Annotated in this window: 50 protein-coding genes, 1 tRNA gene and 1 pseudogene (1 of these 52 running past the window's edge); 14 read left to right on the top strand and 38 right to left on the bottom strand. The window is 48.3% G+C overall.

Translation table 11 applies throughout. The annotated features are described in order from the left end of the window. Window positions 1–537, bottom strand: the 5' portion of a protein-coding gene (locus H141_RS0106255) for an NAD(P)/FAD-dependent oxidoreductase (protein WP_019675393.1). The gene continues 495 nt to the left of window position 1, outside the view; only the first 537 of its 1,032 coding nucleotides appear in the window; it begins with the start codon at window positions 535–537; the stop codon falls past the left edge of the window. A 157-nt stretch (window positions 538–694) separates the two neighbouring features. On the opposite strand from H141_RS0106255, the gene msrA reads away from it, so the two are divergent. Then, window positions 695–1,228: a peptide-methionine (S)-S-oxide reductase MsrA gene (gene msrA / locus H141_RS0106250; RefSeq protein WP_019675392.1), complete on the top strand. Its 534-nt coding sequence runs from the start codon at window positions 695–697 to the stop codon at window positions 1,226–1,228. A 65-nt stretch (window positions 1,229–1,293) separates the two neighbouring features. Here msrA and H141_RS0106245 read toward each other — a convergent pair whose 3' ends face one another. Together H141_RS0106245 and H141_RS0106240 are read right to left on the bottom strand one after the other, a co-directional pair. Next, window positions 1,294–2,490, bottom strand: coding sequence for an amino acid aminotransferase (locus tag H141_RS0106245; RefSeq protein ID WP_019675391.1), 1,197 nt, complete (start codon window positions 2,488–2,490; stop codon window positions 1,294–1,296). A gap of 75 nt (window positions 2,491–2,565) precedes the next feature. Then, window positions 2,566–3,261 (bottom strand): GAF domain-containing protein, encoded by a 696-nt coding sequence (locus H141_RS0106240; RefSeq protein ID WP_019675390.1) that lies wholly within the window; start codon window positions 3,259–3,261, stop codon window positions 2,566–2,568. A gap of 191 nt (window positions 3,262–3,452) precedes the next feature. On the opposite strand from H141_RS0106240, the gene H141_RS0106235 reads away from it, so the two are divergent. Both H141_RS0106235 and H141_RS0106230 read left to right on the top strand, forming a co-directional pair. After that, complete coding sequence (locus tag H141_RS0106235; RefSeq protein ID WP_019675389.1) at window positions 3,453–3,848, top strand: translation initiation factor; 396 nt, start codon at window positions 3,453–3,455, stop codon at window positions 3,846–3,848. Window positions 3,849–3,889: 41 nt separating this feature from the next. Beyond that, the gene (locus H141_RS0106230; RefSeq protein WP_019675388.1) at window positions 3,890–4,687 is read left to right on the top strand and encodes a response regulator; all 798 of its coding nucleotides are present in this window, start codon (window positions 3,890–3,892) and stop codon (window positions 4,685–4,687) included. 42 nt (window positions 4,688–4,729) lie between these two features. Here H141_RS0106230 and H141_RS0106225 read toward each other — a convergent pair whose 3' ends face one another. From H141_RS0106225 to H141_RS21860, 5 genes are all read right to left on the bottom strand, one after another. After that, window positions 4,730–6,391 carry a M28 family metallopeptidase gene (locus H141_RS0106225; protein WP_019675387.1) on the bottom strand — a complete coding sequence of 554 codons (1,662 nt, stop codon included), beginning with the start codon at window positions 6,389–6,391 and terminating at the stop codon, window positions 4,730–4,732. 207 nt (window positions 6,392–6,598) lie between these two features. Further along, window positions 6,599–7,897, bottom strand: coding sequence for an amidohydrolase family protein (locus H141_RS0106220; RefSeq protein WP_019675386.1), 1,299 nt, complete (start codon window positions 7,895–7,897; stop codon window positions 6,599–6,601). Window positions 7,898–7,912: 15 nt separating this feature from the next. Next, complete coding sequence (locus H141_RS0106215; RefSeq protein WP_026349273.1) at window positions 7,913–11,041, bottom strand: amidohydrolase family protein; 3,129 nt, start codon at window positions 11,039–11,041, stop codon at window positions 7,913–7,915. Window positions 11,042–11,082: 41 nt separating this feature from the next. Beyond that, a complete protein-coding gene (locus tag H141_RS20750; protein WP_240473099.1) occupies window positions 11,083–13,044 on the bottom strand; it encodes a bifunctional diguanylate cyclase/phosphodiesterase in 1,962 nt (653 codons plus the stop codon). A gap of 105 nt (window positions 13,045–13,149) precedes the next feature. After that, window positions 13,150–14,043, bottom strand: a complete 894-nt coding sequence (locus H141_RS21860; RefSeq protein WP_240473098.1) for a cache domain-containing protein — start codon at window positions 14,041–14,043, stop codon at window positions 13,150–13,152. Window positions 14,044–14,160: 117 nt separating this feature from the next. On the opposite strand from H141_RS21860, the gene H141_RS0106205 reads away from it, so the two are divergent. Next, entirely contained in the window at window positions 14,161–14,613 is a 453-nt protein-coding gene (locus H141_RS0106205) for a c-type cytochrome (RefSeq protein WP_019675382.1), read from the top strand. 23 nt (window positions 14,614–14,636) lie between these two features. Here H141_RS0106205 and H141_RS0106200 read toward each other — a convergent pair whose 3' ends face one another. Further along, a complete protein-coding gene (locus H141_RS0106200) occupies window positions 14,637–15,287 on the bottom strand; it encodes a cytochrome b/b6 domain-containing protein (protein WP_019675381.1) in 651 nt (216 codons plus the stop codon). Between the two features lie 51 nt (window positions 15,288–15,338). On the opposite strand from H141_RS0106200, the gene H141_RS0106195 reads away from it, so the two are divergent. Together H141_RS0106195 and H141_RS0106190 are read left to right on the top strand one after the other, a co-directional pair. Further along, complete coding sequence (locus H141_RS0106195) at window positions 15,339–17,687, top strand: penicillin acylase family protein (RefSeq protein WP_019675380.1); 2,349 nt, start codon at window positions 15,339–15,341, stop codon at window positions 17,685–17,687. A gap of 207 nt (window positions 17,688–17,894) precedes the next feature. Next, complete coding sequence (locus H141_RS0106190) at window positions 17,895–19,049, top strand: chorismate mutase (protein ID WP_019675379.1); 1,155 nt, start codon at window positions 17,895–17,897, stop codon at window positions 19,047–19,049. A 77-nt stretch (window positions 19,050–19,126) separates the two neighbouring features. On the opposite strand, the gene H141_RS0106185 is transcribed toward H141_RS0106190, so the two are convergent. The 5 genes from H141_RS0106185 to H141_RS0106165 all read right to left on the bottom strand — a co-directional run bounded on the left by H141_RS0106185 (window position 19,127) and on the right by H141_RS0106165 (window position 23,978). Beyond that, the gene (locus tag H141_RS0106185; protein ID WP_019675378.1) at window positions 19,127–19,459 is read right to left on the bottom strand and encodes a hypothetical protein; all 333 of its coding nucleotides are present in this window, start codon (window positions 19,457–19,459) and stop codon (window positions 19,127–19,129) included. A 13-nt stretch (window positions 19,460–19,472) separates the two neighbouring features. Then, on the bottom strand, window positions 19,473–19,868 hold the full coding sequence (gene gloA2 / locus H141_RS0106180) for an SMU1112c/YaeR family gloxylase I-like metalloprotein (RefSeq protein ID WP_026349271.1): 396 nt from the start codon (window positions 19,866–19,868) through the stop codon (window positions 19,473–19,475). A gap of 33 nt (window positions 19,869–19,901) precedes the next feature. Next, window positions 19,902–20,873, bottom strand: coding sequence for a tetratricopeptide repeat protein (locus H141_RS0106175; protein ID WP_019675376.1), 972 nt, complete (start codon window positions 20,871–20,873; stop codon window positions 19,902–19,904). A gap of 74 nt (window positions 20,874–20,947) precedes the next feature. After that, window positions 20,948–22,348, bottom strand: coding sequence for an MBL fold metallo-hydrolase RNA specificity domain-containing protein (locus tag H141_RS0106170; protein ID WP_019675375.1), 1,401 nt, complete (start codon window positions 22,346–22,348; stop codon window positions 20,948–20,950). Continuing rightward, the gene (locus H141_RS0106165) at window positions 22,338–23,978 is read right to left on the bottom strand and encodes a Na/Pi cotransporter family protein (protein WP_019675374.1); all 1,641 of its coding nucleotides are present in this window, start codon (window positions 23,976–23,978) and stop codon (window positions 22,338–22,340) included. The genes H141_RS0106170 and H141_RS0106165 overlap by 11 nt, the downstream gene beginning before the upstream one ends. 112 nt (window positions 23,979–24,090) lie before the next feature. On the opposite strand from H141_RS0106165, the gene H141_RS0106160 reads away from it, so the two are divergent. After that, window positions 24,091–24,984 (top strand): LOG family protein, encoded by an 894-nt coding sequence (locus H141_RS0106160; protein ID WP_019675373.1) that lies wholly within the window; start codon window positions 24,091–24,093, stop codon window positions 24,982–24,984. 23 nt (window positions 24,985–25,007) lie between these two features. Here the strand turns inward: H141_RS0106160 and tyrA are convergent, their stop codons facing one another. From tyrA to ffh, 8 genes are all read right to left on the bottom strand, one after another. Continuing rightward, window positions 25,008–26,144, bottom strand: a complete 1,137-nt coding sequence (gene tyrA / locus H141_RS0106155; RefSeq protein WP_019675372.1) for a bifunctional chorismate mutase/prephenate dehydrogenase — start codon at window positions 26,142–26,144, stop codon at window positions 25,008–25,010. 17 nt (window positions 26,145–26,161) lie between these two features. Further along, window positions 26,162–27,220 (bottom strand): 3-deoxy-7-phosphoheptulonate synthase, encoded by a 1,059-nt coding sequence (locus H141_RS0106150; protein ID WP_019675371.1) that lies wholly within the window; start codon window positions 27,218–27,220, stop codon window positions 26,162–26,164. A gap of 240 nt (window positions 27,221–27,460) precedes the next feature. Continuing rightward, window positions 27,461–27,994 (bottom strand): DNA-J related domain-containing protein, encoded by a 534-nt coding sequence (locus H141_RS0106145; protein ID WP_019675370.1) that lies wholly within the window; start codon window positions 27,992–27,994, stop codon window positions 27,461–27,463. A gap of 143 nt (window positions 27,995–28,137) precedes the next feature. After that, complete coding sequence (gene rplS / locus H141_RS0106135) at window positions 28,138–28,497, bottom strand: 50S ribosomal protein L19 (protein ID WP_019675368.1); 360 nt, start codon at window positions 28,495–28,497, stop codon at window positions 28,138–28,140. Between the two features lie 22 nt (window positions 28,498–28,519). Beyond that, window positions 28,520–29,296, bottom strand: coding sequence for a tRNA (guanosine(37)-N1)-methyltransferase TrmD (gene trmD, locus H141_RS0106130; protein WP_019675367.1), 777 nt, complete (start codon window positions 29,294–29,296; stop codon window positions 28,520–28,522). Beyond that, the gene (gene rimM, locus H141_RS0106125) at window positions 29,296–29,832 is read right to left on the bottom strand and encodes a ribosome maturation factor RimM (protein WP_019675366.1); all 537 of its coding nucleotides are present in this window, start codon (window positions 29,830–29,832) and stop codon (window positions 29,296–29,298) included. Before rimM ends, trmD begins: the two co-directional genes overlap by 1 nt. Window positions 29,833–29,859: 27 nt before the next feature. Continuing rightward, window positions 29,860–30,111 carry a 30S ribosomal protein S16 gene (gene rpsP, locus H141_RS0106120; protein WP_026349270.1) on the bottom strand — a complete coding sequence of 84 codons (252 nt, stop codon included), beginning with the start codon at window positions 30,109–30,111 and terminating at the stop codon, window positions 29,860–29,862. 136 nt (window positions 30,112–30,247) lie between these two features. Then, entirely contained in the window at window positions 30,248–31,615 is a 1,368-nt protein-coding gene (gene ffh, locus H141_RS0106115) for a signal recognition particle protein (RefSeq protein WP_019675364.1), read from the bottom strand. Between the two features lie 167 nt (window positions 31,616–31,782). Between ffh and H141_RS0106110 the strand changes: the two genes are divergently transcribed. Together H141_RS0106110 and H141_RS0106105 are read left to right on the top strand one after the other, a co-directional pair. Continuing rightward, window positions 31,783–32,592 carry a cytochrome C assembly family protein gene (locus H141_RS0106110; RefSeq protein ID WP_019675363.1) on the top strand — a complete coding sequence of 270 codons (810 nt, stop codon included), beginning with the start codon at window positions 31,783–31,785 and terminating at the stop codon, window positions 32,590–32,592. Between the two features lie 81 nt (window positions 32,593–32,673). After that, entirely contained in the window at window positions 32,674–33,957 is a 1,284-nt protein-coding gene (locus H141_RS0106105; RefSeq protein WP_019675362.1) for an HlyC/CorC family transporter, read from the top strand. Window positions 33,958–33,998: 41 nt separating this feature from the next. Here the strand turns inward: H141_RS0106105 and H141_RS0106100 are convergent, their stop codons facing one another. Both H141_RS0106100 and gshA read right to left on the bottom strand, forming a co-directional pair. Next, window positions 33,999–34,637 carry a transglycosylase SLT domain-containing protein gene (locus H141_RS0106100; protein WP_019675361.1) on the bottom strand — a complete coding sequence of 213 codons (639 nt, stop codon included), beginning with the start codon at window positions 34,635–34,637 and terminating at the stop codon, window positions 33,999–34,001. Between the two features lie 138 nt (window positions 34,638–34,775). Then, window positions 34,776–36,362: a glutamate--cysteine ligase gene (gene gshA / locus H141_RS0106095; RefSeq protein ID WP_019675360.1), complete on the bottom strand. Its 1,587-nt coding sequence runs from the start codon at window positions 36,360–36,362 to the stop codon at window positions 34,776–34,778. 216 nt (window positions 36,363–36,578) lie between these two features. On the opposite strand from gshA, the gene H141_RS0106085 reads away from it, so the two are divergent. After that, window positions 36,579–38,123: a methyl-accepting chemotaxis protein gene (locus H141_RS0106085; protein ID WP_019675358.1), complete on the top strand. Its 1,545-nt coding sequence runs from the start codon at window positions 36,579–36,581 to the stop codon at window positions 38,121–38,123. Between the two features lie 68 nt (window positions 38,124–38,191). On the opposite strand, the gene pssA is transcribed toward H141_RS0106085, so the two are convergent. The 4 genes from pssA to rluD form a co-directional block, all read right to left on the bottom strand. Beyond that, complete coding sequence (gene pssA / locus H141_RS0106080; RefSeq protein ID WP_019675357.1) at window positions 38,192–39,028, bottom strand: CDP-diacylglycerol--serine O-phosphatidyltransferase; 837 nt, start codon at window positions 39,026–39,028, stop codon at window positions 38,192–38,194. A gap of 200 nt (window positions 39,029–39,228) precedes the next feature. Continuing rightward, window positions 39,229–41,802: an ATP-dependent chaperone ClpB gene (gene clpB / locus H141_RS0106075; RefSeq protein ID WP_019675356.1), complete on the bottom strand. Its 2,574-nt coding sequence runs from the start codon at window positions 41,800–41,802 to the stop codon at window positions 39,229–39,231. 127 nt (window positions 41,803–41,929) lie between these two features. After that, the gene (gene pgeF, locus H141_RS0106070; RefSeq protein ID WP_157610788.1) at window positions 41,930–42,682 is read right to left on the bottom strand and encodes a peptidoglycan editing factor PgeF; all 753 of its coding nucleotides are present in this window, start codon (window positions 42,680–42,682) and stop codon (window positions 41,930–41,932) included. 59 nt (window positions 42,683–42,741) lie between these two features. Beyond that, entirely contained in the window at window positions 42,742–43,716 is a 975-nt protein-coding gene (gene rluD, locus H141_RS0106065) for a 23S rRNA pseudouridine(1911/1915/1917) synthase RluD (protein WP_019675354.1), read from the bottom strand. A 122-nt stretch (window positions 43,717–43,838) separates the two neighbouring features. On the opposite strand from rluD, the gene H141_RS0106060 reads away from it, so the two are divergent. Beyond that, window positions 43,839–44,585 (top strand): outer membrane protein assembly factor BamD, encoded by a 747-nt coding sequence (locus tag H141_RS0106060; protein WP_019675353.1) that lies wholly within the window; start codon window positions 43,839–43,841, stop codon window positions 44,583–44,585. A 70-nt stretch (window positions 44,586–44,655) separates the two neighbouring features. Here the strand turns inward: H141_RS0106060 and radA are convergent, their stop codons facing one another. Beyond that, complete coding sequence (gene radA / locus H141_RS0106055; RefSeq protein WP_026349269.1) at window positions 44,656–46,014, bottom strand: DNA repair protein RadA; 1,359 nt, start codon at window positions 46,012–46,014, stop codon at window positions 44,656–44,658. 118 nt (window positions 46,015–46,132) lie between these two features. Here radA and H141_RS0106050 point away from each other — a divergent pair, with 118 nt between their 5' ends. After that, window positions 46,133–48,643, top strand: a complete 2,511-nt coding sequence (locus tag H141_RS0106050; protein ID WP_019675351.1) for a PilZ domain-containing protein — start codon at window positions 46,133–46,135, stop codon at window positions 48,641–48,643. A 12-nt stretch (window positions 48,644–48,655) separates the two neighbouring features. Here H141_RS0106050 and H141_RS0106045 read toward each other — a convergent pair whose 3' ends face one another. Then, window positions 48,656–49,561 (bottom strand): alpha/beta fold hydrolase, encoded by a 906-nt coding sequence (locus tag H141_RS0106045; RefSeq protein ID WP_019675350.1) that lies wholly within the window; start codon window positions 49,559–49,561, stop codon window positions 48,656–48,658. Continuing rightward, window positions 49,558–50,646, bottom strand: coding sequence for a phosphoserine phosphatase SerB (gene serB, locus H141_RS0106040; protein ID WP_019675349.1), 1,089 nt, complete (start codon window positions 50,644–50,646; stop codon window positions 49,558–49,560). The genes H141_RS0106045 and serB overlap by 4 nt, the downstream gene beginning before the upstream one ends. A gap of 53 nt (window positions 50,647–50,699) precedes the next feature. On the opposite strand from serB, the gene H141_RS0106035 reads away from it, so the two are divergent. Continuing rightward, entirely contained in the window at window positions 50,700–51,287 is a 588-nt protein-coding gene (locus H141_RS0106035) for an AhpA/YtjB family protein (protein WP_019675348.1), read from the top strand. On the opposite strand, the gene H141_RS0106030 is transcribed toward H141_RS0106035, so the two are convergent. The 7 genes from H141_RS0106030 to H141_RS0106000 form a co-directional block, all read right to left on the bottom strand. Next, window positions 51,273–52,076: a TatD family hydrolase gene (locus H141_RS0106030; protein ID WP_019675347.1), complete on the bottom strand. Its 804-nt coding sequence runs from the start codon at window positions 52,074–52,076 to the stop codon at window positions 51,273–51,275. The two genes, H141_RS0106035 and H141_RS0106030, sit on opposite strands and share 15 nt — an antisense overlap. Beyond that, complete coding sequence (gene pdxH, locus H141_RS0106025) at window positions 52,067–52,705, bottom strand: pyridoxamine 5'-phosphate oxidase (RefSeq protein WP_019675346.1); 639 nt, start codon at window positions 52,703–52,705, stop codon at window positions 52,067–52,069. Before pdxH ends, H141_RS0106030 begins: the two co-directional genes overlap by 10 nt. Then, the gene (gene argS / locus H141_RS0106020; RefSeq protein WP_019675345.1) at window positions 52,705–54,444 is read right to left on the bottom strand and encodes an arginine--tRNA ligase; all 1,740 of its coding nucleotides are present in this window, start codon (window positions 54,442–54,444) and stop codon (window positions 52,705–52,707) included. Before argS ends, pdxH begins: the two co-directional genes overlap by 1 nt. Before the next feature lie 12 nt (window positions 54,445–54,456). Then, entirely contained in the window at window positions 54,457–56,043 is a 1,587-nt protein-coding gene (gene prfC, locus H141_RS0106015) for a peptide chain release factor 3 (RefSeq protein WP_019675344.1), read from the bottom strand. A gap of 102 nt (window positions 56,044–56,145) precedes the next feature. Continuing rightward, complete coding sequence (gene rimI / locus H141_RS0106010; protein ID WP_019675343.1) at window positions 56,146–56,595, bottom strand: ribosomal protein S18-alanine N-acetyltransferase; 450 nt, start codon at window positions 56,593–56,595, stop codon at window positions 56,146–56,148. After that, window positions 56,585–56,932: a hypothetical protein gene (locus H141_RS0106005; RefSeq protein WP_026349268.1), complete on the bottom strand. Its 348-nt coding sequence runs from the start codon at window positions 56,930–56,932 to the stop codon at window positions 56,585–56,587. The genes rimI and H141_RS0106005 overlap by 11 nt, the downstream gene beginning before the upstream one ends. Before the next feature lie 12 nt (window positions 56,933–56,944). Continuing rightward, window positions 56,945–57,021 (bottom strand) — tRNA-Trp (locus H141_RS0106000). Window positions 57,022–57,490: 469 nt separating this feature from the next. Here H141_RS0106000 and H141_RS19900 point away from each other — a divergent pair. After that, a pseudogene (locus tag H141_RS19900) lies at window positions 57,491–57,671 on the top strand (IS110 family transposase); the annotation flags it as partial.

Genomic DNA, 57,671 nt, shown 5'->3' with positions numbered 1-57,671 from the left:
ATCAGGCTGACAGGCAGTTACCAGCAAGGTTTGTAACTGGACTGGCGGCATCGCTAATATCAGTGCCTGATAGGGGCCAAAGCGGTTGTTGTGCTGGTCGAACAGGTACCAGCCATTTTTCTGGCCGTTGCTACTGTTTGTAACAAAGCGTAAGCGGCTAACCCGGCAATCAAAGTGATTTGTCAGCGTTGCCAGCAATGCCTTTACCGGCGTTTGCATGGATGGAGCACCGATAAAGCGGGCGGTTTTATCAACCGACGCGGTCATTTGTCCATGTTCAAAGCGATAACAGACTGCCGGCCAGTAGCAGACAGCGCCCGACTCCAGCCATTGACTTACCTGCTGGCTAAAAGACTCATTGCGTGCCGTAAAGTATTGGGCACCCAAATCAAGATAGCCGTCGGCAATGCGCTTAGAGCTCATTCTGCCGCCCGCAGCCCGGCCTTTATCAAACACTTCCACTTGTAAACCGGCCTTGCTGAGGGTATTAGCCGCTGCAGCACCTGCCATGCCGGCACCGATTACTGCCACTGTCATAAATACTTCCTTGATTAGTAAACCTCGTTGGCATTTGATACGTTATGCTATAAGTTACCGATCTGTAAATTGACCATCAAAATTGCTATCAGGCTCTTTATATAAATCGTTATCAAACTCTTTACAAAACTCTTTACAAAACAATAGCGGAGTAAAAATGAGCAGCGAAATTGCCACTTTTGGCGCAGGATGCTTCTGGTGTCTGGAATCGGCGCTGAACCAGCTTCAAGGTGTGGAACGGGCAGTAAGCGGCTATATGGGCGGGCATACTGACAATCCCGATTACCGCAGTATCTGCACCGGCACCACTGGCCATGCCGAAGTAGTTCAGGTGCATTTCAATCCTGATCAAATTAGTTTTGAGCAGCTGTGCCAGGTGTTTTTTGCCCTGCACGACCCTACCCAGCTTAACCGCCAGGGTAACGATGTTGGTACTCAGTATCGCTCTGTGTTGTTTTTCCATAGTGAACAACAGGCAGCAACTGCCCGTGACATCATCAAACAGCTAACCACAGAGCAACTGTTTGACCAGCCGATTGTGACAGAACTTAGCCCAGTGACAACCTTTTATCAGGCAGAGGACTATCATCAGGGCTACTTTTTGCAAAATCCACAGCAGGGTTACTGCCAGTTTATTATCGCGCCGAAGATGGCTAAGTTCCGGCAACTTTTTAGCAGCCTGATGAAATAAAAAAAACCGCCAGCTTGCGGCTTAAAGCTGGCGATTTTATTCAGGTTTTTAATTAGAAAGTATAATCAGCCTTTCAATACGGTGGCAACTGACTTGGCAAAGTAGTCAATATTGCTGTGGTTTAAGCCGGCAATACTCACCCGGCTGGAACCGACCATATAAATACTGAATTCGGCTTTTAAGCGGTCGATTTGTGCTTTAGTAATACCCAGGAAGCTGAACATACCATGTTGACGGGTGATAAAGCTGAAGTCATCTGTGACACCTTCAGCAGCCAGTTTATCAATGATTAACTGGCGGTAATCGTTAATCCGGTTACGCATCTCGGCCAGTTCCTGATGCCATAATGCAGTCAGCTCCTGACTATCCAGAATATGGCTGACAATTATAGCGCCGTGCGCCGGAGGCATTGAATAAATACTCCGCACCACACTTAACAGATTAACCCGGGCAATATCAGCAACTTTGCTGTCTTCTGCCACTATACTGACCGCGCCAATCCGCTCACGATACAAACCAAAGTTCTTGGAGCAGGAGCTGCACAACAGCAGCTCTGGTACGTTATCAGCCAGATAACGCAGGCCGGCCGCATCTTCATCCAAACCGCTACCGAAACCCTGATAGGCCATATCAACCAATGGTGTAAAGCCACGCTCTTTAGCAATGGCGGTAAAGCGTTGCCATTGCTCAAAATTTAAATCCATCCCGCTGGGGTTATGGCAGCAAGCATGCACCAGCACTACATCACCAGCGGGGATCTTATTCAGATCAGCAAACATCTGCTCGGTTTGCAGGCCTTTAGTGCTGTAGTCGTAATAGGCGTACTCTTTAACCTTTAAACCTGCTGCCTGAAACAATGAAATATGATTGGCCCAGGTAGGAGTGGTAACCCAAATGGTGGCGTCAGGGTTAGCTCTTTTAATAAATTCAGCCGCAACCCGCAGGGCGCCAGTGCCACCAGGGGTGTGGGCCGTAGTAACCCGGTTTGCCAGCAATACCTGATGCGCCGGGCCAAATGCCAGCTTTTCAATATGGCTGTTAAATGTCAGATCGCCAGCCATACCGATATAAGTTTTACTGTCTTCCTGTTTTAAACGCAGTGCTTCGGCTTCTTTTACACATTTAAGTACCGCGGTATGGCCCTGCTCGTCTTTATACACTCCTACCCCTAAATCAACCTTGTTCGGGTTAGGATCTGCTTTGTATTCGGCCATCAGGCCCAGAATAGGATCAGTGGCAACCGTCTTTAACTGAGAAAACATAAGGTTCTACCTGGTTAAAATGTTCAATAAAAGTAAGCAATTCGCTTACTTGCTAGGGTAACTTATTATGGTAACTTACTTATGGTAACTTACTTGTGGTAAATAGTCCGGCACTGCCAAACATACCGCTACCAGTAACGCCATGGCCGCAGGAGTAAAAATGGCTTGCTGAAAATGCTCGGCATCGACAATACCGGCTATTTTGCCTGATTGCTCAAACAGAGGCAAACAGGCTTCGGCCTGAACTTTGGGATCACAGGTGTAATACTCACCGCCCGCCGCCAGATAATCGGCCACACTGTTGATCACTCTGGCCTTGCCGGACAAACCGACAGTACTGTTATTGCTGATTTTGGCAAACTCGCTGTTAAGTGGAAACTCAGCCCGCGACGCTGCGCCGTAATAAGCCAGCTTTACCAGTACCGGCTCACCATCAGGGTTGCTTCGTGCCTGATAAATGCCAAACCAGTCCTGACCACTGTGTTGTTGGTAATAGCTGGCAATAGCACTGAGCTTGCTCAGGGCAAGCTGGTTGGCCGGGGTCTGGCCACCTAAAATCGGTAATAATGAATAGGGCTCCGCGGCAAGCTGACCAAACAAACTACAGGTTCCGCCCTCGCCAAGCTCTGGCACCGGGAATTGCCACTGCACCTTGCACGTTGCTGTTTGCAGATAATCGTTCAGGGCCAGCCTGTGACGTTCTATATCAATACTGACATCACCATACTGGTCGAGTAAGCCACTGCGTTGTAAATAATCAAATGCTTGCATAACACCCCGAATTTAGCCATCCAGATTTCTAAAAATACGCGCCATTTTAGCAGAAGCGTTTAAAAAGCCAAGCCGGGTAGAGAAAAACTTGCTGGCATTCGTTTCGCTCGGTAAGCTGGCGCTAACATCCAGCTAACCACCCGCTCTTTTTGGATAGATTGTTGATTTTCCCAACAGTAATGGTAAGAATTATGGCACAGAAAATCTCCCTCACCGACTGGCAACAACAGCTTGGACGCAGTGATAACAGCCCGGGAAATGATAGCCAGGACAACCTGGTTTACAGCACGGAGCAAGGTAAAGTAGCAAAAGCCAAACCCGCTGAAACTGGCGGTACAGCTTATCCTGATGGTGCGGTGCGGCTGCGCCGTGAAAAAAAAGGCCGTGGTGGCAAAACAGTGCTTACCATCACTGGTATTGCAAAACCCGCAACCGAACTTACCGAATTGTGCGCTGTGTTAAAGAAAAAATGCGCCTGTGGTGGCGCGGTTAAGGATGGTGTGATTGAGATCCAGGCCGACAAACGGCAATTAATCGAACAACATCTAAACCAGTTAGGCTATAACGTAAAATGGGCTGGCGGTTAAGTCAGCGAGTGCTGTAGTCAGCAAAAGCTATAGGAATTATTATGCAACAATTGTCACCTTCAGATCTGCATATCCTGCTGGTTGAGCCTTCAGATACCCAGCGCAAAATAATCAGCCGTCACCTGAAGCAGGAACAGGTACAGCACATCAGTGAGGCAAACTCGGTCAGCAGTGCCTTTTTACGACTCAGCGAACATCAACCCGATTTAATTGCCTGTGCCCTGCATTTTGCCGATGGTACCGCGCTGGATCTGCTGCATAAAATTAAGCAAAACCCAAAACTGGCTGAAATACCGTTTATGTTGGTTTCCAGTGAGACCCGCAAAGCCACTCTGGAAGAATTTAAGCAATCCGGCGTGATAGCTATTTTACCCAAGCCTTTTACTACCGCCCATTTGGGGAAAGCACTGAACGCCGCCATCGATTTATTAAGCCCCAGCGAACTGGAGCTCTCGTTATTTGATGTACATGATATCCGGGTACTGGTGGTCGATGACAGCAGGTTGGCGCGTAATCATATTAAACGGGTATTAAGCAATTTAGGTATTCAACACCTGACCGAAGCTGAAGACGGCCAGCAAGCGATTGAGATTTTAAAACAGCAGATGTTTGACCTGGTAGTAACCGACTACAACATGCCGGAAGTAAATGGCCGTGAGCTTACCCAGTATATTCGTGAAAACAGCCAGCAATCGCATATCCCGGTATTAATGGTAACCAGCGAAGCCAACGATACCCATTTAAGTAATATTGCCCAGTCCGGCGTTAATGCCATGTGTGACAAACCTTTTGAACCCGAACTGGTGAAAGCACTGCTGTTTAAATTACTGGAGCAGTAGCACAGTCGGGTAGCCAGTGCTCTGGCTACCCGACCAAAAAAACTACTCGCGATTATAATCTTTAGCGAATACTTTGTTAAAAAAGCTGTCGGCCTTCCATAACGGCCGCTGTGCTGTATTAGCTACATCCAGGGCAATATTAAAATTAATATCAGCAAATACCGCACCGGCATCATAGCGGATAGGACCATACTCTTCGGTTAAGCGGGCAATATCATCTGAGGGTTTGTGATAATGCTTAGCAAAAAAGCTGCCCCAGATTTTCGCACCGTCCTGCTCTGGATCTTTTGAGGTAAAACCGGTCATTAAAAACACTGCCGGCACCCCTTGCTTTACCAGGGTAAAATGATCTGAGCGGGTAAATATTGCCTGTTCCGGCATTGGGTCAGCACTTAATGCGATACCTTCTTTGCCGGCTGCCGTTTCTACAACTTCGCCCAGGGTGGAATGGTTGGCACCAAAGGCAATCAGATCAGCAAAAGGATATAACAATACCGGCATATCCAGATTAACATTTGCTACCAGGCTCTGCAGCGGCCGGGTTGGGTTATGAGCAAAATAATCCGCGCCCAATAAGCCTTTTTCCTCTGCGGTAACCACCACAAATAAGATTGAGCGCCTTGGCTTTACCGCCAGCTCGCTGAACATCCGCGCAGTTTCCAACAAAATAGCCATACCGGCAGCATTATCCATGGCGCCATTATTAATTTTGTCTTCAGAGCGCAGATCGTTACTAAAACCAATATGGTCAGAATGAGCCGTTATCACCACATATTCGTCGCGTAGCACAGGGTCGCTCCCCTCAAGCACTGCAATAACATTTGGGCTGCTGATTTGCTGATGATTACTGTTGGAGCCTAAACTAACCTCGCTGTTCATTACGAAGCCATGTGGCTGCTGGTTGGCTTCAAGCATCCTGAAAATATCTGCCAGACTCTGTTGCTCCTGCTCAAATAAGCTGGCCGCAGCATCCGGGTGCAGATAGGCACCAGCCTGTAAACGGCTGCTATTGCCAGGTTCGCCCTCAGAGTTAAGCCAGGCCAAGCGTGGTGTATTTAAATACAACAGGCTGTTGGCATAAGGCCGGGTTTTCTCCTGTTGTGGTGTGTGGATAGTAATAACACCGATGGCACCGCGCTCGGCTGCCAGCTGGCCTTTTATGCTGCCCAGATACGCCCGCTCTTCACTGGGTAGCGACGCGGGCAAGCCGGCTAACTGCACGACCACTTTGCCATTAACATCAAGCCCGGCATAATCATCTAAGCCAAATTCCTCTGATACCAGCCCATAACCAACAAACACTAAAGACGCATTAACTGCTAACTCTGGCTGGCCAAGCGAAGCGCCACTGAAAAATTGCTGTGGATAACTAAGCTGCCATTCTTTTTCGCCACGGCGAAAGCTAAGCTTAACGCTTTCCTGCTGCAGCCGGGCTGAGCGCAAAGGTACCTGCTGAAAATAACTGTTGTTATCCCCGGCCGGGGTTAAACCCAGTGCCTGAAACTGGCTGGCAATATAATTGGAGGCGATTTGATGGCCACGGCTACCAGTATCACGCCCCTCCAGCTCATCACTGGCCAGAAACTGCAGATGGGCTTCGATGGCTGCCGGGCGGGCACTTAGCTGCTGCTCAGGCTCATGACTAACAGAACAGCCGCTTAGTATCAGCGCCAAAATGACGCCGCTGGTTAATTTATACAACATGGATTCTCCAAATGAAAAATACCAATGACGACTACCATCTGGTTAGAGCGAGGACCGGATTGCCCTAAGCCGACCGTTGAAGCCCTGGACGGGCGGAAACGAGCCCCCATGGATGGGTTTACGGCGTGTCGGCGTGGGCACTCCGGTTCGACGCATCCTTTAAAGGACAGATATAGTCGAACCCACTGGCACTGTTACTGAGTAATTTTACTCTGAGTTGTTATAACGCTGCTTAAACCGCTCGTGCAGTTGTTTATGGTGGTTATTCAGATCAACTTTACGACCATCAATCCATAAATGTTCAATTTTATGGCCGCGATAATCAAAAATATCACCATCAGACACCACTAAGCTGGCACTTTTACCGACCTCAATGCTGCCCAGCCGGTCTGCTACGCCGGCAATAGCTGCCGCATCCAGTGTTAACGCACGTAAGGCATCTTCACTGCTCAGGCCATAGCGGGTTACGTGGCCGGCAGCAAACACCAGATTACGGGTATCCCAGAAACCATCTAATGACAGGGCTAGCCGTACCCCGGCCTCGCGTAATAAACCCGGCACAGAGAACGCCTGATCATAAGCTTCATCGCCGCGGGTTGGCAGACCAAAAGGTGCGGTGTAAATCACATCAACTTTTGCCTGAGCGAGTTCATCAGCTAAACGCCAGCTGTCGCGGCCGCCGACAATCACCAGCCGCACCTGATACTTTTCTGCCAACAGTATTGCCTGGCGAATTTGCCGCGGGTCATCGGCATGCACAAACAACGGCAATTCACCGCCAAAAAATTCCAGCATGGCATGCCAGCGCGAGTCTTTGCCACGGTTTAAACCTGCTTTTTCGGCCAGATAATAAGCATGCGCCTGCTCAAAATACTGGTGCAATTCATTTAATTGCTTTTGTTGATTTTCCCGTTGCTTTTCAGCACTGTCGCGCACCCACCAGCCATTCTGGACACTCATTCGTGGCCAGTTAACATGTAACCCAACATTGGCTTGCACTGTGGCATCCTGCCAGTTCCAGGCATCCAGCTGCATCAACGCCGAACGCCCGGTTAGCATGGTACCATCCGGGTAAATCAGGCTATGACTAAACCCATTACTACGAATGGTCGGGATCACGACTGAATCTGCGTTATAGGCAACCTGCACTTGCAAATCGGGGTTGGTAGAACTGGTTTCCCGCTCATCCCGGGTGGCGCGTACAGCTTCTACTTCAATTAAGCCCAACTGGTTAATCAGCGCAATTAAACCCGGGTACAAATGCTTGCCGGTTAAATCCAGTTGCTGTGCATCAGCGGGAACCGCTAAATTAGCGCCCATGGCAGCAATTTTGCCGTCTACCACTAATACATCCTGTCTGACCGGGGCTGAGCTTACGCTATGCACCGTGGCATTTTGCAGCAGTAACGGTTGTTGCTGTTTGCTGCCAGGAATCGGGTTTACTGCCACAGCAGCAGCCGATGTCAGTGCTGTTGCCAGCATTAAAGTTTTAGTTAATTTTTTCATTACTATCGCTGCTCCCTAGTGCTGCAGATGCTGATGGCTAGTAGTATGAGCATGGCCGACATGGTCAGCGTGTTGGCCAAAGCGTAGTTTTAACCAGTCGGCATTGTCTTCGCAGTGCCAAATCGGGTCGTCCTGTTTGTAACCATTTTCAACGCCGGCGCGAGCTGAATCGCCTGCAGTCAGCACTTTTTGGATTAGCTGCTGTTTCTCTGTATCCTGAGTTGCGCGCAATGCTAAATCTTCGCTACGGTCAAAATAACGGGCGCCCGCTATCCAGGTTTGTTGCACCTGCGCATAAACCGATAACGGATGACCATCCCACAACACCAGATCGGCCTGCTTACCTTCGGCCAGCGATCCTACTTTGTCATCAATTTTCAGCTGTTTGGCCGGGTTAATGGTGACCATCTTCAAGGCTTCATGCTCATCCATACCACAATACATGGGTGATTTAGCAGCTTCTTGATTAAGCCGGCGCAGCAAACCCGGATCATCTGAGTTTACACTGACTAACAGCCCTTGTTCGTGCATCAGGCAGGTATTGGTCGGAATGGCGTCATTTACTTCCATTTTAAAGCCCCACCAATCGGCAAAGGTCGACACACTGGCACCGTGCTTCTGCATTTCGCTGGCAACTTTGTAACCCTCCAGGATATGAGTAAAGGTTTGAATGTTAAAGCCCATCTCCTCAGCAACTTCAATCAGCATTAGAATTTCAGAAGCAACATAGGAGTGAGTATGGATATGCCTGTTGCCTTCGATAATTTCGACCAACGTATCTAACTGGTAATCACGCCGTGGTGCCTGTACCTGAGCTTGCTGGCGCTTTGACAACTTGTTATAGGCCTGCCAGCTGGCCTGATATTCTTTTGCTGCCTGAAAGTTATCGCGGATAAAGGTATCTACCCCAATCCGGCTCTGCGGGTAACGGCTGGTAAACTCATCTCCCCAGTTCGATTGTTTAACGTTTTCTCCCAGCGCAAACTTGATGCTAGCCGGGGCACCGGCAAATTTCATACCTGCTGCCGACTCTCCCCAACGCAAGCTGATGATCTGAGCCTGACCGCCGATTGGGTTAGCACTACCGTGCAGCAGTTGCACTGTGGTTACGCCGCCGGCCAAACCGCGATAGATATTGATGTCATCCGGGTTAACAACATCGCCAATCCGAACTTCAGCGGTATTGGCATGGCTGCCCTCATTAACACCCTGCTCGGTAGCGATATGGGAGTGCTCATCAATAATGCCTGGTGTGACATGCATTCCCTCAGCATCAATAACAGCATAGCCTCGCGGCGTGTTGAGCTGTTGGCCAATCAGGCTTATTTTGCCATCGCGAACGATAATATCGGTGTTTTGCAGCACCCCTTGTGCAGTTGCTGTCCACAAGGTGGCATTTTTAATATGCAGGTTTTGCTGCGCCGGCAAGCTAGCCCGGCCAAAAGCCCGGTTTGGATAAGTCAGCTTTGATACCATCTGCGCCGGCATCTTTTCAGCCTCATCTTCAACAGTTGGCGCTGCAGTCCGTTCAGCGTTTACTGCCAGCGAGCTGCCATCAGCTTGTTGCCAGCGGCCGGTTAGCATTGTGCCGCGTAATACACCGCTGAACTGGGCAACTTCAGTGGTACCCGTTAACTTTTGTAGCGGTGCACTGAATTGCACATTCTGGCCCTGGGTCACCACATGCTCTAATTCCACTTTTTCTTCAGCCAGCTTAAGCTCACCCTTTAATTTCGGGGCATGGCCTTTCAGGCTCAGTTCAAAGCTGTTTCCGGCAACATTCAGCTGATAGTTACCGGCAAACTGTGGGGCGGTAAGCGGAGTAAATTCCTGTAACTGACCACGCAACCAGGTGGCAACTATTTCACCCTCACTAAACAAATCACCACGGCTAACCACGATATCGGCCTGATAACCACTGGCAATTTTACCCAGTTGTTGATCCAGCCCTAACATGCTGGCGGGTATAGTTGTTAACGCAGCTAACGCCTGCTGCTGACTCAGACCATAGCGCACCGCTTTGCGCAGATTAGGTATAAAATCTTCTTTTTTCTTCAGGCCGTGGCTGGTCAGGGCAAAACGTACTCCTGCTTCTGCAAGCGCAGCCGGATTAGCAGGAGCCCGTTCCCAATGCCTTAAATCGGCCAGACTAACGTCGATATGCTGGTCCGGCAACGTCACCTCTGGTGCAGCCGGAAAACTCAACGGCAATACCAGGGTCCGACCGCTGGCTTTCACTTCAGCCAGACGATTATATTCATGGCCTGAACCTAAAATAGCAGCATTGCTGATATTAAATTCTGCCAGCAGTTTGTCAGCTCTTAAAAATGCCCGCTCATCGCTGGTATCAAACAACACCCCAAGTTTCGGTGCATTAGCCACACTTGCCAGCGCAGCATTATATTCAACACCACCGCTGACAAAACGGAAATCCAGCTTAGTTTGCGCCGCCTGATACCAGTTTGCATCAGCAAAGGTCTGGCGAATAAGCGCGATGCTGCCCATCAACGAGGACGGGTAGCTTTGGTTGGAGCTGCCTTTACTAAAAGACATAAACTGCTGGCTATCAGCTTTTATTACCAGATCATTTGGCAGGCCCTGAGCCAACGAGGCAACAAAACCAGTGCCCCGAAAAATACCGTCATGGCGTGCTGTCTGGACCGAGGTAAATCCCTGCTTCAGCAGCTCTTCAGCCGCTTTGGCATCTGGCTTAAACTTATCTACCCAGCGCTGCTGCGCATGGATGGCGCCATTAGCAGCATTGCCGCCAACCCGTTCGTTTTCATAAACCGGTTTACCACCAAAACTGAATCCTTCAGCTTTGCCTGCCTCTGGCACTCCATACTGACTGTAGGGTTCGATAAATCCCGGATAAAGATAGTAGCCATTTAAGTCGACAGTCTGATAACCGTCAGGCACCTTAATAGTACTACTGACGCTTTCAATCTTTCCGTCGCGAATTAGCACCATGGCCGATGGCAGGGTTTTGCCCGGCTCTGATATTACGGTGGCGTTAATTAGGGCAACCCGGTTCGGCGTTTTATCGCGGATCCCCAGTTGCGGTGAAGTCTGGTCGGCAATACTACCTGTGCAAAAAGCACCAAGCAGAGCCATGCTGAACATGGACAGGCGAGCTGGTGTCATAGTCGTTTCCTGAGTTTATTCTATTGTAGATATTAATTGTTTTAGGTATTAACTGTGTAAGTAAGCTGGTTAAGCTCCTGCTCCGCTAATGGCATGCTGTAAAAATAGCCTTGTACTTCAAAGCAGCCATTATTGCGCAAAAACTCAACTTGCTGAGCTGTTTCCACCCCTTCTGCCACTACCCGCAGATTCATTTTCTGGGCCATGGCAATAATAGCCGCGACGATATCCATATCGTTCCGATCCTGGGGGATATCTTTCACAAAAGAACGGTCTATTTTCAGTTCATCAACCGGAAAGCGTTTTAAATAACTCAATGATGAATAGCCTGTACCAAAGTCGTCAATAGATAAAGACACACCGAGGCGTTTCAACTGATTTAACTGGTTAATAGCCGCATCCGTGTCACCCATCAGCATACTTTCGGTAATTTCAAAGATCACTGCCCGCGGTTTTATACCTGTGCGCTTTAAAATGCGCTCAACAATCGATGGCAAATCCTGATCATTAAACTGGCGAACCGATAAGTTAATCGACAAGGTTACATCATAACCCCGGCTTTGCTGGCGGGCCAGAAAACGGCAGGCCTCCCAGATTATCCATTCGCCTATCTGCACAATAAGGCCGGTACTTTCCGCTACCGGGATAAACTTGGCTGGTGGCACCAGGGTATTGTCGGGACGCAGCCAGCGGATCAGAGTTTCATAGCCGGTAATTATCTCAGTACGAATATCCACTTTAGGTTGAAAATACAGTAAAAACTGCTTTTCGCGGATAGCTTCCCGCAATTGGTTCTCAATTTGCAAACGTTCGTTGGCAGCATCATTTAAATCCTGACTGAAAAAGTGAAAGGTATTTTTGCCACGCGCTTTGGCTTCATACATCGCCAGATCTGCATGTTTTAGCAAAAGTTCTTCTTCAGAGGCGTCCTCTGGTGCCACCGTGATACCAATACTGGCACTAATTGCCACTTCATGGTGTCCTAGCTTAACCGGCTCGTGAAACGCCTGCTGCAGGTTACCGGCAATAACTGATGCCTGATGCCGGTCTTTGATGCCACTTAAAATTACTGCGAATTCATCGCCACCTAACCTTGCGATGGTGTCTTCCTCCCGCAAGCGCGACTTTAGCCGTCTGGCAACTTCTTTTAGCAGCTCATCACCCGCATCATGTCCCAGCGTATCGTTAATCCGTTTAAACTCGTCCAAATCAAAATACAACAAGGCAAAGTTGTAGTAACCGCGATGCGCCATCGCAATAGCTTTACGTAGCTGATCTCTAAAATAACTTCGGTTGGCCAGTCCGGTCAGAATATCGTAATAGGCCAGATGCTCCATTTGCTTCTGGCTTTGCTTTATAAAGGAAATATCCTGCATGGCACAAACATAGTTTAATAAAGTACCAATGTCGTCCCGAATAGGTGCAATCGCCAGCGACACCCAGAATTGCCTGGCGGGTAACTTTTGATGCTGCAGTAAAATATCACCTCGCCAGTGCTGGCGTTCATGTAAAGTTTGCGTGATCTCGGCACTTAACTGCTGCATCTCATCCGCCAGCAGAATATTCAATGGCTGCTCAACCACATTACGTTCTTCACAGCCAAGTAAATCTGTCAGAAACGGGTTTAGATATTCAATAGTAAGGTGTTGATCGGTTAACAAAATACCAGAGCTTGAAAACGACACAGCTTTACTTAACTTGCGGGCTGCCCGCTCGGCTTGTTCTTTTTCTGCTATCCGGGCATTCAGCCCTGTTACCAGCTGGGCAATTTCTGCTGACATCCCGGTAAACGCCCGGTTTAACAAGCCAATCTCATCTTTTTTGTTATCTAAACTAACTTGTTGAATATCACCCCGGCTAAGTTTAACCACCGCACCGGATAACCGGTTTAAACGTTTTAACACAAACTGATAGCTAACAAGATGCAGCAATGCGGCCAGAGCGATGGCAACAGCGATGAAGATCAAAACCAAACGCCCCCGAAATTGTTTAAGGGCAGTCATTACCTGTGCTTTGTCCAGGTAAACGGCGGCGTGCCAGTTCAGATGTTTCAGAGGAGCCGCTGCAAACAAGTATTTGCTTTTATCAGTTGCGCCCGCCTTATCTGACTACAATGTATGCGATATATAAGCGCGTAACGCAGGCTCCTTTATCTCTTCCCCAGGGTAGATAGCATTTGCCGCAACCAGTTTATTTGTAACGATGACAGGGGTTTTAATTGCTTTACCGGCAGCGTCAAACAGTAAAGTTTGAGTGTGGCGGTTCCAGTATCCAATATTGCTGATATTACCGGTTATTTCAGTTAAGTCTAAATCAACAACACTTACCCCAATAAACTGCTCCTTTACGTATACCGGCACAATAATACTGATCACCCACTCTTGCCAGACAGGATGATAATAAACTGGCGTCCAGCGGGGTAATTTGGCAGGGTTATTCTCAGGAGTAGCCTCCTGAAAATATAAATCAACCGTTAGATCATGCTGCGGACTAAACTGTTGCAACAGATCGGCAGGGGCAACCCGGATAAACTGTTGGGTACTGACAAAGTAAAAACTGGAGAACTCCTGCAGCATTACTGGCGATAACTGCTGCCACAAAATCTGGCTATGGCTAAACAGCGCAGAGCTACTGGCACTGAGGTTAGCAGCGGGTATTACCGCAGCCGAAAAACTGTCTTGCTGCCGAATAATGTTATCACTGCCCGGGCGGGGAATACTGCCGGTAACGCGGCTTTGCTCAGATAAATAACGACTGATAACCTGACTTGCTAATATAGCAGCCTTCTCTTTCTCATCCAGTTGCGTATCTAAATGCTTAGCATAATTCTTCGCAGTTCGTTGCACTGCGGCCAGTTGTTGATCTGACAGGGCTTGCTCTTGCAACCATAGCACTGCATAAGCAAACACCAACCCTGCCACTGAAATGGCAATAAATACAACAACTGAGAACTTTAGCCCCAGCGAGTTCATCCCTGTTGGTTTAGAGTTTACATCCTTCAATGAAGCGACCTTGCTATTGTTATAGTAAATTCAGTCTGGTACAACAGACTTTAGCCGAGTACTATTATAATTACCTTAACATTATTGCATGCAAAACCAACAAAAGAGAATGAACAAATGAAAAAAGCCATACTTGCCAGCCTCGCTGCCCTAGTTATTTCTGCGCCGTCAACCGCGGCAACCGCCTTTACTGATGCTGAAGATGCCGTCAAGTACCGCCAGGCTGCGTTTCAGCTTATTCGTCATAATATGGGTGATATCAATCAAATGATCAAAGGTGAGGTGACTTATGATGCTTCCAGGGTACAAAAACGCGCTGATGCCTTAGTGCTGGTAACCACCTTACCGTGGGAAGCCTTTCAGGTTGCCGGCACCGAGCAGGGTGGTGGCGATGCCAAAGCAGATATCTGGAATAATCTGGACGATTTTCTGGAGCGTGGCGAAAAACTGGCTGCTGATGCCAGCACCTTACAAGCTGCAGCGCAAACAGGTGATAAAAATGAAGTACGACAGGCATTTGGCAACTTTGCCCGCAATTGCAAAGCCTGCCATGATAATTACAAAAATTAGTATTAATCTGCAAGGCGCTGTCGTTACAGCAGCGCCAGTAACGCCCTGCCCTGCCAGTAATACATTACCAGTAACAACACTGCCAGCATCACAAAAAAGCTCCAGCTATTGCGTAAACGCGGCTGTGGCGCATCTGAGATCTTTGAATTACCGGTAATCAGCGTTTTAATGACATTGTCATGGCGCCAGCTATGCCACAGCGCAAAGCCAATATGCACTGCAACCAGCGCCAGAATAATATCGATATTTAATGAGTGGATAGCGGAAGCCAAATCAACCCAGCGGGCAGGCAGTGCAGCGACCAGCGGGCCGTCGCTCATATAGCTGTTATCAAAAGTCGCCAGACCGCTGATAATTTGCAGTAACAATAAACTTAACAAGGTGAATATCATATAAGAAGACGCCGGATTATGGCCTGCCACCGGGCGGGTATTACCCAGGTATTTAATGGCTGCTTGCGGGCTGGCGGCAAACTGACTGAACCTGGCGGTCTGACTGCCCCAGATACCCCAGCCGACACGCGCAATCAACAACGACGCCAGGCTATAGGCCAGCAGTTGATGCAACGCGATGTAACCCTCACTGCCGCTGTACCACAAGCCGGCCACTAACATTACCATCGCCCAGTGGAAAAACCTGACTGCGCCATCCCATACTTTTATTTTTTGCGCCATCTCGACTGCTCCTGCTATGCTAACTTTTTGATTTTATGATAGCGGATCAAGATGATGAAAGGAATTAAATGGCTACTCCTGACAATTGTGGTAATTATTTTTGGAGTAGCAGTAGCCGGCTACTTCTGGCTCAGGTTAAGTTTACCGCAGTATCAGGGCGAATACCGGGCGGCCGTTGCTAACCCGGTTAATCTTGACCGCGATGCCCTAGGCTACCTGAGTATAACCGCTGCCGATCGCAATGATGCAGCTTATGGTATGGGCTTTGCGCATGCCCAGGAACGGTTTTTCCAAATGGACCTGGCCAGGCGCAGCGCAGCAGGCACGCTGGCCGAGCTGTTTGGTGAGCGGGCGCTGGCCACCGATATTCAACGACGCCGTCACCGCTTTGCTGAACGGGCAGCAACCACTCTGACAGAGCTTGCCGCAGCAGACTTGCAGATCCTCAGTGCATACAGCCGTGGGGTAAATGATGGCCTGGCATCTCTGGCTTCAGTGCCTTTTGAATATCATTTGCTGGGTGCTAACCCCATGCCATGGCAGGAATCCGATTCAATTCTGGTTATTTATAATATGTATCTGGAATTACAAGGGAAGATGGGCCGGGATGAATATGCAATGACCGTATTACGCCAGGCCATACCTGAGCCGTGGTTTCAGTTTTTACAACAACACAGCAGCGATTGGCAGGCTGCAATCGATAACTCAGAAGTGACTCCGGTAAGCCTGCCAGACACCCCTTACCCGGATGTATTGCGCGCCGCCGATTCATGCATTGAGTGCACCCCGAAAGACAGTGCTGATTTAGGTAGTAATAATATGGCGGTAATGGGCCGGCTAACCAGTCATGGTAAAGCAATAGTGGCAAATGATATGCATTTAACCATCAGAGCACCCGGCACCTGGTATAAAGTACAGCTAAACTGGCGCGATGCTAACGAATGGCAGCAGGTAACAGGGTTAAGCCTGGCAGGCGCGCCGGCTATTGTGGTAGGCAGTAATGGTCATATTGCCTGGGGCTTCACCAACAGTACCGCTGACTGGCACGATTTAATTAAACTGCAGCTATCTGAAGATGGTAAAGCTTATCTTACTGAACAAGGCTGGCAGCCGCTACAAAATTACTATGAGACCATTAAAGTCAAAGGCGCTGAAGATTACCCGCTGCAGTTGCAGGAAACCCGGTGGGGCCCTTTTATTAATTATGGCGAACACACTTTTGCCTTGCGTTGGGTGGCTTACGACAATAATGCTGTCAATTTCAATTTGCTTAAATTAGAAACCAGTAGGAACGCAGAGCAAGCCCTGGCGCAGGGGGCGATCACCGGTATTCCGACTCAAAACCTGTTGGTAGCCGATAAAGAAGGCAATATTGGCTGGACGCCACTGGGCCCTTTACCCAGCCGGCAATTAAGTGACTGGGACACTGCCCAGGATTGGAGCGACGGCAGTAATTTCTGGTCAACAAATCTTAGTGCTGAGCAATATCCGCAGGTTTACAACCCGGAAGCGGGCGTATTGTGGACCGCTAATGCCCGTAGTGTTGGTGGCGAAGCCTATCGCTTACTGGGCAATGGTGGCTATGATTTAGGCGCCCGCGGTCAGCAAATACGCAACAACCTGTTAAGCCAGGGCCAGCTAAACGAACAAGCATTACATCAAATCCAGCTGGATAACCGGGCGCTGTTTTTAAGCCGGTGGCAGCAACTGTTACTGGATGTGCTAACACCTGAAGTTACTGCCGAACATCAGCTGGCAGAATACCGTTTGTTGCTCAGCCAAAGTGGCCGCTATGCTGAGACTGATGATATCGGCTATACCCTGGTGCAGCAGTTCCGTCAGCAAACCATAGAACTACTGTTTACACCTTTGTCTGCATTGCTTGAACAACAAGGTAGCCGCAGCGCTAATTTGAAATTCTCGCTGGAAACACCTGCCTGGGCCATGCTGCAGGCTCGCCGGGTTGACACCCTGCCAGCAAAGTTCAGTAGCTGGTCAGAATTACTGTTGCAAGCCGTACTTGCCAGTAAACAGCAGCTGGAGCAACAACACGGCAGCCTGCAAGACAGCCGCTGGGGTAAACAGAATCAGGCAAAAATCCGCCATCCGCTAAGTAGCGCTATTCCGCTGATTGGTGACTGGTTGAATATGCCGGCTTCTGAATTTGCCGGTGATCGCCACATGCCACGGGTGCAACTGCCATCTTTTGGTCAGTCACAGCGGATGGTTGTTGCGCCCGGCCAGGAGCAGGATGGCATTCTGACTATCCCTGCCGGCCAGTCCGGCCACCCATTATCGCCGTTTTACCGGGCCGATCATCAATACTGGTTAAATGAAGTAGCGCTGCCGTTTTTACCCGGGCCGAAAAAATATCAGTTAAGGTTAGTACCTGACGCTTGACTTTGGCCATCCAGACGGATTATGGTGCTTACTATGAAAACTACTAATCGTGCTCTCGGTTTTTTTAGCTTTACCACCCCTTAGGGGAGGTAACTGGCCGTGCGCGCACAAATGGCAAGAAACCTCCCCCGCTGGGAGGTTTTTTTTTGCACGGAACTTTTAACAATTTATTGTGATGCTTACTGCAGTTTTATAAAAGGAAACACCATGGAACTTGACGATATTCGCCAGGCGATCAGTAGCACTGATCAGCAATTACTGCAATTGCTGGCGAAACGGCGCGAGCTGGCGCTGGCGGTAGCCGAAGCGAAGCTGAGCCAGAATAAACCCATTCGCGATCAAAAACGCGAACAAGAGTTACTGGTGTCGCTGATTGCCCAGGGCAAAGCACTGGGGATTGACGCCCAATATGTTACCCGCATTTATCATGTGATTATTGAAGACTCAGTACTGCAACAACAAGCCAAAGTACAGGGCCAGCTCAATGGCGAAAACGGCCCCAGCGTGCGGGTTGCCTTTCTTGGTGGTCAAGGCTCTTACAGCTATTGGGCAACCCAGAAATACTTTACCCGCCGGGCCGAGCGGATTATTGAGCTTGGCTGTGACAGCTTTAACGAAATTGTCCAGGCAGTTGAAACCGGCCATGCAGATTACGCCCTGCTGCCAATCGAAAACACCTCATCAGGCTCAATTAATGAGGTATTCGACTTACTGCAGCATACCCGCTTATCTATTGTTGGCGAGCTGACTCACCCAATCGCCCATTGTTTGCTGGGGATCCCGGGGGCAGAGCTTAGCAAAGTGCGTCAGGTGTGTGCGCACCCACAGGTTATTGCCCAGTGCAGCCAATATTTACTGGGGCTGTCGAACGTAAAAATTGATTATTGTGACAGTTCATCAGCAGCTTTTGCCAAAGTAAAGCAACTGCAAGATCCATCAGTGATTGCTATTGGCGGGGAAGAAGGCGGCCAGCTGTATGGGCTTGAGGTACTGGCACGGGATCTAGCTAATCAGAAAGACAATGTCAGCCGCTTTATTGTGGTAGCACGTAAATCGGTTAACGTTGCTAAAGCCATCCCGGCCAAAACCACTTTTATTATGTACACCGGCCAGCAACCGGGCGCCTTAGTAGAAGCGTTACTAGTGTTGAAGCAACATGGTATCAGTATGGCCAAGCTGGAATCACGGCCAATTCCGGGCAACCCATGGGAAGAGATGTTTTACGTTGATGTATTTGCCAATCTGGCAGACTACGCCATGACCCGCGCGCTGGAGGAGCTGAACAATATTACTAAATTCGTCAAAGTACTAGGCTGCTACCCCAGTGAAGATATAGAACCAACCCAGGTCAGCGCCAGCTGACCCTGCTCAGGGAGGCCCCTGTTACTCTGGTGGCTTCCTCACTTAACGCAACAGAGACATAGCCGCTTCGGTTGAGCTCAGCTTAGCAGACTGATAGCAGCAATCGCAATTGCGAAAACTGAAATAACTGAGCTGCCAATAACTAAGGATTTATAGGTCGCGATTTGACGCTCGGCCTCTGCAGAAGCCTCTTCCGCCATTGCTATCACCTTTTGCAGTTGCTCAGCCAGGGTATGTAATGACTGGGCGTTTTTGGTCACTGCCTGCTGCAACTCACTGATTTGCTGAGCCTGCACAGGGTCGGCTTGCGCTGCAGCAGGTTTAGCGGTAAATGCCGGGATAGCGGTAGTGGCAATAGTTGTCAGATAAGGCCCCAACACTTTAATAAGTGGAATAAGTTGTAACGCCATATAATCTCCTGTGCTATTGCTGATATAGCTCTAAAGGCAGGCCATCAGGATCCTGAAAAAAGGTAAAGGCTTTACCTGTGTATTCATCAGTGCGCACCGGTTCCACCCTAACGCCATTTGCTGTTAAATAATCGACATAGTCAGCCAGGTTCGCTACTTTAAAAGCCAAATGGCGTAAACCTTGTGCCTCAGGCTGACTTGGCCTGGCAGGCGGGTTGGGGAAACTGAATAGCTCCAGTCTGCTACCGTCAGCAAGTTGTAAATCAAGCTTCCAGGAGTCACGTGCCGACCGGTAGTTTTCGGCAATGATTTGCAGCCCCAGCAACTGACTATAAAAAGCTTTGCTGCGCGGATAGTCGCTGCAAATAATTGCCACGTGATGAATACCGCCAAGCTTAGCAGGCATCATTGCCTCCCTTGGTGCGGCTCAGGTTTCATTTGTTTAAAGTACCTTTTTAATTTCAGATTTCAGGTTGTCATCATTAGTGCTGGCTAGTAATGGCGTCAAAATAGCCTCTGCCTTTTGCCGCTCGTCCTGTGCCAGATATAACTGGCTTAATCTGAACTGTGCCCATTCGTTAAAATCCGGCAGGCTGCCATCTGCTAAAAACTCGGTTAATGCATCGATACCCTGTTGATACTCCGCTTTCGCCATAACACTGGCCCGGCCGAGTTGATAAAGCGCCAGCAGGCGGTTGCGTTTGCCATCATCATCGGCGACGACTTTCCCGCTGGCTTTGCTAAATTCAGCTATCGCTGCCGGGTAATCACGACTTTGCGCCAGTTGAATACCGCGCATAAAGTAGGGCTCAGGCCGGCTTTGCAACAGCGCACTGCTTTCAACTAACTGCTCGGCTGCTGTCGTGTCCTCTGCAGTGAATAATACTTCCAGCTTTAACAGCTGGCCTTGCAGTGGATCTTGCTGCTCTAGCCTGGCTGCGATTGCCAAGGCCTGATCCTTGTCACCACCGGCAATACCCGGCGCCTGAGCATAATACTTACCCAATGCTTTGAGGTATCCGGTGTCGGCAGGTGCCAGAGTCACCGCTTGCTCAAAAGCTTTCCGACAACGCTTTGCATAACCAAGTGCACTAAACATACTGGCTTGTTGGGCGCTATCACAACTCGCTCTGCCAAACCAGAATTGATACTGCGCATTAGCAGGTTCGGCTTTTATCGCCCGGGCCAACAAGGCTTCAGCTTCGGTTGCCTGCCCCAGCTCAAGTTCACTACGCCCTAACGCTGCCAGCAACCAGGCATCTTTAGTTTTGCGGCTTACCTTGTCAGCCAACAGCACCTTAGTCGCAGCAAAGTCATGTTGCTGCCAGAGTTCTGCTACCTGATGTCGCAGTTCGATGGGCTCAGCGCTTAGCCCAAGGCTCAGCAGCAGAGCCGCGATAGTTATCCGTTTCATGACTGTCCTTCATGTTAATTCAGTCAGGTATTGTAACTCTTGCCAGCCATTTGCCAATGGCAAAACATATCCGGTTACAACTTGATACTGTCGCCTTTAGCCGGGATCAGGGCATTAATGCCTTGCTGTTGCAACTTTTCCTGCAATACCTGCTGCGCCTCAGGTTCGCCGTGCACCAGATAAAACTGGGGCTGGCCGCCAATCGCTTTGGCCCAGGCCAGCAGTTCGCTCTGGCCGGCATGTGCTGAAAAGCCGCCAATAGTGTGCACCTGAGCTTTCACTACGATGTCCTGGCCAAACATTTTTACCCGTTTTTCACCATCAACCAGCCGCCGCCCTAACGTACCCCGAGCCTGAAACCCAACAAAAATAAGGTGATTGGTATTTTTCCACAGGTTGTGTTTAAAGTGATGCACAATCCGGCCACCATTGCACATACCACTGCCGGCAATAATAATAGCACCATGGGTTACCCGGTTGATCGCCATCGAATCTTCAACTTTTGGGGTAAGTTTGAGCATCGGCAGCAATTGCTGCAGGCTGCGCCCTGCACCAATTTTATCTAAGTCTGCTTGATCAAGGGCATGCAGATAGTCGTTATAAATATTGGTAATGCTGATGGCCATCGGGCTATCTAAAAAAATCGCCCGCTGCTTTAAACGTCCCTGATGATGCAATAATGCCAGGTAATACAACACCTCCTGCGAGCGCCCTAAAGCAAAGGCCGGGATAAATACATTGCCACCATCGTTGTAAGCCTGCTCAAGTGCGTTAGCAAACTCCTCGACGGTATTGTCCAGCGTTTGATGGTTGCGATTACCATAAGTGCTTTCCAGTAGCACTATATCGGCCTGACCAATCTCTGTTGGGTCATGCATTAACACCGTGGCCGGGTTGCCTAAATCACCTGAGAACACCAGTTTACGCATAGCCTGGCTCCCTTTTATCCACAGCTGGATAATAGCTGAACCAAGGATATGACCAGCATCGGCAAACTCCAGTTCTAACCCTGGCAAAGGAACCAGCCGTTTACGATAGGTCAGCGGCTGCACCAGCTCGCTTACCCGCTCAGCATCGGCTACCGTCATCACCGGATCATGTTGTTTTTTGCCACTGCGTGCCGCTTTCTTGTTTTGCCACTCTAAATCTTTTAAATATAGCCCCACTGAATCTTTCAGCAGCACGGGTAATAGTTCAGCAGTACCTGGCGTACAAATTATTTTCCCTTTAAAGCCTTTAGCAACCAACAGTGGCAACAGGCCGCTGTGATCAATATGAGCATGGGATAAAATAACTAAGTCGATATCCTTTGGTTTAAAGGCAAAACGGAATTTATGCCACTCCCTTACCTGGTCAGCTCCCTGAGTCATACCGCAATCCAGCAAAATGTTCTGCTTGTTGTGCTCAATCAAATAGCAAGAGCCCGTTACCTGACCGGCCGCACCTAGAAACGTTAAATTAGCATTAACTGGCATTCATATTATCCTTCTGATTATCTTCATGGATGTCTGCCCCGGCAGCCGCTTTTCCCTCAGCTGGCTCAGGCGTTTGATACTGGCTTTGCATATGCCCTGCTGCAAGCATAGCTTTGGTAAGCTGCTGATTAAAACGGCGCAGTTCAGCAAAACGCAACAACAGGTCACCGCCAGAATCATTAGTTAGCTTTTCAGCCAGCACCAACTGATAAAGCTGCTTTTTCAACTGTTGACGCTGCTTCATCACGTCACGATAACTGCCGCGAACCAGCGCTGCATCTTGCGGCCAGTGCGCGGCTACCAGCTGCTGCCATAGCGGCTGCTCTGGCTTTAAGCCATCCTGGTCTGCTACCAGATGACGGCTTAAGGCAGGCAGCAACTGTAAAGTCATTTCCAGCCGGAGCTGGTTTTGTACCAGCTCGCTAAGTGCTTTTGCTTCCTGCTCAGCCAGCGGCTGCTTGCTCAACTGCAGCATATAATGCACTAGTTCTGTTTGCAGCTGACGGATTGAGTCTACTACATCGCTATCGGTTCCCTTGCCCCGGCTTATTGCCAGCGCCTGTGCCGCCAGTAACTGGCCAACCCGCAGCGTCTCCATGCTCAGGGTTTTAATCGCCAGCGCAGGTATCGTCAGACTTGATGCATCTAGCGCGCGAAGCTGGCCGATTGGTTGACGACGAAAACGACCATTCAGATATAGCACCAGACGCGAGGTAATTGGCCACATTAACAGCACACCCAGCACATTAAACAGGGTATGGAACAGCGCCAGACTTACAGCCGGCTCTGGTTGCTGAAACAACCAGTGCTGCAATTGTGAAATAAGCCAAAGTAGTGGGCTAAGCAACAATAAGGCAACCACGCCGGTTAACACATTAAAAATCACGTGAAGCATTGCCAGGCGCTTGGCTTTAGCAGTCGCCGCTAAGGTCGACATAATAGCAGTAGAGGTAGTGCCAAGGTTAGCACCAATAACAAAAGCTGCGGCCAGCGGTAATGGTAACACTCCTGCAGATACCGCGGTAATAACCAGTGCGATTACGGCAATAGAGGCTTGCATCACAGTACTAAGCAAAGTGCCTAGAAATACGCCGAGTAAAATCCCCCAAAAACCCAACTGCCCCAGCGCCACGAATTCAATGTCGACAAAAGCCGCATCGAAACTCTGCTTTAGAAAGCTCAATCCTAAAAATAACATGCCAAAGCCAATCAGGCCTTCGCCAACTCCTTTACGCCGCGCCGATTGACCAAACAACTGCAGCACAGCACCAGCACCAATAATTGGCAACGCCAGCGTGTCAATTTTGAATTGCAGGCCCACCAACGCAATAAACCAACCAGTTACAGAAGTACCAACATTACTGCCGTAAATAACAAAAGCTGCATTTTGCAGTGACAAAATACCGGCATTTACGAAGCCAATAGTGGTAACAGTAATGGCACTGGATGATTGTACTGCTACCGTCGCTATACCGCCAAATAGCACACCATGTAATGGTTTCCCGGTCCAGCGCTGTAAAAACTGCATTAAACTAGGCCCGGCAGCCGTTTTCAAACCGCGGCTCATCCAATCCATACCCAGTAAAATTAAACCAAAGGCACCAAAAGCCATCAGCGCGTCAGACCACATTGTTATTCCTTCTGATTTTTACAATTTATATCGCAACTCGTGCTTAATAATATTAGTCTATATCAAACAATATCTTAGTTTATTCAGCAGCAAGTTGCTGCGGGGAGAGCAAATGTCTGACGCGCATAACCTTTATAAGCGCCACTTCACCTCGGCTCAGGAATCGCAGGAGGCCATTGCCAAACTGCAAGACCACGACTCCTACAAGCTGGCGTTTGCTGATGACGCCTTTTTAATGCAGGACGAATTGCGCCATGTCCGGCTGCAACTGGAATATCTGAAACCACAACTGGTAATGGAGCAACATGGAGTGAAGGCGACATTAGTCGTGTTTGGCAGTGCCCGCTTTCTGGCACCGGAGCAAGCTAATGCTAAGTTACAACAAGCTGAGCAGGCGCTGGCGAAGCAACCGCAAGACCAAGCTCTGCAACAACGGCTGGTGCAGGCAAAACGCGATATTAAAAACAGTGAATACTATGTCGCCTCGCAGCAGTTCTCAAAGCTGGTGACTGAACATAGTAAAATGTACCAGCACAGTGCTTTAATGATTATCAGTGGTGGTGGCCCTGGCATAATGGAAGCGGCAAACCGCGGCGCGATGGCAGCGGGAGGTGAAAGTATCGGTTTAAATATTGTATTACCAAAAGAGCAACACCCGAATCCCTATATCACGCCACATTTTTGTTTTCAGTTTCACTACTTTGCTATCCGGAAAATGCATTTCTTGCAGCGAGCCAGGGCATTAGTCGCTTTTCCGGGTGGATTCGGCACCCTGGATGAGTTATTTGAAACCTTAACCCTGATCCAAACTAAGAAAGCCGAACGGGTACCGGTTATTTTGTACGACAAAGCGTTCTGGCAAAAACTGATTAACTTCGACATGCTGGCAGAAGAAGGCTTAATCAGCCCGCAGGACTTAGAGCTTATTCAGTTTGCCGACACCCCGGAACATGCCTGGCAACTGATTTATGATTACTATGAGTTAGGGCAAACTCAGCCTGAGTAAAACCCCAATTTCAGATCAGGAAGTTAACTGCGGCTATCAGCCGCTTTTTGCAGCAATTGTTTGCTCTCCTGTAAAAACTGCTCTGCCAGTTCACCAAAAAACTTCTGGCCCTTGGCAAACTGCTTCATCAAGCCAGCTTTATCCTGGTTTTTCAGCAATTGCAGCAGCTCGCTGAAGCGTTGCTGGTAGCGCTCCAGCAATGCAGCAACATCAGCCGATGACAACATAATATCGGCATAAAGCTCAGCATTTTGAGCGAATAAGCGGCCGACCATTGCCAGCTCCAGCCGGTATATTGGTGAGCTAAGCTGTAATAACTGAGCTAAATCAGCCTGCTCCTCCGCTAAATGGCTGCCATACACTAAAGATGAAAAGTGACGCATCGCCTGAATAAGCTGCATAGCCTTATCGTGCTCTACCGCGGTCTGGCTGGCTAATTCGGCACCCCACACCCGCATTTGCTGCAAAAGCCACTGATACTGCTCTGTCGCCCTGCCATCGCAAACCACCACAACCTGTTTTACCAGATTGGTAATATCAGGACCAAACATCGGATGTAAGCCAACAACCGGGCCCGGGTGTCGTGCCAGCATCGCTGCCAGCGGTTGCTGCTTGATACTGGTAATATCGGCCAGCACACAATCAGCCGGCAATGCCGGTAGCTGACTAATAAGTTGCTCAGTTAAGGTTATTGGCACCGCAACCAGCACCAGTGCCGCAGCAGCACACAACTCGCTGGCATCTGGCCAGTCAGCTTGCTCCAGTATTGCTACCTGATAGCCAGAGCGCTGAAATAAACTAACAAAACGCTGGCCCAATGCACCAGCGCCGCCCACCACCACTACTTTGCCACCACCAGGCCGGCAACAAACAAAGTGGTTTTCCTGAGTCGCATAAGACTCGCGCATTACCCGGCGCAGCACATCTTCAACCAGCTCCGGCGAAACCTGCTGCGCCAGCGCCTGCTCACGCCGGGCTGATAACAACAGCTGCTCACGCTCAGGTACATACACCGGCAAGGCAAATTGTTGTTTTACCTTACCAACTTTGGCGGTTACTTTCGCGCGGGCTGCCAGCAGCTGCACCAGCTGGCTGTCAATGCTGTCAATCTTCTCTCGCAGCGGCGCTAACTGTTGCAGAGCCTGTTGTTGTTTGTCCATGCTGTTATTTATCCATGCTAGGCTGCTGCCACCAAACTTTGCATCTGCTGATGCAAACTGGCCAGCAGCTGTGCAGTAGTATCCCAGTCAATGCAAGCATCAGTTACCGACATGCCATAATGCTCAGCCTTGCCATTAGTTAAATTCTGACGGCCGCCAAACAAATGGCTCTCCAGCATAATGCCAATAATCGCTTCGGTGCCTGCCAATCGCTGCGATAACACAGCTTCTGCCACCGCCGGTTGGCGATTATGATCTTTATTGGAATTACCATGGCTGCAATCCACTACTATACCGTGCGGCAAATTAAGTTTATCCAGCTCTGCCAAAGCAGCGTTAATACTATCAGCGTCATAATTAGGCTTTACCCCACCACGCAAAATAATATGGCCATCCGGGTTGCCGGCAGTTTGCACTAAACTGACTTCACCACGCTGATTAATGCCGATAAAGCTATGGCCACTGGCTGCCGATTGCAGACCATTCAAGGCGACATTTAAGTTACCATCTGTGCCATTTTTAAAGCCAACCGGCATCGATAAGCCACTGGCCATTTCACGGTGGGTTTGCGACTCAACGGTACGGGCGCCGATCGCTGCCCAGCTGATTAAGTCGGATAAATATTGCGGGCTGATCGGATCAAGTGCCTCAGTCGCAGTTGGCAGTTCCATTTCCACCATTTTTAACAACAGCTCTCGGCCCCAGGTTAAACCGGTTTCCAGATCGAATGAATCGTCCAGGTGCGGATCGTTGATAAAACCTTTCCAGCCAACGGTGGTCCGCGGTTTCTCGAAATACACCCGCATAACAATATATAAACTGTCGATATATTGTTGCTGCAGCGCTTTTAACTTAGTGGCGTATTCAATCGCCGCTACCGGATCGTGAATAGAACAGGGCCCGGTTACCACCAACAGTCGTTTATCGCGGCCATGCACAATATTGGCAATATCAGCCCGGGCCCGGGCGACAAAATCGGCTCCCTGCTCTGATAAAGGCAGGGCTTTTTTCATTACTGCTGGTGGGCTTAGTGGCTTTGTCGCCACTATTCTTAAATCATCGACAATCTGGCTCATGCTAACTCCGCTGGGGTGCTTATGTGCTGGCGTTTAAGCATAGATAAAAACGACGCAGTAACTGGTCTGACGCTTTGATGTAAACTTAAATGAACAGCACGTAATTAATTAAATACGATTTGTGCATACTAAAGATCTAAGCAGGGAGCGTCAACCCATTACAGGCCAATAAATACGGAATAATTGATAATTTACAACCATGAAAAAACCGTAAACTAATTAGTACGATTTATGCCTGATTTAGAATAGCCGCAGTAGTAACTGATAAGCCTGGCGGATTTGAATAAATTTAGCTGAGTTGCCCTCTGCGCGATCGGGATGACATAACAGCGCCTGGCTGCGATACGCTTTTTTCAGCTGCGAAAGACTAAACCCTGGGGTAAGTTGCAGTAATTTCTCAGCCTGGGAGGCGGTCAGCTGATATTTAACGACTGAGTCCTTACTGTAAAACTGCCAAAATTGCTGCAGGTAGTCGTCCAGTAGTTGCTCGCTCATGGCATAAAAATTTTGCCAGTTAAGATAATAATCGCGGCGGCTTGTATTGTCGCTTCCCTCTGCCAGCAGGCTGGTGTCGGTGAGCTCTGCTTTAAGTAAAGTGACCTTTGCCAGGCCAATATTCAGAAACCCCTCACCGGTAACCAGCCACTCAGTTTGCAACTGATACAACAAATGATACAGCACAAAATGTTGCTGAAAGCGTTGCAAATCGGGGCTGAGTTCGTTGTCAGTACTCAGTTTTAATCCCAGACGGGACATTAAATACTGCTCGGTCACGCTTTGACTGCTGATCTAAGGCATTGCCGAATGGATCAAACTCGCCAGCTGATTTTTTAACAGCTGTAATACCGGTTCAGTGAGTGGCGATTGAGTAAGCGGCATAAGAAAAAGGCCGGCATATGCCGGCCTTTACGGGTTGCTTAGTTAAGCTTTTCGCGGATACGCGCTGATTTACCTGAACGATCGCGTAAGTAGTAAAGCTTAGCACGGCGAACCGCACCACGACGTTTAACGGTGATGCTATCTACCAGCGGGCTGTGCGTCTGGAATACACGCTCAACACCTTCGCCATTAGAAATTTTACGGACGGTGAAGGCTGAATGCAGACCGCGGTTACGCTTAGCGATAACTACGCCTTCAAAAGCCTGCAGACGGCTTTTGTCGCCTTCTGTTACTTTAACCTGAACTACAACAGTGTCGCCCGGCGCGAACGCAGGAACGTCTTGCTTTAATTGTTCATCTTCAAGTTGTTTGATGATGTTTTGGCTAACTTTGCTCATAACAATCTCACTTTACCTGGAATTAACTATCTTGCTGCTGCAACGCCTGGTGTTCCTGTTGAAACTCAGCCAGTAATTTGCGTTGCTCCTTAGTCAGAGCCAGGGGTTTTAATATATCTGGCCGTCTTAACCAGGTTCTACCAAGAGCCTGTTTCAAACGCCAGCGTCTGATTTCTTCGTGGTTACCGCTCAGCAAAACTGACGGCACCTGTTTATTGGCTAACACCTCAGGCCGGGTATAATGCGGACAGTCCAGCAAACCATCAGAAAATGAATCCTGCGCTGCGGATAAGTCGTGCCCAAGTACCCCAGGTACTAAACGAGATACTGCATCAATCAGTGTCATCGCCGGCAACTCGCCCCCACTTAACACGTAATCACCCACTGACCATTCTTCGTCAATTTCGCTTTCAATTACGCGCTCATCAATGCCTTCGTAACGGCCAGCTACTAATAGTAGCTTGTCGTGCGCGGCCAGCTCAGCCACACCTTGCTGATCTAACTTACGGCCTTGCGGCGATAAGTAAATGGTGTGAACCGTGCCTCCTGCGGCCTGTTTTGCCGCCCGAATTGCTTCGGTCAGAGGCTGAACCATCATTAACATGCCCGGGCCGCCACCATAAGGCCGGTCATCAACGGTACGATGCTTGTCCGTGGTAAAATCCCGCGGGTTAAAGCACTGTAACTGCATAATGCCCTGCTTTACTGCCCGGCCGGTTACCCCATATTGCGTTATTGCATCAAACATCTCAGGAAATAACGTTACTACGCCAAGCCAGAGTTTAGTGTTTTCCTGCATTAAAACGCCGGGTCCCAGTCAACAATAATTCGCTTTTCAGCCAGGTTGACGCTTTTTACCACTGTATCGGTTAAAAACGGCAACAAACGCTCTTTTTTACCAAATGCATCCGTCCGGTTAGCTTTGACAACGATAACGTCGTTCGAGCCAGTTTCCATCATGTCCGATACTTCACCTAAGTGATAACCCGCTTCGTTTACTACTGCCAGACCCATCAGGTCTTTCCAGTAGTAATCGCCATCTTCTAATGAAGGTAGCGTCTGCGCAGTTACCGCTATTTCAGCGTTAACATAACGCTGGGCAATATCACGGTCACTGATGCCGTCCAGTTTCGCTATCAGGCCATTACTATGGCGCTTCCAGCTTGAAACCTGCACTGGTTGCCAGTTACCCTGCAATTTAATTTGCCAGGGTGTGTAGTCAAAAATCCCTTCCGGGATATCGGTGTAAGCAACTACCTTAAGCCAGCCATTAATGCCGTATACGGCACCAAACTTACCAAGGACAACTAAGTCTTTGTCGTCTTTGTCACTCAAGGTTACTACTCCACACCAAATTGCTAATTAAGCAGCTGCTTTCTTAGCGGTTTTTACCAGGTTTGCAACGCGGTCACTTAATGCAGCACCTTGTGCTACCCAGTGATCAACACGCTCCAGGTCCAGACGCAGTTTCTCTTCAGTACCGCCAGCGATTGGGTTAAAGAAACCCACGCGCTCAATAAAGCGGCCGTCACGAGCAAAACGGCTGTCCGCTACCACAACTTGGTAAAATGGACGCTTTTTCGCGCCACCACGTTGTAAACGAATAGTTACCATACCGTCCTCTAAAAATAATCGTTCAGGTTTTAAAAAATAATAAAGCCCCCAGTCAGACTGAAGGGCTGCTGCATTGTACGGATTTTTGCTGCAAATGCAAGGCATTTCAGGCTTTACAGCAGGTCCGTCAGCCGGTTCAGCGTGGCGGCAACATACCCGGCGGCAGTTTGCCGCCCATACCACGCATCATTTTCATCAAGCCGCCCTTGCCAGACATCTGCTTCATCATTTTCTGCATTTGCATAAATTGTTTCAGCAACTTATTAATATCCTGCACCTGACAACCAGAGCCCGCCGCGATCCGCTTTTTGCGTGAGCCTTTAATAAGGTCAGGGTAATTGCGCTCTTTTGGGGTCATCGAGTTAATAATAGCTTCCATCCGGACAAATTGTTTTTCGTCCAGCTGGCTGGCAGCACCAGCAGGTAAGTTTTTCATACCGGGCAATTTATCCATTAATGACATCATGCCGCCCATACCACGCATCTGCACCAGCTGATCCCGAAAATCTTCCAATGAAAAGCCTTTGCCTTTCATCATCTTCTGGGCCATCTTTGCCGCTTTGTCTTTATCGACTTTTTGTTCCAGATCTTCAATTAAGCTGAGCACATCGCCCATACCTAAAATACGCGAGGCAATCCGATCAGGGTGAAAGGGCTCTAATGCATCAGTTTTTTCGCCAGTACCAATAAATTTAATCGGCTTACCGGTAATATGACGAATAGATAGCGCCGCACCGCCACGGGCATCACCATCGGCCTTAGTTAAAATCACCCCGGTTAGTGGCAATGCTTCATTAAACGCCTTAGCGGTGTTAGCCGCATCCTGGCCAGTCATCGCATCAACCACGAACAGCGTTTCTATCGGTTTAACCGCAGCATGCAGCGCCTTGATCTCGTTCATCATGTCACTGTCGACATGCAAACGACCTGCGGTATCGACCAGCAGCACATCGAACATCCGGGTGCGGGCGTGGGCAATAGCCGCGTTAACGATTGCTACTGGTTGCTGAGTTAAGTCGCTGGGGAAAAATTCCACCCCTACATCAGCGGCCAGTGTTTCCAATTGTTTAATAGCAGCTGGCCGGTAAATATCAGCCGATACCACCAGCACTTTCTTCTTTTTGCGTTCTTTTAAAAATTTTGCCAGTTTCGCGACAGAGGTAGTTTTACCGGCACCCTGTAAACCAGCCATCAAGACGACTGCCGGAGGCTGAGTGTTCAGCGCCAGCTCTTCGTTGGCCTCGCCCATCGCCTCCTCTAAGGCTTGACGGACAATTTTCAGAAATTCCTGGCCCGGAGTCAGGCTTTTACTTACTTCCAGGCCGACAGAACGCTCTTTAACATTAGCAACGAAGTCACGTACTACTGGCAAGGCAACGTCTGCTTCTAACAGCGCCATCCGCACTTCGCGTAAGGTCTCTTTTATATTGTCTTCAGTCAGCCGGCCGCGGCCGCTGATATTTTTTAAGGTTTTACTTAACCGATCCGACAGGTTCTCAAACATTTTTATTACCCGTTTTCAACTATTGCGCCGATTATAACGCAGCCGGCCAGTTACGTCAGCCGCTTATCACATGCTAAAGTTACCAGCACTAACTCTAAGCCATAACTACTGGGCATTAGTAAATAGTTACCATACAATAGCCAACTAACTGAATTACAGGATTGTTGATGATGACCGGACTGCTTCCATTATTCGCATTAGCTGCCTATTTACTGGCAACAGGCTCAGTGTTAATGAGGTTATTTCATCCAAAAGGTCCGCATTTTAAATTAATGTTCAGTGCCGGGATCCTTGGGCTGGTATTACACATGCTGGCCCTGACTCAAACCCTGTTTACACCTGCCGGCCAGAACTTTAGTTTAATTAATGTCAGTTCTCTGGTGTGCTGGCTGGTTACTGTTGCAGTAACGGTAACTGCATTACGCACGCCTACTATATTGCTGCTGCCGGTGGTGTATGGCTTTGCAGCGCTAATACAAATTGCCACTCTACTGGTACCTCAGGACTTGCAGCTACAGCACTTTGAACAAGACATCAGCCTGCTGGTTCATATTTCCCTGGCTTTCCTGGCTTATGTGGTGCTTACCATGGCAACGTTGTACTCTTTTCAGGTCAGTTACATCAGCACTAAGTTAAAACAAAAAGACTTTACGCCGGTAAGTCAGTATTTACCGCCTTTAATGCAGGCAGAAACTATTCAGTTTCGGTTGCTAATGGCCGGCACTGTGTTACTCGGCATTGCGTTAGCTATTGGCGTGGTATTTATTGAAAATTGGTTAGGCAACGCCAACCTGCATAAAACCATACTCAGTACTTTGGCATTTCTGGTTTTTGCTAGTTTATGCTGGGGCCATGCCCGCAAAGGCTGGCGCGGCAGAACCGCTATTACCTTAATGTTAATTGGTACCAGCCTGCTTACTCTGGCCTATTTTGGCAGCCGTTTTGTCAAAGAAGTGATAATTGACCGCTTGGGCTGATTTTAATGGTTTTTGATGGCGCCTGGCGCTAATCTGCTGTTAAGATGCAAATTGATGTTTGGCAATAAAGGTATTTAGCTTTTGGACGACATATCGACCAGTACGCTGTTTATAATTCTAGGCGTGCTTATTGTACTTTCTGCTTATTTTTCAGGCTCTGAAACAGGCATGATGTCTGTTAACCCTTACCGCCTTAAACACCTGACAAATGCCAAAAATAAAGCTGCCTTGCGGGTTAGCCGCTTATTAAAGCGCCCTGACCGCTTAATCGGCCTGATTCTGATAGGTAACAATCTGGTCAACATTTTCGCCTCAACAGTGGCGACCATTATAGGTGTCAGGCTTTATGGCGACTATGGCGTTGCAATTGCGCCAATTGTACTGACTGTTGTTATTTTAATCTTCGCTGAAGTCACGCCAAAGACCTTAGCAGCGTTACACCCTGAAAAAGTGGCGCTGCCAACCTCAGCAGTGTTATCTGTTTTGTTGAAGATTTTCTATCCGTTTGTCTGGGCCCTGAACAAAGTAACCAATGGTTTGCTTAACTTACTTGGTGTTAGTCCGGAAAAGCACCAGGGCAATAGTTTAAGTGCAGAAGAGTTGCGTACCGTGGTGTATGAAGCCGGGGCGCTGATCCCTGAGCAGCATCAGAATATGCTGGTGGGAGTGCTCGATCTGGAAAATGCCACCGTTGAAGATATTATGATCCCGCGTAATGAGATTGTCGGCATCGATATTAATGACGAATGGAAAGATATCGAACGGCAGCTGGCTAACTTCCAATATAGCCGCATTTTGCTTTACCGGGATAATATTGACGATGCTATTGGTTTTGTTCACCCCCGTGAACTGATGCGCCTGCTGATTAAAGAGCAACTGACCAAAGCATCGCTATTGCGGGCTGCCAGTGAGATATATTTTATCCCGGAAGGCACACCGCTTAATACTCAACTATTAAAATTTCAGGGTGCCAAGGACCGGATTGGTCTGGTGGTAGATGAATATGGTGATATTCAGGGTCTGGTTACCCTGGCTGATATTTTAGAAGAGGTGGTAGGCGAATTTACCACCGACATTGCTGAAGATACCAACGAAGATATCCTGGCTCAGCCCGACGGCACATTTTTGATAGATGGCAGTATCAACTTACGGGATTTAAACCGGGAAATGAAAATGGCCCTGCCTACAGATGGCCCGAAAACCCTGAATGGTTTAATTCTGGAGTATCTGGAAGAAATTCCACAGGGCCGGTTAAGCGTTAAACTGGCGGGCTACCCGATGGAAATTGTAGATGTACAGGACAATATGATTAAAAGTGTCCGGCTGCTGATTAGTCCGAAAAAATCCATGCTGAAAAACCTGTAAATTAATTCTGGACACCATTAGAACTATATTTGCCAGCAGCGTTAATCAAAGAGCAGCCGTCGTAACCAACCACGCTGCAAATCTTTTTCACACTTTTTCAGTTGCGCACTGTATATCTTTGCCCGATCATCCACCCGACGGGCTACCGTCAAAAGCCAGGCTTTTTTTTTGTAACTACCGCGCCGGTATCCGCCCCAGCCTTCATGGTAATTCAGGTATTGGTTGTAACCGTCCCACTTCGACACCTTATTCAGACGGTGCGTTTTATCGATGTACCAACCCATAAAGTCGATAGCATCGGCAAAATCGTCACGACTGGCCCAGAACCTATCTGCTTCTTTGACATATTCATCCCAGGTAACCGTTTTGGCCTGAGAATAGCCATAAGCTGAACTGGCACGGCCATAAGGAATAAAGCCCAGAAACCAGCGCATCGGCGGCCTGGCGTTATGTTTAAAGCTGCTTTCCTGGTACATAATACTCATGGGCAACGCTATTGGCATCCCCCATTTATCGCTGGCGGCTGCCGCTGCTTTATACCAGGAACGGTTTTCCCGGAAAATGTCGCATATATCAGAGGTGTTCTGCGGGGGGGGAGTGCTACAGCCGACAAGCACCACAGCTAATGTCAGTGCAACTGCATTTTTAAAGTATTTATTGTTAATTTGAACTTTACTCATCAGCCTGATTCTAACAGTGTGCAAGGATGCAAACCAAGTTTTTTGTTTTTCCCTGGATTCTCCTTTTAACGGCTGCCATCAGGCAGCCGCTTTTTTTTATGATGATTTTTTTCAAGTTTTTTCAGATACTCTCAGCAATTAACTGCAGGCCGGCACTTCCGCAAAATATTCAGAAATGTACTGGTCAAAACTCAGAGTATCGGCTGCCTCAATTTGCTGCTGTTTTTGCACCGACTCCGTTGCTGCCCTAGCAAAATCTTCGGCATTGTAGAACTGATACTGTTCATTAAGTAGCTCTGCCCGATACTGTTCGGCTTTTGCCAGCATAAAATGACCATTGTCCTGTTGATCAGCAAGCAACTGGTTTAATAGTTTGCCTGAAAAGGTCTGCGCCGGATCCAGTAAACACAGGTAGTACTGTTTTAACGCCGCCTGATACGCTGTGCCCTGATAAGCAGAATCAAGCCAGTTAGCTATTGGCATCATGTCGGCGAATATTTGTTCAGCCCAGTCCAACATTAGCCTGTTGTTACCATCTTGCATTAGTTCAAGGTTAATACGCCGGCCATCGGTAACAACCTTTCGCAGATTCTGTTCGGTTATCGTTTGTTGCTCATCAGAAAGTGGTGGGCTGTCCTGTAATAAACAGTAAAGCAAAAAGATATCGAGTAAACGCATTTGCTCAGCATTAATGCCAATACTACTAAAGGGATTAACATCCAGCGCCCTTACTTCAATATACTCAACCCCACGTTTAGCTAGAGCACAGGTAGGCCGCTCACCCGACTCAGTTGTGCGCTTTGGCCGGATAGTCGAATAAAATTCATTTTCAATCTGCAGTACATTGCCATTCAGTTGTTGGTATTCACCATTTTTCTTTACACCAATATCCTGATACTCAGCCGATGGCTGACTAACCGCGCTATGCAAACCGGCAATGTATTCCGGCAGACTATTGTAAGTAATACTGAGGCTGGACTGAGCACTGTTGGTATAACCTAAATCGCTCATCCGCAATGACGTGGCGTAGGGTAAATACAGTGTGCCTTTACCCAGTTGCTGGAAAGGATAACGTGAACTACGCCCGGCCAGAAACGATTGACACATGGCCGGCGATGCGCCAAACAAATAAACGATAAGCCAGGCATAGCGTTTGTAATTGCGAATAAGCGCCAGATATTGCTCTGAAATAAAGTCTTGCAAAGTGCTCTGGTCACCGAGTTGCTGCTGATAGAGCCGCCAGAAGCTTTGTGGTAGCGAAAAATTATAATGTACCCCACTAATAGCCTGCATCATACTACCGTAACGGTTGTGCAGCCCTTTGCGGTATAACGTCTTCATCCGGCCAACATTTGAATTACCATATTGTGCCAATGGAATAGTGGTTTCCTTATCAATAAAGCACGGCATACTGGCTGGCCAGAGCCCTTCTGCTCCCAGTTGCTTCACCGTATAACGGTGAATATCTGCTAATTGAGCCAGGGTGGTATCAATACTGTCGCTGGCCGGAGTAATAAACTCAAGCAGCGACTCTGAAAAGTCAGTGGTAATCCACGGATGGGTTAATGCAGACCCCAGGCTGGCAGGATGTGGCGTCAGGGCAAGACTACCATTGCTATTAATTCGCAGAGTTTCGCGCTCAATCCCCCGCTTTATCCCGACTACAGCATCTTTATTTTGATCGGAAGCCAGCGCATGCAGGCGATGTTGCAGAATATCAGCCAAGTGGGACCCTTACTTTTAAATTGTGCCATCCAACATGGGGTGGCAACGTCAAAATCTCAAGCATTACTGCTAATTTACCGCGCAGAAGTAAATTCAACAATCTCTTTGTAGCGACTGTGCGCTCAAATAGCCTTAATGTGCAGGTGAGTTTGCTGAAATAAACTATGATTTACAGTAGTATTGAACGCATAGTCCTTAAACCCTAACTGGAGCAGCATGAAGCGTCGTAACAGCCACCTGATCAACGAAGAAGTAAGCTACTCCGCCAGCGAAGAGCTGGTATCCACTACCGACTTACGTGGCGTTGTCACTTATGCCAACGACGCCTTCTGTAAAATTGCTGGCTATAGCAATGATGAATTAGTCGGTAAAAATCATAATATCGTTCGCCATCCTGATATGCCAGCAGCGGCCTTTGCCGACTTATGGCAAAAACTTAAGAAGGGAGAATCCTGGCGCGGCATTGTAAAAAACCTTTGTAAGGATGGCCGCTACTATTGGGTCGATGCTTTTATCACACCAATATTTCAGCAAGATAAACTGGTTGGCTACCAGTCAGTAAGGGTTAAACCCGATAGTCAGACTGTCAAACGGGCTGAATTAAGTTACCCGGCGATGCTGGCAGGTAGAATACCTTCTGATTGGCGTAGCAATTTCGGCGCTAAACGGCTGCTGGCAGTATTGTTGTCGGTTACCGTTATTGCAGCAGGTAGCTGGTTTTTCGGGTCGGCATTTTTACTAGCAACCCTGTTACCGTTAATTTTTCTACTCTGTTTCTATGACGAATTACTGGTTATTCCCAATAAGTTACAGCTGCAGAAACAGCAGTTTGATAGCGTTTCCCGCTGGATTTATTCCGGCTTTGGCCCATTTGGTATTGCCGATTTCCACAATAAGATGTTGCAGGCTCGCTTAAGAACAGTACTGGGCCGTACCCTGGACAGTACTACTGCCCTAAGTCATATTGCCGAAAGCCAGACGGAGGCGGTGAAACTAACCGAACAAGGTGTAGCTAAGCAAAAGCAGCAACTAATCGGCATCGCTACTGCTATTCATCAACTGAACGCCACCGTGCAGGATATCGCCAGCCGTACTGTTGATACAAACCAGCATGTGGCTGCCACTCATGCAATTTGTGAAGCTGCCAAACAAGCCATGCAGCAAACTGCCAGCACCGTCCAGCAATTCGCTTTAGAAGTTAGCGGCGCGGCCAATACTGCTGATAGCCTGGCAACGGAAGCCGAGCGAATTGGCACCGTGATGACTGAAATTCAGGGTATCGCCGATCAAACCAATTTACTGGCACTTAACGCCGCAATTGAAGCGGCCAGGGCTGGCGAGCATGGCCGTGGCTTTGCAGTAGTCGCGGATGAAGTAAGAGCCTTATCAACCCGCACCCATAAAGCGACAGAACAAATTAAATTATCTATTGCTGAAATTCAGCAAACGCTGCTGAGCTGGGGCAAAGTGATGCAACAAAGTAAAGAGCAAACGGAGTTGTCTGTTAATCAAACCAAACAAAGCCAGGCGCAACTTGCAGAGATTGTCAGCATGATGAATACCATTACCAGCCTCTCTGGCCAGATAGCCACAGCGGCTACCCAGCAAGGCGCAGTAGCTCAGGATGTTGAAGCTAATGTCGGTGCTATTCAGAGTATTGCAGATAGCAATCTGGCCAATATAAAAATCGTTGCTGAAAACAGTCAGCAATTACAACAGAAGGCTGTCGAAATCAGAAGTTTGAACAAGAGTTTTGGCTGATAAACCAATGCCGTTACTTTTGAAGTAACGGCATTGTTAGCTGGAGAGTATCAGTTAGAAAAATAGCGTTACGGCCTGGGTTCGTTATCAGGCTCGTCAACTTTTACTGCATCATTACGTTCCTGCAAATCATCCGCGAAATCAGCATCATTAGTATCACCAACTACATGCTCCAGCTTTAACTTGCGCACACTGCGTATAGTCGTAACCGGCCCAGAGCAGGCATAAATAAAGAAGATACCAAACAGCATTTCTGCCGGACGGGCAGCGATAACCACAAACACTAACACCACACATAATATCGCAAGAAACGATACCCGATCGCGCCAGTTAACATCTTTAAATGAATGATAGCGAAAGTTGCTTACCATCAGCAAGCCGGTAACAATAGTAAGCAAACCAACCAGATAGCCAATTTTGTCACCATTTATTTCGTAAATAGATCCGGTCCACACCATACCGGCAATGATTGCCGCTGCAGCCGGACTGGCTAACCCCTGGAAAAACCGGCCATCGGTAACACTCAGGTTCGCATTAAAGCGTGCCAGGCGCAGCGCTGCGCAAGCCACAAAAACAAATGCAGCCAGCCAGCCAAATTTACCTAAATCAGCCAGACCCCAGTTGTAAGCCACCAATGCAGGTGCAACGCCAAATGACAGCATATCTGACATACTATCGTACTGGGCACCAAACTCACTCTGAGTATTAGTCAGCCGGGCAACCCTACCATCCAGGCCATCGAAGATCATCGCAATAAAAATGGCGACAGCTGCGGCTTCAAACCGGCCATTCATCGATGAAACAATTGCAAAAAAACCTGCAAATAAACCACCTGTTGTCAGCAGGTTTGGCAGCAGATAAATGCCTTTACGTGGGCTTGAGTCTGTACTTTTTGAATCAGTCATAACACATCTATTCTGGTTAGTAATAAGTAGATTATAAGGGACTTACCTTAACATGGATAGGTAAACGGCAAAAGTTGCTGCACTGCCAGCCGCTACTCAACTGACTTTGTACAACAAAAATAAAAATAGCTACCGAGGGATTTCAGCCCCCCGGCAGCTATTATCCTGTTACTACCAATATTTGAGTGTTAACGCGCAGCTTAGCTGCTAATAACAAACTGCTCGCCATCATGATCAACTTTAATCGTTGCTCCGGGTATCATAGTGCCCTGCAACAAGGTCTGGGCTAACGGGTTTTCCAGATGTTGTTGAATAGCACGCTTTAACGGCCTGGCACCAAATAGAGGATCAAAACCCACTGCAGCCAGTTTTTCCAGTGCGGCCTCGGTTACTTCCAGCTCGAACTGGCGATCCTGCAAGCGTTTCTCCAGCCTGCCCAGTTGAATACGGGCAATTTTCTTAATCTGGCTGGTATCCAGCGGATGAAACACCACGGCCTCATCTAACCTGTTTAAAAACTCCGGCCGGAACTGTTTGCTTAGTACTCCCATCAACATATCTTTCATTTGCTGATAGCTGTATTCCTGATAATGCTCCTGAATCAGGTCTGATCCCAGGTTGGACGTCATAATAATAACGCTGTTTTTAAAATCGACAGTCCGGCCCTGGCCATCAGTTAACCGGCCATCATCCAGCACTTGCAGCAGAATATTAAATACATCCGGGTGGGCTTTCTCTACCTCATCCAACAGGATCACCGAGTAAGGCTTCCGGCGAACCGCTTCAGTTAAATAGCCGCCTTCCTCATAGCCAACATAGCCAGGAGGTGCACCGACCAGCCTTGAAACGGCATGTTTTTCCATAAACTCTGACATATCTATCCGGACCATGGCATCAGGGCTGTCGAATAAAAACTGTGCCAGTGACTTGGTTAGCTCGGTTTTACCTACCCCGGTTGGCCCCAGAAACAGGAAAGAGCCAATAGGTTTGTTAGGATCAGCCAGGCCTGCCCGCGAGCGGCGGATAGCGTTAGCCACTGCGGTAACTGCCTCGTGCTGGCCAACCACAGTACCATGCAGTGCATCTTCCATCCGAAGCAACTTATCGCGCTCACCTTCGAGCATTTTACTTACCGGAATACCGGTTGCTTTGGACAGTACATCAGCAATTTCCTGCTCGGTGACTTTATGGCGCAGTAAGGTCATCTCCTGCATTTCAGCCTGACTGGCTAAATCAAGCCGTTTTTCCAGCTCAGGAATACGGCCGTACTGCAGCTCTGACATCCGCTGCAGATCACTCACCCGGCGGGCAACTTCTAAGTCGAGCCTTGCCTGCTCCAACTCAGCTTTAATATTCTGGGTACCTTGCAAGGCGGCTTTTTCAGACTCCCATACCTCATCCAGCTCATTATAATTTACATCAAGCTCCTGAATTTGCTCCTGAATAATATCCCGGCGCTTTTTACTGCCCTCGTCTGACTCTTTGGCCAGAGCATTATCTTCCAGTTTTAGCTGGATGATCCGCCGTTCCAGCCGATCCAGTTCTTCTGGTTTCGAATCCATCTGCATCCGGATGCTGGAAGCTGCTTCGTCGATTAAATCTATTGCTTTGTCCGGTAGCTGTCTGTCACTGACATAACGGTGCGATAACGTCGCCGCAGCAACGATAGCCGGATCGGTAATTTCAACAGCATGGTGTAATTCATAACGCTCTTTTAAGCCTCGCAAAATGGCAATGGTATCCTCGACACTGGGCTCTTCAACCAATACTTTTTGAAAACGCCGCTCAAGCGCCGCATCTTTTTCAATATATTTACGATACTCGTCTAAGGTAGTGGCCCCCAGGCAATGCAATTCACCGCGGGCCAGCGCGGGTTTCAACATATTGCCGGCATCCATGGCGCCTTCTGCCTTGCCGGCACCAACCATGGTATGAATTTCGTCAATAAACAAAATCACCTGGCCTTCTTCTTTAGCCAGCTCATTTAATACTGCTTTTAAGCGCTCTTCAAATTCGCCACGGTATTTGGCACCTGCCAGTAAAGAGCCCATATCCAGTGATAACACCCGTTTGTTCTTAAGGCCCTCAGGCACTTCTTTATTAATTATCCGCAGTGCCAACCCTTCAACAATGGCGGTTTTACCCACACCAGGCTCACCAATTAACACCGGATTATTTTTTGTACGACGTTGTAATACCTGAATACAACGACGAATTTCTTCATCGCGGCCAATTACCGGATCAAGCTTACCTGCTTCAGCACGGGCAGTAAGATCGATAGTATATTTAGTTAATGCCTGACGACTGTCTTCAGCATTAGGGTCATCCACATTCTGGCCAGCCCGGATATCGTCAATTGCAGCGTTTACTTTGTCTTTAGAGACACCAAGCAGGCGCAGAATATTGCCAAGTTCAGTTTTATCTTCGGTAGCAGCCAGCACAAACAATTCACTGGAAATAAACTGATCTTTGCGTTTCTGGGCAAATTTATCGCATTGCTGCAACAGCTGGGCAGTTGCCGCAGACAATTGTAAATTGGTACCCTCGCCTTCTACCCGAGGCAAATGCTCAATCGCTTTACTGACTTTGGCTCGTAGCTCATTAAAATTAATCGCGATTTTGTTGAGTAAATCACGCACAGTGCCGCCTTCCTGATTCAACAGGGCGAACATTAAATGCACCGGCTCGATAAACTGCTGATCACGCCCCAGCGCCAATGATTGCGCATCGGCAATCGCTTCCTGGAATTTACTGGTAAATTTGTCTAAACGCATGCTTAGCTCCACATCATGTAACCTAGATGTGTAGTAAGATTGGGTGATGTTGGGCAAATATCAAGCAACAAACGTCAAAAATTTGACTTAGATCAGAAAAACATCTTAGTTGTAGGGAGCTGGCGTGCTACTCCAACCAGATAGCAGTGGCCATCCGGCCCGTTTGGCCATCGCGGCGATAGGAGAAAAAATCTGCTGCTTGCTGATAGGTACAGAGCGCTCCACCATAAACAGCTGTTACACCGCAGTGCGCCAGGCGCTGACGCGCCAGCAAATACAAATCTGCCAGCCATTTATCCTGTTTAGCTGCAATAAAAGCGCTGCTCGCAGTAGGATCCTGCCGGATAAAGGCAGTGCGCACTTCAGGACCCACTTCAAAAGCCTGTTGGCTGATAGCAGGCCCCAGCCATGCGAGGCAATCTGCCGGTTGACTGAACAACTGCAAAGTATTTTCTATCACGCCATCACATAAGCCCCGCCAGCCAGCATGCACAGCCGCCACTTCAGTGCCCTCTTTATTACAAAGCAATAGCGGTAGACAGTCAGCAGTCATTACCGTGCATATAAGCCCTGACCGGCGGCTAAAGCTGGCATCGGCATTAATATCGTCAGTGACTGTCTGGGTAAGGGTAATACAGCGGCTGCTATGAGTTTGATTAAGCCAAACGGGTTGCGCTGGCATTGCAGCCTTAGCATGAAACAGCTGGCGGTTGTGACTTACTGCCGCTGCATCATCACCAACATGATTGCCTAAATTCAGACTATAGTAAGGCCCGGTTGAACAGCCCCCTGCCCGGGTAGAGCTGACAGCCTTCACGTTGGCAGGCGCCGGCCAGGCAGGAGTTATCAACTCAGGCTTTGCCCGAACAGGAGTCCTCAACGCAGGCTTCTCCGGGAAAGAGTCATCACCTCAGACATCTCCGGTTAGGGGCCATCAAATCAGACTTCGTCCATGCCGTGCTGCAGCGTGTCCGCTCTTAACGCGGCATTGAGCTCAACTAAGTCATCTGGCAGAGGCGCGTGCCATTCTAAAATTTCGCTGGTAATTGGATGCGCTAAACGCAGCATAGCAGCGTGCAAAGCCTGGCGTTTAAAGTTGCGGATCATCACCAGCAAACTCTCAGCAGCTTTGCGGGGTGGCCGCGGTCGTCCACCGTAAACCGGGTCTCCGACTAAAGAGTGATTGATAAATGCCATATGTACCCGGATTTGGTGGGTACGGCCCGTTTCCAGGCGTAAACGCAGCCGGGTATGGCCTCGATACTTTTCCATCACCCGGTAATGCGTTACCGCAGGCTTACCACCATCAATCACCGCCATTTGCGTTCGTCTGGTCTGATGGCGGCCAATCGGCTGATTAACAAAACCACCACCGGTCATTTTGCCATAGCAAATTGCTTCATATTCACGGGTAATTTCCCGTGCCTGCATTGCTTCAACCAAATGGGTTTGGGCGGGTATGGTTTTCGCTACCACCATTAAGCCGGTGGTATCTTTATCCAGCCGATGAATAATACCGGCTCGTGGCACTTCAGCAATAGACGGACAATGATGCAGCAGCGCATTAAGCAAAGTGCCATCCGCATTGCCGGCACCAGGGTGTACCACCAGTCCGGCAGGTTTATTTATCACCAGAATATGTTCATCCTCATGCAGAATATCCAGCGCTATTGGTTCGGCGCTAAAACGTTGGTCTTCAGCAATATCTGCAATAATATCAACCTGTTCGCCGCCAACAACTTTAAACTTCGGCAGGTTGTGAACGCTCTGATCCAGCTGCACCGCATCGGCCAGGATCCACTCTTTTATCCGGGAACGCGAATAATCCGGGAACATTTCAGCTAAAGCCTGATCTAAGCGCATACCATAAAAGTTGTCGGGGACGATTTGTGAAAGTTTTATCTGTTTTGTCATGACGGAAGCAGTTATCCTGTGTGCAACCCCAACTTATCTGGGGTAGAATCGCAATAGCGGTTATTTTAGCGATTTTACACCCGACTAGACAGCCATTTAGCCAAGTAGTTACGGATTTTTACATGAAAGCGAATTTTTTACTGATAGTTGTTGTTTCTTTAGCGTTAAGCGCCTGTGCTGGTAAGCCCACTCAGCCTGACCCGAGCACCCAGACCGCTCAGGCAATGTATCAACAGGCAAAAGAAGTATTAGACAATGGCTTATACAACAGAGCGGTTGAATTATTGCAGGCGGTAGAGTCGCGCTATCCATTTGGCCCTCTGGCTCGACAGGTACAACTTGATTTAATTTATGCCTATTATAAAAGCGGCAATTTGCCTCAGGCTTTAGCCAGTATTGACCGTTTTATCCGATTGAACCCAAATCAACCCGACTTAGACTATGTCTATTACATGCGCGGTTTGGCTAACTTAAAAGCCGATGAGAATGCCTTTCAGGAGTTTTTTGGGGTTGACCGGGCAGACCGTGATTTAAGCAGTACCCGCCAGGCTTTTGATGATTTTAAAGTACTGGTAACTAACTATCCCGCCAGTAAATACAGTAGCGAAGCCAAAAAGCGGATGGTCCAGATTAAAGATACCCTGGCACGTCATGAACTAATGATTGCAGATTATTATATGCGTCGCGGCGCGTATCTGGCAGCGGCCAACCGGGGTAAGTATGTAGTTGAATACTATCGTGACTCTCCTCATGTTGAGCAGGCGCTGGAAGTCATGGTAGAAAGCTACGACAAGCTTGGCCTGGAAAAGCTGAAAACTGATACCTTCAAAGTGTTAAAACATAACTTTCCGGCCAACAACCGCTTCTGATTAACGACGCCCCAGTATCTGCCGGGGCTTTATTCTGAACACTTTATTCTGAACACAATGGTAACAGACTTTAAATCGCTTCTAATGCCTCTGCCAGTTTAGACACTGCCACAACCTCCATCCCCGGAATATTCTCTTTAGGTTTATTACCCATCGGCACTATGGCTCTTTTAAAACCGTGTTTCGCTGCTTCTTTCAGACGTTCGATACCGCTTGGTACCGGCCGGATCTCTCCCGCCAGGCCTACTTCACCAAACACCACTAAATCATTAGGAAGTGGCTTATCACGAAAGCTGGATACCAGTGCCAGCAACGTGGCTAAATCGGCGCTGGTTTCATTAACTTTAACACCACCCACCACATTGACAAATACATCCTGATCGGCCATTTGAATACCGGCATGGCGATGCATCACGGCCAGTAACATTGAAATCCGGTTCTGCTCCATCCCCAGGGTTACCCGGCGCGGGTTATTTAATGGCGAATGGTCTACCAGGCCCTGAATTTCAACCAGCAATGGCCGGGTCCCTTCCCATAGCACCATAACGATACTGCCTGATTGATCCTCTTTGCCCCGGGTCAGAAAGATTGCAGAGGGGTTTTTCACTTCTTTCATGCCCTGGCCAGTCATCGCAAACACGCCCAACTCGTTGACCGGGCCAAAACGGTTTTTATTACCCCGCAAGGTGCGATAGCGGCTATCGGTATCCCCTTCCAACATCACTGAGCAATCGATACAGTGCTCCAACACTTTCGGGCCAGCCAGTGACCCGTCTTTGGTGACATGGCCCACCATAATAATGGCGATATTGTATTGTTTGGCAAAGCGGGTTAAAAACGCCGCACTTTCTCTTACTTGCGAGACACTGCCAGGCGCTGACTGAATGTCAGCAAGGTGCATAACCTGAATTGAATCGATTACCATAACCCGTGGCTTTTCCTGCTGTGCCAGCAAGCACACTGTTTCCACGTTCGTTTCGGCCAGCATATTTAATTTAGTACTGGGCAGCCCTAAACGCTGAGCCCGCATCGCCACCTGCTGTAATGACTCTTCGCCGGTAACATAGAGTGCACTGCCCTGCTCTGCCAGACCACACATTAACTGTAGCAATAAGGTACTTTTACCGGCCCCTGGCGCACCACCTATTAAGATGGCTGAACCTGGCACAATGCCGCCCCCCAACACCCTGTCAAACTCGGCAAAACCCGAGCTGAAACGTGGCACTTCCTGTAGGTCAACCTCATCCAGCCGCATCACTCTGGCCTGAGCTGCGCCTGCATAGCCCTGGCGGATTCCTGTCGTCTTAACTGAGCCAAGCCTGACCTCAGTAATGCTGTTCCAGGCACCACACTCATTACACTGTCCCTGCCAGCGCATAAAGTCGGCACCACACTCATTACAGACGTAAGCCGTTTTTACTTTTGCCATCACCAAAAACCCTAATTTGAAAGAAAGGCATAGATATTGCTTTTCAATTTATAACAACGTAGCGTACTACGATTATAACCAGAAGACGCCTGAATTTTGGCATCTGAATAATGAAACTATGACCGCTGAAGACCTGAAACAGTATGTTGGTGTAATTGAGCGCATGAAAAGCCTGATGAACTCTGCCGAGTTTGATCAGGTTTTCAGCTTGCTTACATCAGACCTGCCTAAACCTAAACAATTTTTATTAAAAATGGAATTAAAGCGTATGGCGCAGCCATGCGACTATTTCATTGATTTGCGCGGCCATGTTGATGGCGAAGTACGCCCATTTGTTTACCGTGATAAAACCCATTATATGGACGATAAAGCCATTCAGATATTTGAAAATGGTATTAAACAGTACGGCGGTTACACCCTTGGTGTGTTCGAAGAGGTAATGAACGCCGACAACAACTTCAGGGTAATGCATAAAAAAGAAACGGCGCAACGGGTTAAATCTGCATTGCAAACGAGTGAGACAGGCGAAGAGAATAGTTCTGCCGAAACTCAAAGCGAGCATGGCACGGCTAAATTAGTTACCTTTGGTCACTATGTAAATCGCGCTGAAGAGCGAATGAATTTTGGTGTTGATGTCGACGTTAAAGTAAATGACAGTCGGTTTGTCGCCACCACCAGCGATCTGTCAATTTCAGGTTGTAAATTAAAGATCCCTAAAGGCAGAACAGCCACACCCGGCGATATCGTCACCATCAATTTTACCGGTCTGGAACAGGAATTTACCCTCGATATCCCCCAGGGCGTTCAGTACACCCTGGTAGATATTGAGCAGCTTGATAAAATAAACTACTGGCGTTTGAAAATGCTGCCGGCAGAGCAAGATCAGGGGTTTGCTAACTTCTTACAGAAGTTTATTCACGGAAACAAACGGCGCTATAAAGTTAATTTGGATAATACCACTGATGCCGTCACGACCAAGGGTTATGAGCAGTTTTATCTGCCCAGACTAAACAGCCTGCCGGTATATCTTGCAGTGAACGAAGGGGCGGTTAGCCCGCGTTTTGCTCTGACAACTGATTATAACAAAGCAATATGGCATTATTTTCTGGATGAACAACAACGCTCTGTGCTGTTAACCCTGCTGGCAGTTAAGCGTCTAAAATCGCTGTTGGCGCAACCAGGTCCGGAGCGTTCGACCATTCTGTATTGTTTTACCCATGCAGCCAAAGGCAAACTGTATTACTACTCTGCAACCGCAGAAGAATTACAAGCTGCTCCGGAATTGCGTGACACATTTTTCGGCTTTGGTGCAGCCAAACCAAGTTGGCGGGTTTTTCATTTAAACCTGATTAAAACCACTGCTGAGCACGCCACCGAGCAATTTACGTTACCAGCAGCACAAAAAGCTGATCCAGGTATGGCTAAAGCCACCTTAATGCCTTTAGTGCAGGGGGTAATAAAAAACCTTCGCTATATTGCCAGCCTTACTGATATCAGCAGCGGTAATAATGCTAACTATCAGCAATATAGCTATAACCCAACACAATTGAGTCAGTTAAACCAATTTGGCCATCGCAAACTACCGCAGATACCAACCTGTGAAGCTATACCGGTTCAATATATTAACCTGCGGGCTGAATCACGATATTTATATAAAACCACAGTTCAGTTGCGCCAAAATGAGCAGATGGTAGCGGGTTTCAGCCGCGATTTTTCTACCGGCGGTTTACAAATAGAGACTGTTGAGCCTGTGCGCTATAAAAAAGGCGACATTGTACAACTCGATCTGGTCGATTTACAAAAGATCACCACTAAGCACCAGTTAACTCAATTACCCTATGAAGTAATGGCCGTTAGTAAAAGCCAGACCATAATGAACCTGCGTGCCCTGCCCACAGAAGATGGTCATACCGGTAAGCAATTTTTTCAGCAGTTAATTCAGAATAACCGGGCGAAGTTAACCCTGGCAGAAGAAACCCCGAAATACCCGGGACTATCAGAAGCCTTGCGAACAATGTATTTAAAGGCGTTGAACAATTTTGCTTTTTACTTACACCGCAAAGGGATCCGCTACGAATTAAATGTTATCGCACAGGGAGCAACCCCAAACGCTTTGCATACGTTGTTATTACAATACAGTAATAAAGGTCCGCTGGATTTGGAGCTGCTGCTTAAAAACAGCACTGCCAATCTGCAATTTGCCCAGCAGCTTAAGGCAATGAAACGGTTTGACCCACCGAAAAGCTATGAATTGTATATTAAAGTTCCACGCGCCACAGCGACGTCAACCACCGCTATGGAAAGCTATTACGACTATGAATTCAATGATGAACAACAAAAACAGGCCTTTATTAAAAGTGCGCTGCGCGATGCAACCTTGTTTGCATTCCGGCTATTTTTATCCCGTACCGGGCGGCCCGACACCGACTATATTGCCAAAGAGATAAGTTATATCAGTGTTTATGCAATTCATCGGGCAAAAACCCTGGAAGAAGAACTCTGGAGTGTAGCCGGAGTGGGTGATGCAGTTGATATCAGTAAAGAGTTAGCCTGGCGCTATGGTTGCCTGGACCACGTTGCAGATGATGACCAGCGCCTGCAGCAACTAAAGGATAATAAGAGCGCCTAAAAAACCGGCTTGTTACCCCTGGTCCGCCAGATTTACCAGCCAGTGATTAAGCTTAACAAAATGATCTTCGTTGGCACTGGGATGAGTCAGCATCGAAATATGGTCGTAATCCTGCAAATATCCCTGCTCCCGCCCCAGTAAAGTATATTTACCCTGTTGCTGGCCGGTTTCCTGAATAAAATGCTGCACATCGGTCGGATGCCCCAGCACAGTGTCTCTTACCGCAGCAAAATGCCAACTGGGAGGCCAATCAATCTGTTTGCTGGCCGCTGCATAATCAAAACCATCTGTTATATCCGCAAAAGGCGCGCCTTTAATCCAGTTAATGGTATCAGATAAAAACTCTGTCGGTTCATTGTCAGCGCCAAAGCGCCACTGCCTTGCCGGTACATAACCATACTTTCGGCCAAGCCATGGCGCAAGGCGGTTCCAGAGCCAGTCTATTTTAATTTTGCGCTCCAGACTCCGGACACTGATCACTCTTTTGGTACCAAAATACACTTTAGCGCGCACTTTGTTAATTAACTCAGGAAAACGAGCCAGTGTCGCAGCCAGCAGCACGCCTCCCCATGAATGAGCAATTATGGTTAGAGGTTGCTGATGCTGCTGATATACGAATTCAATCAACGCCGGAATATCCCGGGTAATTACCTGATGCTGGCTCTGGTTAAAACCAGTACTGAGCTGCGGTTGTGACAACCCCCGGCCAGCAAAATCAGCACAGTAGCCAATAAAACCCTGATCAGCCAGATAACAGGCTAAGCCTCTACCTGAATGACTATAGAAAATACGGCCATTCTCTATTGCACCGTGTAAAAACAAAACCGGAGTCAGGGTATTTTGCAGGGGTATTAAGCGGCGTAAATGCAGCTGATACTGCTCTAGGTCAACAAATACTGAACTTTGTTGATGCTTCATGCAGGGTCCAGTAAATACAACAATTGCAGTAATGACCCCTGGTTTATTCTGGCTGACACTGCAGCCTGAACCTTGGGTTTAGCATGGAAAGCCACGCCAAGTGCCGCCGTTTTTAACATAGGTAAGTCATTTGCACCGTCGCCAATAGCAACTGTCTGCTCAGCGGCTATACCATAGGTTTCAGCAAGCTGGGTAACCGCCCTGGCTTTAGTATTTGCATCAACTATATCGCCTGCGACCTTTCCGGTTATTACGCCGTTCTCAATCTCTAATACATTAGCAAAAGTAGCGCTAAGCCCAAGCTGCTGTTGCAGTACATCAGTAAAATAAGTAAAGCCACCAGAGGCGATAGCAACCCGCCACTGCCGTTGCTGCAAGTGGCTAACCAGCTCGGTTAAGCCTGGCATTAAAGGCAAATCAGCTACCACCTGTTGCAATATTGATTGCGGCGCACCTTTTAAGGCAGCAACCCGCTCAGTAAGGCTGGCAGCAAAGTCCAGTTCACCATTCATTGCCCTTGCGGTAACGGCCGCGACCTGCGGACCAACCCCTGCCAGAGCGGCAATTTCATCAATACATTCAATACTTATGGCGGTAGAGTCCATATCCATTACTAACAAGCCAGGTTTTGATAACTGTACAACCTGGTTCAGATAAACTAATTCAATCTGCTGTTGATTAGCAAAGGTATGTAACTGCTGTTGCAGCTCAGCTGATAACTCAGCAGTCAGCTGGATCAGTAAAGCCGCCGGTAACCGCGGGTGTGGCTGTAATAATGACACTTTTAATCCGGTACTTGCCGGCATTAACAGACAAAGCTCGCAGAGCAGCAAGCCATCTGCTGGTTTGCCAAACAAACGGATAGAACTAACACCACGTTCAGCTGTATTAGCATTCTCTGGCTTAACTTCAGGGAGCAAATCTGTTGGCTTTGATGTTTGCAGCCGGAGTTGCGTACCTTCAGCTTGTATCCACAGGGCATTATGTTCGGCCAGTAGTGCGGTAAATCCGGCGCTGGTCAGCTGCATTGGACTGACTAAAATTGAGAACGACAATGGGTAACCTATACTTGAAGTTAATACCATGGCATGCTTAGCGCATTCAAGCCAGCAGCGGTTGTTTGTTTCAATAGCAAAATATGCAGAACAATATCTCAATACCAAGCTCTACTTCAAGTTATATTAAGCTGATTCAACTGGCTATCGCGGTATTGGGTATTTGGTTTGTGCTAAATAGCTGGGTAAAAACCAGCCATCAGGGGCAGACAATTCTGCAAAGTCAGGCTGAGCAACTGATGCGGGAGAATCTTATTACCCTATCGCAGGCTGCAGCCTACCTGATTGAAAATGATCAGCTTGATGGCCTGGAACAACTTACCAGAAATATTGCTGCCAGCCCTTTTTTGTACGACGTGGTGTTTTACGACAGCAATGGCGTGCGTATCAGCTGGTCAGAAGCCAGTGCCGCAGCCAGATTAATGTATGGCAAGTTTGCCAACCAGCCTTTGGTGCCGCTGGTGCAGGAGATCCGTAGCCAGCAGCAATTACTTGGTTATATTAAAATTAGTCTGCAACCTGATACTAAACTCAACCCAAGCTTTGCGCGCTGGCAACAGTTGATGCATCATTTACTATTGCTACTGCTACTAACAGGTCTGATTGGTTATTTACTACGCAGGAGCTTTTCGCGCTTATCCAGGCAAGGCTTCCGCTTAAGCAAGCCGTAATACCTGCTCGGTATTACGCCACAATGCAGCAGCAAGCTGCTCTGCAGGTTCGGTTCGCAACTTACAAAACGCTGCAAAGATTCTGTTCAGCTGAGCCGGGGTGTTAATTTCGCCCTGAAAACCTGCAAGCGGCATCGCCGGCGCATCAGTTTCAAGCACAAAGCTATCTAGCGGCAATTTCTGCACAGAAATTTGGGTTTTACGTGCCCGCTCATATGTTATGGTGCCGCCAATGCCCAGCTTAAAACCCAGATCCAGAAAAGCTTTGGCTTGCTGCTGGCTGCCGGAAAATGCATGCAAGATACCACCTTCAGTGAACTGTTGTCTTTTCAGCTCGGCCAAAAGCTGGGGCTGGCTTTTGCTATGATGCAGGATCACCGGTTTAGCGTATTGCTTTGCCAGATTGAGCTGCGCCGCAAACAACTGCAGTTGCTGGTCAAATGTATCCTCAGCCAGCGCAAAGTCGAGGCCAATTTCACCAATAGCACAAACCTCGTCGGTATATTGTTGGAGAAGTTGGTTTAGCAGCCCGATATCGGCTAAATCATGTTTAGCGGCCCACCAGGGATGAATACCCAGCGCGATATGCCAGGCTGGTTGGCTGGCGTGGAGCTTAAGCAGATTTTGCCAGGCAGCTTGCTCCACCGCAGGGATAACTAGAGCGGCAACCCCGGCATCTTGCGCCTGTTGCCAGTGCAGATCTTGCGCCTTGGCAAGCTCGGGTAAATCGAGATGGCAGTGAGTATCAAACAACTTAACCGTGGCCGGCCTGTAGCTGGTTAAGGGCATAACCTTTCGATATCCCAGCTGTTACCGGCTGACTTACTGTACATAAAGCGGTCATGTAGCCGGTGTTCACCACCCTGCCAGAATTCTATTTGCTGTGGCCGTACTAAAAAACCGCCCCAGAACGATGGCAGCGGTACTTCGCCATGTTCAAACTTATGTTTTATTTCTGCAAATTTCTGTAGCAGCGCCTGGCGGGTTGATACCGGCCGGCTTTGCTCTGACGCCCAGGCTGCAAGTTGGCTTTCTTTCGGTCTCGATAAAAAGTACTTCATTACCTGGCTATTAGGTACCCGCTCGGCCGTACCATAGACAATAACCTGCCGCTCTAATGGATGCCATGGAAAGTGTAAGCATACCTTAGGGTTAGCACTGAGCTCTGTTGCCTTGCGGCTTCCTAGGTTAGTGTAGAAGGTAAAACCATCCTGATTAACATCTTTTAGCAGCACCAGCCGCTGTGACGGCTGGCCCCGGCTATCGACACTCGCCACACACATTGCAGTCGGATCAGGCAGTTCTGCTGCTATAGCATCTTTTAACCATAACTCAAACTGCGCTATAGGATCCGGATTAAGCTTCTCTGCATCCAGCTTATCTTTAGTGTAGCTGCGGCGAATATCGTCGATTTTCATTACATGCGCTCCATTACCTCGATACCCAGCAAGTCTAAGCCTTGCTGCAGCACTTTGGATGCTAAAATACTGAGCATTAAACGACTGTTGCGTAATTCTGGTTCAATCCCTTCTTTAAGGATAGGGCAGGCTTCGTAGAAGCTCATGTACAAACTGGCCAGCTCATATAAATAATTACACAGCAAATTAGGCTGGGCGTCTTTTATTACCATTTGCAGGGTTTCTTCCAACCGCAGTAACTTAACGGCCAGCTGCTTCTCCTGAGCCGAACCAATTAGTATTTCAGCACTAAAATTATCAGCCACTCCAGCTTTACGCAAAATACTGCGCACCCGGGTATAAGCATATTGCAAATATGGTGCAGTAGCGCCTTCAAAGCTGAGCATGGCATCCCAGCTAAAAATATAGTCACTGGTACGGTTTTTTGATAAGTCAGCAAATTTAACCGCGCCGATCCCTACTTTATTGGCAATGTCAGCTATTTCGTCAGCAGTTAAATCAGTGGCTTTATCCTGCAACACAGTATTAGCACGTACCACGGCCTCTTCCAGCAAATCGACCAGCTTCACGGTACCGCCGGTGCGGGTTTTAAACGGCTTGCCGTCTTCACCCATCATGGTGCCAAACGGGCAGTGATCATAAGCTGTATTATCGCGCAGATAGCCTGCTTTACGTGATACCAACTCTACCTGTTTAAAGTGCAGCGCCTGGCGGGCATCGGTAAAAATAATAATCCGATCCGCTGATAATTCATGACTGCGATACTGGCAAGCGGCCAAATCGGTAGTTGAATATAAAAAGCCACCACCGGTTTTCTGAACAATAAAGGGCGACGGGTTACCTTCTTTGTCGGCCAGCTCAGTTAAAAACACCACCAGCGCGCCCATGCTTTCCACCGCCAGCTTTTGCTGCTTTAAGTCGTCGACAATGCCCTGCAACATGCTGTTATAGGCACTTTCCGGTTTAATATCAGCATGCTTTAGCGTGACATTTAGTTTCTGATACACCTCGTCACTGTGTTTAATTGAGGTATCAATAAACAGCTGCCACAGCTTTTGGCAGTGGCTGTCTCCACTTTGCAGTTTAACCACATACTCGCGCGACTTATCGGCAAAGCCGGCTTCATCATCAAAACGCTTTTTTGCTTCGCGGTAAAAGTCTTCCAGATCGGCCAGCGCTACCTGCTCTAAGTCGATGCCGGCGGCCAGCTTATCTTCTAAGTGAGCAATCAACATCCCAAACTGGGTGCCCCAGTCACCCATATGGTTCTGCCGAATGACTTTATCCCCCCAGAACTCCAGGGTGCGAACCACCGCATCACCAATAATGGTTGAGCGTAAATGGCCAACGTGCATCTCTTTAGCTAAATTAGGCGCCGAGTAATCAACCACTACCGTTTGCGGCTGTGAGTTAATACCTACCCCCAGGCGTTTATCCCCGCTAGCCAGCTTTAGCTGCTGCGCCAGCCAGTCCGCCTTAAGTGTTACATTAATAAAACCCGGGCCTGCTATCTCTGCTTTTTCAGCAATATCGCTTAAATCGAGCAACGCCAATAGTTTACTGGCCAGCTCTCTGGGGTTGGTTTTCAATGACTTAGCCGCGCCCATAGCGCCGTTTATCTGATACTCCCCAAATTCTGGCCGGGTGCTTTGGGTAACGGCCGGATTAGTGCCTTCCGGCAAACCTAACGCCGTAAAGGCAGCTAAAGTTCTGTCGCTAAGAAGTTGCTTAATATTCATATCACCAGCCTGTTAGTGTTCACGGGTTTTCTGGAAGGAAATTTTCGGATAGCGCTCCGTTGCCAGGTTCAGGTTAACCATGGTTGGCGCAATATAGGTCAGGTTATCCCCACCATCCAGTGCCAGGTTAGCGCTGGCTTTATTCTGGAACTCCTGTAAGGCTTTTCCATCATCGCTGTATACCCAGCGTGCTGTCGCGACATTAACGCTCTCATAGATTGCATCAACGTTGTACTCTGACTTTAAGCGACTAACCACCACATCAAACTGCAGCACACCTACCGCGCCAACGATTAAATCGTTAGTATCCAGTGGCCGGAATACCTGCACCGCGCCCTCTTCCGATAATTGTACCAGGCCTTTGAGTAACTGTTTTTGCTTTAACGGGTCACGTAACCGGATCCGACGGAATAGCTCAGGCGCAAAATTTGGAATACCGCTAAACTGCATATCCTCGCCGGTAGTGAAAGTATCGCCAATTTTAATAGTGCCATGGTTATGTAAACCAATAATATCGCCAGGGTAAGCCTCATCCAGATGCTCCCGATCGCCGGCGAGGAAAGTGAGTGCTTGCGGGATCAGCACATCTTTACCGATCCGGACATGGCGCACTTTCATACCCTTTTCATACTTACCGGAAACAATCCGTAAAAACGCCACCCGATCGCGGTGCTTAGGGTCCATATTAGCCTGTATTTTAAATACAAAACCACTGAATCCTGGCTCAGCAGGCTCGACCTTACGGGTATTGGTTAAGCGAGATTGAGGCTTAGGCGCCCACTCAGTCAGGCCGTCAAGCATGTGATCAACCCCAAAGTTACCCAATGCAGTGCCGAAGAATACCGGGGTGAGTTCGCCTTTTAAAAACATGTCCTGATCAAACTCGTTACTGGCGCCTTGTACCAGCTCCATCTCATCACGCAACTGTGCGGCGTAATACCCTATCCGCTTATCCAGCTCCGGATTATCCAGACCTTTAATAACATCTAAGTCCTGAATGGTGTGGCCCATGCCCGATTTATACAGCATGATTTCATCACGCAGGATATGATAAACCCCTTTAAACTCTTTACCCGAGCCAATCGGCCAGGTAATCGGCGCACAGGCGATTTTTAACACGCTTTCTACTTCATCCAGCAAATCGACCGGGTCACGGATATCTCGGTCCATCTTGTTCATAAAGGTAATAATAGGTGTATCACGTAGCCGGGTGACTTCCATCAGTTTAATGGTCCGGTCTTCAACACCTTTGGCGCCATCGATGACCATTAAACACGAGTCTACGGCAGTTAGAGTTCGGTAAGTATCTTCCGAGAAATCTTCGTGGCCCGGGGTATCCAGCAGGTTGACCAGGCAATCATTATAAGGAAACTGCATAACCGAAGTAGTAACAGAAATACCACGTTCTTTCTCCATCTCCATCCAGTCAGAGGTTGCAAACTGGCCAGATTTTTTTCCTTTTACGGTGCCAGCCTTTTGGATCAGGTGCCCGAAAAGTAACACTTTTTCAGTGATGGTAGTTTTACCGGCATCGGGGTGAGAAATAATAGCGAAGGTACGTCTGCTGTCTATTTCATGCAGAAATTTATCTTTATTCATGGTATCCAATATCAGTTAACAACCAGAGAACTGGCTGGCAAAACAATGAAAAATAATTGTCGGGGATTATAACAGCATCACTGCCGCTGGCACAGCGTGGGATTAATTTGTAAAGCTAAGAGGCAAGCACATCATTATGGCGTCTTCTTTACCGTTGGCACTGCTATAGTAATTTGGCCGGCAGCCAGCCTCAATAAAACCATGCTTCTGATATAAATGAATAGCAGATTGATTAGAAGCCCTGACTTCCAGCCACGCCTCTGCAGCATTACGTTGTTCAGACTCTGCAATAAAATGGCTAAGCAACTTCCCTCCAAGCCCGTTACCTTGTTGACTGGTACTGACGCAGATATTAAATAGCTGACTTTCGATGGCAATAAACTGACCAAAATAGAAACCCAACAGTTTGTCATTTTCGAATAGGCCAAAGTTGAAATACTGGCTACCGAAGCAGGACTTAAATACGCCCTCAGTCCAGGGGTAAAGGTTCGCTACTGTTTCAATTGCAAGCAGAGCGGGAATATCCGCAACCGAAAGGGGTTTAATTAGCATTGTCAGCTAAATGTGTTTGCAACAATGCCCAAAGCTGTCGCTTCAACACAGGTTGTTGTATTGCGCCAAGTGCAGGAGTAATAAGTAAGCTACCGTTATCATGAAGCGTACATTCGCTGCTGGCGGCGTCTAGCAACCATTCACTTACGGTAGTTTGTGCCAGCAGGTGTTTAATATCAGAACTTAATAAACAATCGTCCGGCTGTAACAACTGCGCAGTATCTGAGGTCTCAGTTGCAGCTTGATTAACTGACGCCGGAAAAAAAGACGAACGAGCCTGCAGCGGCTTAATATTAAGCTGACGGAGTAACTGAGTTTGACTGGCTGATATATTCATAATAAACAGAAGTGGCAGGGGCAGAGGGATTCGAACCCCCAACCATCGGTTTTGGAGACCGCTGTTCTACCAATTGGAACTATGCCCCTAGCGTTGGAGGCGCCATTATACAAAAGCCTGTTTAAAGGTAAAGCTAAAAAACGCGTCAGGTAGTTCAAATGCATATAAAACGTACATAGCAGACTGGGTTTAGTTAATTTAGCATAAATGCCGACTAAACAAATCCCCCCTAGTTCCCCCCTTTTACAAAGGGGCAGGCCAAAGCGCCCCCTGATATGCCATCGGCGACAAAAACTTAGTAATAAGTTCGGAGCTATAAACTAGCATGGCGACAAATTCATCAGGAACGAATTTAGACTGCCGCAGGCAGGTCGCAACGGGACGAGCCCCAGGGATGGGGCGAGCACTAAAACGCCGGGAGCGTTTTAAGACGTCGCGTGCGACGGCCCGAAGGGCGAAACACAGGGATGATGAGATGGACACCTCAAGTGAAATCGGCGTCACAATGCGCCATTATTGATGTGTTAACCGTCAATAAGCTTACATGAGGTGTCCAAAATGAAAGTTACACTAATTGGAATCGATTTAGCAAAAAGTATTTTTCAGATCTGTGGCGTTAATCAGGCAGGTAAAGCGGTTTTTAATCGCACGATTAAACGCAAAGATTTATTGGTCTTCTTAGCTAATTACCCAGATGCAACCATTGCGATGGAAGCCTGCTCAGGCTCAAATTATTGGG

It is taken from the genome of Arsukibacterium perlucidum DSM 18276 (assembly GCF_000382165.1).
Taxonomy (GTDB): Bacteria; Pseudomonadota; Gammaproteobacteria; order Enterobacterales; family Alteromonadaceae; genus Alishewanella; species Alishewanella perlucidum.
Note: the sequence above shows the minus strand (reverse complement) of the source record. Positions and strands in the feature narration are given on the sequence as shown.

Excerpts from the sequence above, each read along its gene's own strand:
- gloA2 (WP_026349271.1), bottom strand. The coding sequence starts at position 19,868 with ATGATGCCTGCTAAGCTTGGCGGTATTCATCACGTGGCAATTATTTGC.
- H141_RS0106205 (WP_019675382.1), top strand. The coding sequence starts at position 14,161 with ATGAAAAAAGCCATACTTGCCAGCCTCGCTGCCCTAGTTATTTCTGCG.
- H141_RS0106150 (WP_019675371.1), bottom strand. The coding sequence starts at position 27,220 with ATGAGCCAGATTGTCGATGATTTAAGAATAGTGGCGACAAAGCCACTA.
- H141_RS0106030 (WP_019675347.1), bottom strand. The coding sequence starts at position 52,076 with ATGCCCTTAACCAGCTACAGGCCGGCCACGGTTAAGTTGTTTGATACT.
- H141_RS0106100 (WP_019675361.1), bottom strand. The coding sequence starts at position 34,637 with ATGAGTAAAGTTCAAATTAACAATAAATACTTTAAAAATGCAGTTGCA.
- H141_RS0106085 (WP_019675358.1), top strand. The coding sequence starts at position 36,579 with ATGAAGCGTCGTAACAGCCACCTGATCAACGAAGAAGTAAGCTACTCC.
- tyrA (WP_019675372.1), bottom strand. The coding sequence starts at position 26,144 with ATGGACAAACAACAACAGGCTCTGCAACAGTTAGCGCCGCTGCGAGAG.
- serB (WP_019675349.1), bottom strand. The coding sequence starts at position 50,646 with ATGGTATTAACTTCAAGTATAGGTTACCCATTGTCGTTCTCAATTTTA.
- H141_RS0106110 (WP_019675363.1), top strand. The coding sequence starts at position 31,783 with ATGATGACCGGACTGCTTCCATTATTCGCATTAGCTGCCTATTTACTG.
- H141_RS0106220 (WP_019675386.1), bottom strand. The coding sequence starts at position 7,897 with ATGAAAAAATTAACTAAAACTTTAATGCTGGCAACAGCACTGACATCG.
- H141_RS0106200 (WP_019675381.1), bottom strand. The coding sequence starts at position 15,287 with ATGGCGCAAAAAATAAAAGTATGGGATGGCGCAGTCAGGTTTTTCCAC.
- H141_RS0106050 (WP_019675351.1), top strand. The coding sequence starts at position 46,133 with ATGACCGCTGAAGACCTGAAACAGTATGTTGGTGTAATTGAGCGCATG.
- pssA (WP_019675357.1), bottom strand. The coding sequence starts at position 39,028 with ATGACTGATTCAAAAAGTACAGACTCAAGCCCACGTAAAGGCATTTAT.
- H141_RS0106170 (WP_019675375.1), bottom strand. The coding sequence starts at position 22,348 with ATGCCAGTTAATGCTAATTTAACGTTTCTAGGTGCGGCCGGTCAGGTA.
- ffh (WP_019675364.1), bottom strand. The coding sequence starts at position 31,615 with ATGTTTGAGAACCTGTCGGATCGGTTAAGTAAAACCTTAAAAAATATC.
- rpsP (WP_026349270.1), bottom strand. The coding sequence starts at position 30,111 with ATGGTAACTATTCGTTTACAACGTGGTGGCGCGAAAAAGCGTCCATTT.
- H141_RS0106190 (WP_019675379.1), top strand. The coding sequence starts at position 17,895 with ATGGAACTTGACGATATTCGCCAGGCGATCAGTAGCACTGATCAGCAA.
- H141_RS0106245 (WP_019675391.1), bottom strand. The coding sequence starts at position 2,490 with ATGTTTTCTCAGTTAAAGACGGTTGCCACTGATCCTATTCTGGGCCTG.
- clpB (WP_019675356.1), bottom strand. The coding sequence starts at position 41,802 with ATGCGTTTAGACAAATTTACCAGTAAATTCCAGGAAGCGATTGCCGAT.
- H141_RS0106005 (WP_026349268.1), bottom strand. The coding sequence starts at position 56,932 with ATGAATATATCAGCCAGTCAAACTCAGTTACTCCGTCAGCTTAATATT.
- trmD (WP_019675367.1), bottom strand. The coding sequence starts at position 29,296 with ATGCAGGAAAACACTAAACTCTGGCTTGGCGTAGTAACGTTATTTCCT.
- rplS (WP_019675368.1), bottom strand. The coding sequence starts at position 28,497 with ATGAGCAAAGTTAGCCAAAACATCATCAAACAACTTGAAGATGAACAA.
- H141_RS0106235 (WP_019675389.1), top strand. The coding sequence starts at position 3,453 with ATGGCACAGAAAATCTCCCTCACCGACTGGCAACAACAGCTTGGACGC.
- H141_RS0106240 (WP_019675390.1), bottom strand. The coding sequence starts at position 3,261 with ATGCAAGCATTTGATTATTTACAACGCAGTGGCTTACTCGACCAGTAT.
- H141_RS0106230 (WP_019675388.1), top strand. The coding sequence starts at position 3,890 with ATGCAACAATTGTCACCTTCAGATCTGCATATCCTGCTGGTTGAGCCT.
- H141_RS0106185 (WP_019675378.1), bottom strand. The coding sequence starts at position 19,459 with ATGGCGTTACAACTTATTCCACTTATTAAAGTGTTGGGGCCTTATCTG.
- rimI (WP_019675343.1), bottom strand. The coding sequence starts at position 56,595 with ATGCTAATTAAACCCCTTTCGGTTGCGGATATTCCCGCTCTGCTTGCA.
- H141_RS0106225 (WP_019675387.1), bottom strand. The coding sequence starts at position 6,391 with ATGTTGTATAAATTAACCAGCGGCGTCATTTTGGCGCTGATACTAAGC.
- H141_RS0106035 (WP_019675348.1), top strand. The coding sequence starts at position 50,700 with ATGCAGAACAATATCTCAATACCAAGCTCTACTTCAAGTTATATTAAG.
- H141_RS0106160 (WP_019675373.1), top strand. The coding sequence starts at position 24,091 with ATGTCTGACGCGCATAACCTTTATAAGCGCCACTTCACCTCGGCTCAG.
- pdxH (WP_019675346.1), bottom strand. The coding sequence starts at position 52,705 with ATGAAAATCGACGATATTCGCCGCAGCTACACTAAAGATAAGCTGGAT.
- H141_RS0106175 (WP_019675376.1), bottom strand. The coding sequence starts at position 20,873 with ATGAAACGGATAACTATCGCGGCTCTGCTGCTGAGCCTTGGGCTAAGC.
- rluD (WP_019675354.1), bottom strand. The coding sequence starts at position 43,716 with ATGACAAAACAGATAAAACTTTCACAAATCGTCCCCGACAACTTTTAT.
- H141_RS0106060 (WP_019675353.1), top strand. The coding sequence starts at position 43,839 with ATGAAAGCGAATTTTTTACTGATAGTTGTTGTTTCTTTAGCGTTAAGC.
- radA (WP_026349269.1), bottom strand. The coding sequence starts at position 46,014 with ATGGCAAAAGTAAAAACGGCTTACGTCTGTAATGAGTGTGGTGCCGAC.
- H141_RS0106195 (WP_019675380.1), top strand. The coding sequence starts at position 15,339 with ATGATGAAAGGAATTAAATGGCTACTCCTGACAATTGTGGTAATTATT.
- argS (WP_019675345.1), bottom strand. The coding sequence starts at position 54,444 with ATGAATATTAAGCAACTTCTTAGCGACAGAACTTTAGCTGCCTTTACG.
- H141_RS20750 (WP_240473099.1), bottom strand. The coding sequence starts at position 13,044 with ATGACTGCCCTTAAACAATTTCGGGGGCGTTTGGTTTTGATCTTCATC.
- H141_RS0106215 (WP_026349273.1), bottom strand. The coding sequence starts at position 11,041 with ATGACACCAGCTCGCCTGTCCATGTTCAGCATGGCTCTGCTTGGTGCT.
- H141_RS0106045 (WP_019675350.1), bottom strand. The coding sequence starts at position 49,561 with ATGAAGCATCAACAAAGTTCAGTATTTGTTGACCTAGAGCAGTATCAG.
- prfC (WP_019675344.1), bottom strand. The coding sequence starts at position 56,043 with ATGAATAAAGATAAATTTCTGCATGAAATAGACAGCAGACGTACCTTC.
- H141_RS0106165 (WP_019675374.1), bottom strand. The coding sequence starts at position 23,978 with ATGTGGTCTGACGCGCTGATGGCTTTTGGTGCCTTTGGTTTAATTTTA.
- msrA (WP_019675392.1), top strand. The coding sequence starts at position 695 with ATGAGCAGCGAAATTGCCACTTTTGGCGCAGGATGCTTCTGGTGTCTG.